Source organism: Bradyrhizobium sp. (assembly GCF_019244115.1).
GTDB lineage: Bacteria > Pseudomonadota > Alphaproteobacteria > Rhizobiales > Xanthobacteraceae > Bradyrhizobium.
The window spans coordinates 1-56415 of sequence record NZ_JAFATE010000203.1; the positions used below are offsets into that span (position 1 = coordinate 1).

Annotated in this window: 44 protein-coding genes and 1 pseudogene; 26 read left to right on the forward strand and 19 right to left on the reverse strand. The window is 64.1% G+C overall.

Annotation, left to right across the window (positions count from 1 at the left end; genetic code table 11):
* From JOZ76_RS08810 to JOZ76_RS08845, 8 genes are all read left to right on the forward strand, one after another.
* Window positions 1-727: CoA transferase (locus tag JOZ76_RS08810; RefSeq protein WP_291698239.1), on the forward strand; the 727-nt coding region annotated here is incomplete at its 5' end.
* Window positions 728-933: 206 nt separating this feature from the next.
* A complete protein-coding gene (locus JOZ76_RS08815; protein WP_291698240.1) occupies window positions 934-1071 on the forward strand; it encodes a hypothetical protein in 138 nt (45 codons plus the stop codon).
* Window positions 1072-1421: 350 nt separating this feature from the next.
* The gene (gene oxlT, locus JOZ76_RS08820; RefSeq protein ID WP_291698241.1) at window positions 1422-2726 is read left to right on the forward strand and encodes an oxalate/formate MFS antiporter; all 1305 of its coding nucleotides are present in this window, start codon (window positions 1422-1424) and stop codon (window positions 2724-2726) included.
* A gap of 325 nt (window positions 2727-3051) precedes the next feature.
* Complete coding sequence (locus JOZ76_RS08825; protein ID WP_291698242.1) at window positions 3052-3480, forward strand: CBS domain-containing protein; 429 nt, start codon at window positions 3052-3054, stop codon at window positions 3478-3480.
* 291 nt (window positions 3481-3771) lie between these two features.
* Entirely contained in the window at window positions 3772-4767 is a 996-nt protein-coding gene (locus tag JOZ76_RS08830) for an NAD(P)H-dependent flavin oxidoreductase (protein WP_291698243.1), read from the forward strand.
* A gap of 30 nt (window positions 4768-4797) precedes the next feature.
* Window positions 4798-5766: a zinc-binding dehydrogenase gene (locus JOZ76_RS08835; RefSeq protein ID WP_291698244.1), complete on the forward strand. Its 969-nt coding sequence runs from the start codon at window positions 4798-4800 to the stop codon at window positions 5764-5766.
* Window positions 5767-5877: 111 nt separating this feature from the next.
* A complete protein-coding gene (locus tag JOZ76_RS08840; protein ID WP_291698245.1) occupies window positions 5878-7257 on the forward strand; it encodes a cation-efflux pump in 1380 nt (459 codons plus the stop codon).
* A 261-nt stretch (window positions 7258-7518) separates the two neighbouring features.
* Entirely contained in the window at window positions 7519-9837 is a 2319-nt protein-coding gene (locus tag JOZ76_RS08845; protein WP_291698246.1) for a PAS domain-containing sensor histidine kinase, read from the forward strand.
* A gap of 21 nt (window positions 9838-9858) precedes the next feature.
* On the opposite strand, the gene JOZ76_RS08850 is transcribed toward JOZ76_RS08845, so the two are convergent.
* Window positions 9859-11553 carry an alpha-amylase family protein gene (locus tag JOZ76_RS08850; protein WP_291698247.1) on the reverse strand — a complete coding sequence of 565 codons (1695 nt, stop codon included), beginning with the start codon at window positions 11551-11553 and terminating at the stop codon, window positions 9859-9861.
* A gap of 91 nt (window positions 11554-11644) precedes the next feature.
* The gene (locus JOZ76_RS08855; RefSeq protein WP_291698281.1) at window positions 11645-12418 is read right to left on the reverse strand and encodes a helix-turn-helix transcriptional regulator; all 774 of its coding nucleotides are present in this window, start codon (window positions 12416-12418) and stop codon (window positions 11645-11647) included.
* A 113-nt stretch (window positions 12419-12531) separates the two neighbouring features.
* Between JOZ76_RS08855 and JOZ76_RS08860 the strand changes: the two genes are divergently transcribed.
* The 5 genes from JOZ76_RS08860 (at window position 12532) to JOZ76_RS08880 (ending at window position 19480) form a co-directional block, all read left to right on the forward strand.
* Window positions 12532-13038, forward strand: coding sequence for a (2Fe-2S)-binding protein (locus JOZ76_RS08860; protein ID WP_291698248.1), 507 nt, complete (start codon window positions 12532-12534; stop codon window positions 13036-13038).
* The gene (locus JOZ76_RS08865) at window positions 13035-14024 is read left to right on the forward strand and encodes an FAD binding domain-containing protein (protein ID WP_291698249.1); all 990 of its coding nucleotides are present in this window, start codon (window positions 13035-13037) and stop codon (window positions 14022-14024) included. The genes JOZ76_RS08860 and JOZ76_RS08865 overlap by 4 nt, the downstream gene beginning before the upstream one ends.
* On the forward strand, window positions 14021-16210 hold the full coding sequence (locus JOZ76_RS08870) for a xanthine dehydrogenase family protein molybdopterin-binding subunit (protein ID WP_291698250.1): 2190 nt from the start codon (window positions 14021-14023) through the stop codon (window positions 16208-16210). The genes JOZ76_RS08865 and JOZ76_RS08870 overlap by 4 nt, the downstream gene beginning before the upstream one ends.
* A gap of 832 nt (window positions 16211-17042) precedes the next feature.
* Window positions 17043-17690: a ubiquinol-cytochrome c reductase iron-sulfur subunit gene (locus JOZ76_RS08875; protein WP_291698251.1), complete on the forward strand. Its 648-nt coding sequence runs from the start codon at window positions 17043-17045 to the stop codon at window positions 17688-17690.
* Between the two features lie 62 nt (window positions 17691-17752).
* Entirely contained in the window at window positions 17753-19480 is a 1728-nt protein-coding gene (locus tag JOZ76_RS08880) for a methanol/ethanol family PQQ-dependent dehydrogenase (protein ID WP_291698252.1), read from the forward strand.
* A gap of 129 nt (window positions 19481-19609) precedes the next feature.
* Here JOZ76_RS08880 and JOZ76_RS08885 read toward each other — a convergent pair whose 3' ends face one another.
* The gene (locus tag JOZ76_RS08885; RefSeq protein ID WP_291698253.1) at window positions 19610-20560 is read right to left on the reverse strand and encodes a phosphotransferase family protein; all 951 of its coding nucleotides are present in this window, start codon (window positions 20558-20560) and stop codon (window positions 19610-19612) included.
* A 277-nt stretch (window positions 20561-20837) separates the two neighbouring features.
* Here JOZ76_RS08885 and JOZ76_RS08890 point away from each other — a divergent pair, with 277 nt between their 5' ends.
* Entirely contained in the window at window positions 20838-21332 is a 495-nt protein-coding gene (locus tag JOZ76_RS08890) for a hypothetical protein (RefSeq protein ID WP_291698254.1), read from the forward strand.
* A 44-nt stretch (window positions 21333-21376) separates the two neighbouring features.
* Window positions 21377-22327, forward strand: a pseudogene (gene ftsZ, locus JOZ76_RS08895) (cell division protein FtsZ); the annotation flags it as partial.
* A gap of 315 nt (window positions 22328-22642) precedes the next feature.
* On the opposite strand, the gene JOZ76_RS08900 reads toward ftsZ, so the two are convergent.
* Window positions 22643-23539 carry a LysR family transcriptional regulator gene (locus tag JOZ76_RS08900; RefSeq protein ID WP_291698255.1) on the reverse strand — a complete coding sequence of 299 codons (897 nt, stop codon included), beginning with the start codon at window positions 23537-23539 and terminating at the stop codon, window positions 22643-22645.
* Window positions 23540-23788: 249 nt separating this feature from the next.
* On the opposite strand from JOZ76_RS08900, the gene JOZ76_RS08905 reads away from it, so the two are divergent.
* From JOZ76_RS08905 to JOZ76_RS08925, 5 genes are read left to right on the forward strand one after another with little or no spacing between them, the layout of a single operon-like run.
* Window positions 23789-24277, forward strand: a complete 489-nt coding sequence (locus JOZ76_RS08905) for a formate dehydrogenase subunit gamma (protein ID WP_291698256.1) — start codon at window positions 23789-23791, stop codon at window positions 24275-24277.
* On the forward strand, window positions 24274-25830 hold the full coding sequence (locus JOZ76_RS08910; protein ID WP_291698257.1) for a formate dehydrogenase beta subunit: 1557 nt from the start codon (window positions 24274-24276) through the stop codon (window positions 25828-25830). Before JOZ76_RS08905 ends, JOZ76_RS08910 begins: the two co-directional genes overlap by 4 nt.
* A 14-nt stretch (window positions 25831-25844) precedes the next feature.
* Window positions 25845-28718, forward strand: a complete 2874-nt coding sequence (gene fdhF, locus JOZ76_RS08915; protein WP_291698258.1) for a formate dehydrogenase subunit alpha — start codon at window positions 25845-25847, stop codon at window positions 28716-28718.
* 4 nt (window positions 28719-28722) lie between these two features.
* Window positions 28723-29553, forward strand: coding sequence for a formate dehydrogenase accessory sulfurtransferase FdhD (fdhD, locus tag JOZ76_RS08920; protein ID WP_291698259.1), 831 nt, complete (start codon window positions 28723-28725; stop codon window positions 29551-29553).
* Window positions 29543-29755, forward strand: a complete 213-nt coding sequence (locus JOZ76_RS08925) for a formate dehydrogenase subunit delta (RefSeq protein ID WP_291698260.1) — start codon at window positions 29543-29545, stop codon at window positions 29753-29755. The genes fdhD and JOZ76_RS08925 overlap by 11 nt, the downstream gene beginning before the upstream one ends.
* A gap of 161 nt (window positions 29756-29916) precedes the next feature.
* Here the strand turns inward: JOZ76_RS08925 and JOZ76_RS08930 are convergent, their stop codons facing one another.
* Together JOZ76_RS08930 and JOZ76_RS08935 are read right to left on the reverse strand one after the other, a co-directional pair.
* Entirely contained in the window at window positions 29917-30219 is a 303-nt protein-coding gene (locus JOZ76_RS08930; RefSeq protein ID WP_291698261.1) for a hypothetical protein, read from the reverse strand.
* Window positions 30220-30467: 248 nt separating this feature from the next.
* A complete protein-coding gene (locus tag JOZ76_RS08935) occupies window positions 30468-30731 on the reverse strand; it encodes a hypothetical protein (protein ID WP_291698262.1) in 264 nt (87 codons plus the stop codon).
* Window positions 30732-31079: 348 nt separating this feature from the next.
* Here JOZ76_RS08935 and JOZ76_RS08940 point away from each other — a divergent pair, with 348 nt between their 5' ends.
* Both JOZ76_RS08940 and JOZ76_RS08945 read left to right on the forward strand, forming a co-directional pair.
* Window positions 31080-31478, forward strand: coding sequence for a BlaI/MecI/CopY family transcriptional regulator (locus tag JOZ76_RS08940; RefSeq protein ID WP_291698263.1), 399 nt, complete (start codon window positions 31080-31082; stop codon window positions 31476-31478).
* Complete coding sequence (locus tag JOZ76_RS08945; protein ID WP_291698264.1) at window positions 31478-33715, forward strand: M56 family metallopeptidase; 2238 nt, start codon at window positions 31478-31480, stop codon at window positions 33713-33715. Before JOZ76_RS08940 ends, JOZ76_RS08945 begins: the two co-directional genes overlap by 1 nt.
* A 51-nt stretch (window positions 33716-33766) precedes the next feature.
* Here the strand turns inward: JOZ76_RS08945 and JOZ76_RS08950 are convergent, their stop codons facing one another.
* Both JOZ76_RS08950 and JOZ76_RS08955 read right to left on the reverse strand, forming a co-directional pair.
* The gene (locus tag JOZ76_RS08950) at window positions 33767-36739 is read right to left on the reverse strand and encodes a bifunctional [glutamine synthetase] adenylyltransferase/[glutamine synthetase]-adenylyl-L-tyrosine phosphorylase (RefSeq protein WP_291698265.1); all 2973 of its coding nucleotides are present in this window, start codon (window positions 36737-36739) and stop codon (window positions 33767-33769) included.
* 63 nt (window positions 36740-36802) lie between these two features.
* Complete coding sequence (locus JOZ76_RS08955) at window positions 36803-38266, reverse strand: sensor histidine kinase (protein ID WP_291698266.1); 1464 nt, start codon at window positions 38264-38266, stop codon at window positions 36803-36805.
* 492 nt (window positions 38267-38758) lie between these two features.
* On the opposite strand from JOZ76_RS08955, the gene JOZ76_RS08960 reads away from it, so the two are divergent.
* Window positions 38759-40564 (forward strand): hypothetical protein, encoded by a 1806-nt coding sequence (locus tag JOZ76_RS08960; protein ID WP_291698267.1) that lies wholly within the window; start codon window positions 38759-38761, stop codon window positions 40562-40564.
* 289 nt (window positions 40565-40853) lie between these two features.
* Window positions 40854-43220: a polysaccharide biosynthesis tyrosine autokinase gene (locus tag JOZ76_RS08965; protein WP_291698268.1), complete on the forward strand. Its 2367-nt coding sequence runs from the start codon at window positions 40854-40856 to the stop codon at window positions 43218-43220.
* Window positions 43221-43325: 105 nt separating this feature from the next.
* On the opposite strand, the gene JOZ76_RS08970 is transcribed toward JOZ76_RS08965, so the two are convergent.
* The 9 genes from JOZ76_RS08970 to JOZ76_RS09010 form a co-directional block, all read right to left on the reverse strand.
* Window positions 43326-43688 carry a transposase gene (locus JOZ76_RS08970; protein ID WP_291698269.1) on the reverse strand — a complete coding sequence of 121 codons (363 nt, stop codon included), beginning with the start codon at window positions 43686-43688 and terminating at the stop codon, window positions 43326-43328.
* Window positions 43689-43952: 264 nt separating this feature from the next.
* A complete protein-coding gene (locus tag JOZ76_RS08975; RefSeq protein ID WP_291698270.1) occupies window positions 43953-45398 on the reverse strand; it encodes an undecaprenyl-phosphate glucose phosphotransferase in 1446 nt (481 codons plus the stop codon).
* Window positions 45399-45592: 194 nt separating this feature from the next.
* Entirely contained in the window at window positions 45593-46639 is a 1047-nt protein-coding gene (locus tag JOZ76_RS08980) for a peptidylprolyl isomerase (RefSeq protein WP_291698271.1), read from the reverse strand.
* Window positions 46636-47229, reverse strand: coding sequence for a hypothetical protein (locus JOZ76_RS08985; protein WP_291698272.1), 594 nt, complete (start codon window positions 47227-47229; stop codon window positions 46636-46638). Before JOZ76_RS08985 ends, JOZ76_RS08980 begins: the two co-directional genes overlap by 4 nt.
* A 1-nt stretch (window position 47230) precedes the next feature.
* The gene (locus JOZ76_RS08990; RefSeq protein ID WP_291698273.1) at window positions 47231-49060 is read right to left on the reverse strand and encodes a putative porin; all 1830 of its coding nucleotides are present in this window, start codon (window positions 49058-49060) and stop codon (window positions 47231-47233) included.
* A gap of 68 nt (window positions 49061-49128) precedes the next feature.
* Entirely contained in the window at window positions 49129-49842 is a 714-nt protein-coding gene (locus tag JOZ76_RS08995) for a TonB C-terminal domain-containing protein (protein WP_291698274.1), read from the reverse strand.
* A 24-nt stretch (window positions 49843-49866) separates the two neighbouring features.
* Window positions 49867-50271 (reverse strand): ExbD/TolR family protein, encoded by a 405-nt coding sequence (locus tag JOZ76_RS09000; RefSeq protein ID WP_291698275.1) that lies wholly within the window; start codon window positions 50269-50271, stop codon window positions 49867-49869.
* Between the two features lie 6 nt (window positions 50272-50277).
* Window positions 50278-52245 carry a DUF2341 domain-containing protein gene (locus JOZ76_RS09005; RefSeq protein WP_291698276.1) on the reverse strand — a complete coding sequence of 656 codons (1968 nt, stop codon included), beginning with the start codon at window positions 52243-52245 and terminating at the stop codon, window positions 50278-50280.
* Window positions 52246-53988 (reverse strand): ShlB/FhaC/HecB family hemolysin secretion/activation protein, encoded by a 1743-nt coding sequence (locus JOZ76_RS09010; protein ID WP_366938550.1) that lies wholly within the window; start codon window positions 53986-53988, stop codon window positions 52246-52248. It lies immediately after the preceding gene.
* A gap of 341 nt (window positions 53989-54329) precedes the next feature.
* Between JOZ76_RS09010 and JOZ76_RS38175 the strand changes: the two genes are divergently transcribed.
* Together JOZ76_RS38175 and JOZ76_RS09020 are read left to right on the forward strand one after the other, a co-directional pair.
* Complete coding sequence (locus tag JOZ76_RS38175; protein ID WP_366938551.1) at window positions 54330-55037, forward strand: RNA polymerase sigma factor; 708 nt, start codon at window positions 54330-54332, stop codon at window positions 55035-55037.
* Window positions 54940-55209, forward strand: a complete 270-nt coding sequence (locus JOZ76_RS09020; protein WP_291698278.1) for a FecR/PupR family sigma factor regulator — start codon at window positions 54940-54942, stop codon at window positions 55207-55209. The genes JOZ76_RS38175 and JOZ76_RS09020 overlap by 98 nt, the downstream gene beginning before the upstream one ends.
* A gap of 64 nt (window positions 55210-55273) precedes the next feature.
* Here JOZ76_RS09020 and JOZ76_RS09025 read toward each other — a convergent pair whose 3' ends face one another.
* Both JOZ76_RS09025 and JOZ76_RS09030 read right to left on the reverse strand, forming a co-directional pair.
* Window positions 55274-56146 carry a lytic transglycosylase domain-containing protein gene (locus tag JOZ76_RS09025; RefSeq protein ID WP_291698279.1) on the reverse strand — a complete coding sequence of 291 codons (873 nt, stop codon included), beginning with the start codon at window positions 56144-56146 and terminating at the stop codon, window positions 55274-55276.
* Window positions 56146-56415: hypothetical protein (locus tag JOZ76_RS09030; RefSeq protein ID WP_291698280.1), on the reverse strand; the 270-nt coding region annotated here is incomplete at its 5' end. The genes JOZ76_RS09025 and JOZ76_RS09030, both read right to left, overlap by 1 nt.

Sequence of the window (56415 nt, forward strand, 5' to 3'; positions counted from 1 at the left end):
CCAGCGCACCAAGACCGGTCAGGGCCAGCGCGTGACCGCCGCGATGCAGGACGGCGTGCTCAATCTCTGCCGCGTCAAGCTGCGTGACCAGCAGCGCCTCGCCCATGGCCCCTTGAAGGAATACAGCCAGTTCGGCGAAGGCATTCCGTTCGGTGCGGCGGTGCCGCGCGCGGGCAATGATTCCGGCGGCGGCCAGCCTGGCCGCATCCTCAAATGCAAAGACTGGGAGACCGACCCCGACTCCTACATCTACTTCATCACCCAGGCGCCGGTCTGGGACAAGATCTGCGACGTGATCGGCGAGCCGAACTGGAAGACCCATCCGGACTATGCGAAGCCGCCTGCCCGCCTGCCGCGGCTGAACGAAATCTTCGCGCGCATCGAGCAGTGGACCATGACCAAGACCAAGTTCGAGGCCATGGAAATCCTCAATCAATACGACATCCCCTGCGGCCCGATCCTGTCCATGAAGGAGCTCGCGGAGGATCCCTCGCTGCGTGCCACCGGGACTGTGGTCGAGGTCGACCATCCGACCCGCGGCAAGTACCTGTCGGTCGGCAACCCGATCAAACTCTCGGACTCTCCCAGCGAGGTGGCGCGGTCGCCGCTGCTCGGCGAGCATACCGACGAGATCCTGCGCCAGGTGCTCGGCTTAAGCGACCATCAGGTAGCCGAAATCCACGATTCCGGCGCGCTGGATCCGCCCCGCAAGCAAGCGGCGGAATAAACGTCAAATACACAATAGGATTGGAAATTTAGGGTCGCCCGCGCGGGCGACCCTTTGTTTTTATTAGTTTTTACCGATCAATGTTGCGATGCACGGTGTAAATTGCTGCTATGCAAACAAATTTGTTGAATCTGGCATCTGGTATACATAAATCCCTCTCCGACGAATGAATCAAGCATCGCTTTGGAATTCAAGAGAGTATGCCCATGTCCAAGTCCGCCTCGATCGCCCTCGCCCCGTCCTGCAGCCTTTTCGGCCGCCTGTTCGCGACCATCGACCGCCTGCTTCTGAGCTATGCGGAACTGACCATCCGCAACGGCGACGTGCCGCGCACCGGAATCTGACACCGACGTCAATTGCGATTTCGCTCGCGCGCCGCTTCTATGAGCGCGCCTGCGAACAAATCGCCCTCCAAAATGGCTCGACCTGGTCGGGCCATTTTTTGTCGTCGCTGTCCTATCCCTTGATCGTCAAATCTGATTGATTGACTTCAGTTGGGATTGTCGCGCCGAGGAAAAGCGCGCACTGCGTGCAATTTCAGCGCGATCGCGCGGCGGTAGCAATGTAGGGCCAATCAACGGTGACCTGCGGCAAAATCGACGCTTGCGTCTTGGAATATATTATACCAGAATTTTAGAACGCGCATGACGCCCGTGGGGTGCACTCTAAAAAGGCGCGCATCGGGAGGAACACAATGGTCGCGAACGCGGCAGTACCGTCGAGCCAGGCACCATCCAACGGATACCGCTGGATGCAGCTCATCATCGGCGTGGTTTGCATGGCGATGATCGCCAATCTTCAGTATGGCTGGACCTACTTTGTGGGGCCGATGGCCAAAGCCCATTCCTGGGATGTCGGCGCCATCCAGGTCGCCTTCAGCATTTTCGTCGCGCTGGAGACCTGGCTGACGCCACTTCAGGGCTGGATCGTCGATTCGCTTGGACCGCTGCGCGGGCCGAGACTCATGGTCGCGGTCGGCGGGATTTTTGTCTTGCTCGGCTGGCTCATTAATTCCAAGGCCGAATCCCTCGAGATGCTCTACTTCGGCGCCATCGTATCGGGCGTCGGTGCCGGGGGCATCTATGCCACCTGCGTCGGCAATGCCGTGAAATGGTTTCCGGACCGGCGGGGCCTCGCGGTCGGGCTGACGGCCGGCGGTTTTGGCGGCGGCGCAGTCGTCACAGTGATTCCCATCCAGATGATGATCGCCTCGATCGGATACGCGGACACCTTCTTCTGGTTCGCCTGGGGTCAGGGCATCATCATTTTCGTCCTGGCCTGGCTGCTGCGTTCGCCATTGCCGGGCGAGGTGCCGTCGACATCGGCTGCGAAAGTGCTGCAGTCGAAGACCTCGAGCACGCCGGGACAGATGCTTGCCTCCCCCATCTTCTGGCTGCTCTACGTCATGTTCGTGCTGGTCTCCGCCAGCGGCCTGATGGTTACGGCGCAGATCGCGGTGATCGCCAAGGACTACGGCGTCGCGCAGACCGTCATTTTGTTCGGCGGAACCACCTTGATCGTCGCTGGTATAGTCGACAGCGTGGCCAACGGTGGCGCACGGCCGTTCTTCGGATGGGTCTCCGACCAGATCGGCCGCGAATACACCATGGCGATCGCCTTCACGACCGGCGGTCTAGCCTATTGGCTGCTCGGCACCGCCGGCACAACGCCCTGGACCTTCGTGATCTGCGCCGCGCTGATCTTCTTCACCTGGGGCGAGATCTTCAGTCTGTTCCCTTCGACTTGCACGGACATGTTCGGTCCGAAATACGCGACGACGAATACCGCCCTGCTCTACACCGCCAAGGGCCTGTCGGCCTTCGGCGTGCCGCTCGCCAATGTGCTGAAGAGCTATACGGGCAGCTGGCATTCCGTGTTTGCGGTTGCCGCGATCATGAATTTCATTGTCGTGGCCATGGCCCTGTTCGTGGTGCGGCCGATGCGGCTATCGATCACGGCGTCGGAAAACAAGAACACGGTCGGCCAGCCAGCCGAGTGATTGCAGCACGGCGCGCAATCAAATCCGCCGACCTCGATAAAAGAAGGGCGCGCCGCAGCGCGCCCTTCTTTTATCCGCACATGGCGGCGAGCCGCCTCCGCTCCGGACGTATGCTCAAGACACATCTAGCTAAAAATAAGAGATACTTGGCCACGCTTTCAGCTAAACTGAAGCGTGCATCTCCATCTGCCCGCCTGCACGGGCGCATAAGTGTCAATGTTTTTGTCCTTTATGGGACTCCCCATCATTATCAACCAGGTTGACACTTGGCATAATGTATACCAGTATCGACTTGCAATTGCTCCTCCAGCCAAAGGAGATTGGGATGAAAGTCGGAGACATCCTGCGCAAGAAGACGTCCCGGGTCGTCACGGTCCGGATGAACGAAACCGTCGGCGTTGCTGCGCAGCTGATGCGTGCCAGCAATATCAGCGCCCTCGTGGTCAAGGATGTCGTGCGCACCGAAGGCAACACGGCGGCCGGCATGTTCACCGAGCGCGACGTGGTGCGAGCAATCGCTGAGCACGGCGCAGCCGGCGTCAATCTGAAAGTCTCGCAGCTCATTTCGGTGCAGAAGCTCGTCGCCTGTTCGGCGGAGGACACGCTCGAGCACGCCCGCCACCTGATGAATGTGCATCACATCCGCCATCTTCCCGTGATCGATGATTTTGCACTCGCCGGCGTCGTCAGCATGCGCGACATTTCGAGCGCCTTCGATGAAGCGGCTGGCATGGCGCCGAAATCCGCCGCTTAGATTGGCGTCCCAGCTGCCTGATCATGACGCTTCGGTGCGCAACCGAAGCGGAGGCGTTTTTTGCCGTCTTGCACAGATCAAGATCGAGGTTTTTGTCTACGGGCCCGACGCGAATCGGTTGGGTATCTCTCTACGACGTGCGCGCCCGTTTCCGCCCAGCGGAAGCGAACGTTCGCCGGTTTTGCATAACGCTTTGCCGCGGTCGGCGTAGACATTTGCGGAGCCCAAAGCCATTCTGCCCTCCGATAGCCGCGCGGAAACAATCAGCGCGGCAGGAAACCGAGGGCCAAGATGATCAAGACGCGCTTTACCGAACTCGCCGGCGTCGACCACCCGATCGTGCAGGGCGGCATGCAATGGGTCGGCCGGGCCGAGCTGGTCGCGGCCGTCGCCAATGCCGGCGCGCTCGGCTTCATCACTGCGCTGACCCAGCCGACACCGGAGGACCTTGCCAGGGAGATCGCGCGCTGCCGGGACATGACCGACAAGCCGTTCGGCGTCAACCTGACCATCCTGCCCGCCATCAAGCCGCAGCCTTACGCGGAATATCGCAGCGCCATCATCGCGAGCGGCATCAGGATCGTCGAGACCGCCGGCAATAAGCCGCAGGAACATGTCGACGAATTCAAGAAGCACGGCATCAAGGTCGTGCACAAATGCACCAGTGTCCGCCACGCGCTCTCGGCCGAGCGCATGGGCGTGGACGCGATCTCGATCGACGGCTTCGAATGTGCCGGCCATCCCGGCGAGGACGACACCCCCGGCCTGATCCTGATTCCCGCAGCCGCCGACAAGGTCAAAATCCCGCTGATCGCCTCGGGCGGGTTCGGCGACGCCCGCGGGCTCGTCGCGGCGCTCGCTCTCGGCGCCGAAGGCATCAACATGGGCACGCGCTTCATGTGCACCAAGGAGAGCCCGATCCATCAGCTCATCAAGGAGAAGATCGTTGCCAATGACGAGCGCGAGACCGAGCTGATTTTTCGCACCATGCGCAACACCTCGCGCGTCGCCCGGAACGCGGTCTCGACCCAAGTGGTCGCGATGGAGAAGCAGGGCGCGACCTTCGACGAGGTGCGCGAGCTCGTCGCCGGCGCGCGCGGCAAGATGGTCTACGCAACTGGCAATGCCGACGAAGGCATCTGGTCGGCCGGCCAGGTGCAGGGCTTGATCCATGACATCCCGAGCTGCGGCGAACTGGTGTCGCGCATCATTCGCGAAGCCGAGGCGATCATTCGCAGCCGCCTGGAGGGCATGATGTCGATGCCCCATCGCGTCGCGGCCGAATAGCCCGCCGCAAACAACCGAAGAGATAATGCCATGAAGGCTTATGTGTATGGCGCCGATGGCGCCGTCATTACGGACATCGCGAAACCCGCGCCTGTAGGCACGCAGCTACTGGTCCGCGTCCGCGCCTGCGGCTTGAACCGCGCCGATCTTGGCATGACCAAGGGCCACGTGCACGGCGCCTTGGGCGGCGTCGGCACCGTGCTCGGGATGGAATGGGCCGGCGAGGTCGCCGAGCTCGGACCGGCGGCCCAAGGCGTCAAGGTCGGCGACCGCATCATGGGATCGGGCGCTGCCGCTTTCGCCGAATACACGCTTGCCGATCACGGGCGCTTGTTCCATGTGCCGAGCGACATGAATTTCGACGAGGCCGCCACCCTGCCTGTCGCCCTCGCCACGATGCACAATGCCGTGGTGACCAACGGCGCGTTGCAGGCGGGCCAATCGGTCCTGGTCCAGGGCGCAAGTTCGGGCGTCGGGCTGATGGCGATGCAGATCGCAAAATACAAGGGCGCGAAGCTGGTGATCGGCTCCTCGACGGATCCAACCCGTCGCGGACGCCTGAAAGCGTTCGGCGCCGATCTCGCGATCGATTCCTCCAATCCCGGCTGGGTCGACCAGGTGCTGGCGGCGACCAATGGCGAAGGCGTCAATCTGATCGTCGATCAGGTCTCGGGCAAAGTCGCAAACCAGAACCTCGCCGCGACCAGGATCAAGGGGCGGATCGTCAACGTCGGCCGGCTCGGCGGCACTCATGCCGATTTCAATTTCGACCTGCATGCCGCGCGGCGGATCCACTATATCGGGGTCACCTTCCGCACCCGCACCATCGACGAGATCCGCGAGATTTTTGACGAGGTGAAGAAGGATATTTGGCCGGCGGTGGAACAACGCAAGCTGCAACTGCCGATCGATCGCGTGTTCGCGTTCGACGATATCGGACTGGCGTTCGCGCATATGGAAGCCAACCGGCATCTCGGCAAGATCGTCGTGACGTTGTGATGTCAGCATCCTAATCGGAACAATTCGCGACACGCTCGCAGGCGCGATTCGACTGTGAGCCCCGCCTGTCGGCGCTTTCATGTTTGAAAGCGCCCTGCTACATCGCGGGCCATGAGCGACATCGATCTCAACGCCAAATCCCGCGTCGCCGCGATCTCGGTCGTCGCCAGCGCCAGCATGGCCGCGGCCAAGTTCGTCGTCGGCATCCTGATCGGCTCGCTCGCGCTGATCTCGGAAGCCCTGCACAGCTCGGTCGACGTGATCGCCACCATCATTACTTGGCTGGTCGTGCGGGTGTCCGATCGCCCCGCCGACGAGGAGCATCATTATGGCCACGGCAAGCTCGAGAGCCTGTCGGCGCTCGGCGTGATCGCGCTGCTCTATGTGCTGGCTGGCGGCGTGCTGGTGGAATCCTGGAGCCGGCTGCGCGAGGGCGCGCAGCCGCCAGTGATCTCTGCGGTTCCGTTCGTCGTTCTGCTGATCGACATCGCGGTGAACGTCTGGCGCGCCCGCGCGCTGCATCGCACGGCGCACGAGACCCACAGCCAGGCGCTTGCCGCGGACGCGCTGCATTTTGCCTCCGACGTGCTCGGTTCGATCGCGGTCATCATCGGCCTCGTGCTGACGGCGCTCGGCTTTCGCTGGGGCGATTCCGTCGCTGCGATCGCGGTGGCGGTCATGATCGCCGCGCTCGGACTGCGGCTCGCGCGCTCCACCGTCGAAACACTGCTCGACCGCGCGCCCGAAGGCGCCTCGGAGAAGGCGCGTGCCGCGATCAATTCGGTTTCCGGCGTGGTCGATGTCGAGCGACTGCGCGTGCGCATGGTCGGCTCTACACATTTCATAGACGCGATCGTCAAGGTTCCGCGCACCTATCCGATCGACCGCGTCGAGGAGATCAAGCGGAAGGCGCAGGCTGCGGTCGTAGCCGCGCTCGGTGACGCCGATCTCACCTTTACCGCGGTACCCGTCGCACTGAACAACGAATCCGTCAGGGAGCGGATCATGGTGATCGCCCGCAACTCGGGGCTCGCCATTCATCACGTCACGGTCCATGACCTCGGCAACAAGCTGATCGTCTCGATCGATCTGGAAGTCGACGCCGAACTGCCGCTTGCCGAAGCGCACGACATCACCCGGGCCCTGGAGCGCAACATCCGCGACGAATTTGGCGCGGAGGTCGAGATCGACACGCATATCGAGCCCCTGGAACCGGAGCTGCCGCTCGGTGTTGACGCTGCGCCCGATCGTGTTGGAGTAATCCGCGATGCGCTGATCCGCATTGCGGCCACCACCGCCATCCATGACGTGCACAATGTTCGCGTACGCAGCACCGAGGCCGGGGAAATCGTTAACTTCCACTGCCGCGCCGCACCGACCATGAGCGTGATCCGGGTGCACGAGAACGTCGACGAGATCGAACGCGCGCTGCGCCGCGCGTTTCCGGATGTGAAGCGCGTGATCAGTCACGCCGAGCCGCCGTTCGCCTGAAGCCGCACACGGGCAACCGCGGTGCGTTGTGAAGAGCGCACCGGTTTTTTGCGGAGCGAGCGCGGCTCGCGTTCCTGTTTCGGACTCGCCTTGTCTGGTTTTCGCCATAGCGGTTACGTATTGAATAAGATTTATTTGCGCCGTGGAATCGTTGACTCTCGACAGTCCGGGAAAACTGGATTCAAATCTCCCCATTGATTCGGGAGTGACTGGGGCTCTCCCAATCCAGGTGGCAAACGGGATTTGGTGGGGGTCTACGGCATGGCGCGCGCTCATGCAGCGGACGCGTGCGTTCAATCCGATTCGATCAAAGGGTTGGCGCAGTCGATCGCTAAACCAGCCTACCAAAGGCTGTTGACTGCTGAGCCGACGCTGCGCCGGGCCGTGCCCACCCTGATCATCGCCTTCCTGATCACGATCTGCCTCGGCGCCTTCGTGCAGGTGGTCGATCAGAGCCGGCAGAAGCGCGCGTCCAGCAAGCGCGACCTCGCCGCGCTTGCCGACCTCCTGGCCGAGCGCATCGACCGTCTCGCGTCCGTGCGTCGCGAGCGCCTGACCAACATCGAGCGTCTGCCGGGCCTCTTGCCCGACTTCATCCCGCCATGGGGCATTGCTCGCGGCCGGCACGTCATCGTCACCGGCGCCGATCATCGCATTCTCGCCCGCGTTCCCGTCGAGTCCAGTCTCGGCGAGGCCGACCGCGTGCTCGACGTCATCTCCACGGCCCAGCTTCTTGCGGCGCCAGGCCTGCAGGGCACCGTCACCGACATGATCCTGCCCAACGGCAATGGCGCGCTGGCGATCTCGGTCGCCATCAAGGCGCTGCCCGGACAGGTCATCGTCATCCAGGAAAAGTCGGACCCGCTGTGGGGATCGGACGCGGCGCTGTCGGTGACGCTTTCGGCCACCACCGGCTTCGTCGTGCTGATCCTCGGCTTCGCCTTCCACTGGCAGTCGACCCGCGCCCGCGAGGGCGACCTCATCAACGATGCCGTCCGCGGCCGCATCGACACCGCGCTGAACCGCGGCCGCTGCGGCCTGTGGGACTGGGACCTGTCGCGCGGCCGGATTTTCTGGTCGCAATCGATGTTCACCATGCTGGGGCTCGACAGCCGCAACGACCTCTTGACCTTCGGCGAGGTCAACGCACTGGTGAAGTCCGACGACATCGATCTGCTCGCCATCGCCGACCGCCTGCTCTCCGGCGAACTCAACCACATCGACCAGACTTTTCGCATGCAGCATGTTGACGGGCACTGGATCTGGCTGCGCGTGCGCTGCGAGCTCAGCCAGAGTGCCGGCAATTCCGGCCTGCACCTGATCGGGATCGCCGTCGACATCACCGAGCAGAAGAGCCTCGCCGAGAAGAACGTCGAGGCGGACCTTAGGCTGCGCGACGCGATCGAGACCATCCCGGAAGCCTTTGTGCTGTGGGACGCCTCCGACCGCCTGGTGCTGTGCAATTCGCATTTCCAGCGCCTGCACAAGCTGCCGGACTCCGCGGTGATCCCGGGCACCTCCTACGAGACCGTCATCGAGGTCGGCCGCATGCCGGAGGTGCGCACCCGCCTCAATGACACCGGCACCCAGGCGCCGGGCGCGCGAACCTTCGAGGCTCAGCTCGACGACGGCAGCTGGTTGCACATCAGCGAGCGGCGCACCAAGGATGGCGGCTACGTTTCGGTCGGCACCGACATCACGCGGATCAAGGAGCACGAGCAGAAGCTGGTCGACAACGATCTGCGCCAGCGCGCCATCGTTGCCGACCTGCAGCGTTCGCAGGCCGAGCTCGAGCGCCAGGCCGTCGAGCTTGCCGATCTCGCCGAGAAATATTCGCAAGAGAAAAACCGCGCCGAGGAAGCCAACCAGACCAAGTCCAAGTTCCTCGCCAATATGAGCCACGAGCTGCGCACGCCGCTCAATGCGATCATCGGCTTCTCCGAGATCATGGGGAGCGGCATGTTCGGCGCGCTCGGGTCGGAGAAATACCAGGAATATTGCCACGACATCCTGACCAGCGGTCACTATCTCCTGGAGGTGATCAATGACATCCTCGACATGTCGAAGATCGAGGCCGGCCGGATGAAGCTCGACCTCGAGCCGCTCGACCTCTCCAAGACGCTCGCGGAGTCGCTGCGCGTCGTCTCCGGGCGGGCGTATGACAAGCGCCTCACACTCGATGCCGACATCGAGAAGAACATCGCGATGGTGGCCGACCGCCGCGCCACCAAGCAGATCCTCGTCAACCTCCTGTCGAACGCGGTCAAGTTCACGCCGGAAGGCGGCAAGGTGGCGGTGCGCAGCCTGCTGCTCGAAGACCGCATCGTGCTGATGATCGCCGACACCGGCATAGGCATCCCGCCGCAGTCGCTGGCGCGCCTTGGCCGGCCGTTCGAGCAAGTGGAGAGCCAGCTCAGCAAGACCTACCACGGCTCGGGCCTCGGGCTAGCGATCGCGCGCTCGCTCGCGCATCTGCACGGCGGCTCGATGCGGCTGCGCTCAACCCTCGGCAAGGGCACGGTGGTCCGCGTCACCCTGCCGCGCACGGCCCAGGCGACGATGCCCGCGGCCGCTGCCTGAGCGCGTTGCCCGCGCAGCGCCTCACACCTTCCGCTTCTTTCGAACGCTGGTGTCGACATCGCTGCGCTTGAGCAGGTAGTCGAGACCGCCGACACGATACCAGTGATAGCCGTAACCTTCGATCAGGAGCCGGTGCCTCCCCTTTTCATCCGCGTGGCTGTGATCCTCCGACAACAGGTTGATCAAAAGCTTTCCGCCTCCATCGCCAAGTCCGACAGAAAATGAAATCTCACGCGGCTTTTCATCGAAATTGTGGACGAACAGTACCGAATTGTTGTGCCAATCGTAGCGGATGACGAGCACCGCGGCATCGCGCACCGCGATGATCTCGAAATCGCCCCAACCTATTTCCGGCACTTCCTTGCGCATGCGGACGATACGCTCGGTCCAGTTCAGCATCGAGTTCGGGTCACGACGCTGCTTGGCGGCGTTGACGTGTTCGTATCCGTAAGGGCCCTCGTCGATGACGGGCAGACATGGCTTGTCGTTGGCCGTGAAGCCTGCGTGCGGCTCGGCCGACCATTGCATCGGCGTCCGAGCGCCGTTGCGCTCGGGCAGATCGAGATCGTCGCCCATGCCGATTTCGTCGCCGTAGCGGATCACCGGTGTCCCGGGCAGGGTAAACATCAGACTATAGGCAAGCTCGAGCCGCCGCCGGTCGCCACCCAGCATCGGGGCCAGACGGCGGCGAATGCCGCGATCATAGAGTTGCATGTTCTTGTCGGCGCCGAATGCCTCGAACACGGTCTCGCGCTGCGCCTTGGTCAGACGGCCGAGATCGAGTTCGTCGTGGTTGCGCAGAAACTGGCCCCATTGCGCCGTGTCAGGCCTCGGCTTGGTCGCCATCAGCGCCTTGGCGAGTGGACGGCAATCGGCGGACGCCAGCGCGTAGAACAGATGCTGGTTGACCTGGAAATTGAACATCATGTGCATGCGGTCGCCGTCGTGCCCGAAATATTCCATGTCGGTTTCGGGCAGCACGTTGGCTTCGGCCAGGATAATGGCATCGCCCTCCCGCCATTGCAGGAATTCGCGGAACGTCCGCAGCATGTCGTATTGTTCGATCGGCTTTTTGACCTTCGCACCCTTGGAGGCGATGATGAAGGGGACCGCATCCATGCGAAAGCCGGACACGCCGAGCTGGATCCAGAACCCCATGATTTTCAGGATCTCGGCCTGCACCGATGGATTTGACGTGTTGAGGTCGGGCTGGAAATCATAGAAGCGGTGGAAGTACCAGGCGCCGGCTTCCTTGTCCCGTGTCCAGGTCGATTTCTGTACACCGGGGAACACCATACCTTCATTGGCGTTCGGCGGCCGCTTCTCGGCCCAGACGTACCAGTCGCGATAGGGCGAATCTTTCGAGGCTCGCGCGCTCTGGAACCAGGGATGCTGGTCCGAGGTGTGATTGACCACCAGATCGATGATGACGCGGATGCCGCGCTGGCGACAGCCGTGGGTGAACTCGACGAAATCGCCGAGGGTACCATAGCTCGGATCGACACCGTAATAGTCGGCGACATCGTAGCCATCGTCTCTCCGGGGCGATGGTTGAAAGGGCATCAGCCAGAGCGCGGTGATGCCGAGGCCGTGCAGATAGTCGAGGCGGCGCTGCAGTCCCTTGAAGTCCCCGACCCCATCGCCATTCGCATCCATATAGGTGCCGACCGACAGGCAGTAGATCACGCCATTCTTGTACCAGAGGTCGTTGATCATCGAGGCCGCCGTCGAACTTCCCGGTCGATAAGCGCGAGGATGGCCCCGGGTTCCATGGCAGCAGATCATGTTCGGCCAAAAGTCCTGTTGGCTAAACCGGCGTGTAGATGACGAGCCTGAGCGAGGGATCGTCGTTCCACTGGAAGCTGGCATGCTCGAACGACAACACGCCCTTCTTCGGATGATGAAGCCGCTTGAGGCCTGCCGCGGTGCCACGGACGTCATGGCTCTTCCACCAGACCGAAAACTCGGGACAGTCCTTGCGGAGTCGCTGCAGCAGTTCGCGAAACGCGGGGTCGTCGGCCCACAAGTCGTGCGTTGCCCGAAACTGCGCGACGATCCGTTTTGCTTCATCGGCCCAGCCGGCGCCGAACAGCCGCCGCGCCGCGGGCCGCGTCAGCATCGAAACGAGGATATTGCGGTCCTCATCCGGCAGCTGATCGAACGCCAGGATGTCATTCGCAGCCTTGTTCCAGGCGAGCAGATCCCACCTCCGGCCGGTGATGTAGGCCGGCTGTTTCATGGCGGCGATCATCCGCTTCAGCGAGTCCGGCACGGACTCCGTCTGGAAAGCGCGCCGTTCTCCCGAGCGCGTCAGCGCCTTGAGGTGAAGGTGCTCCACCCTGCTGAGCCTGAGCGCGCGGGCCAGCGCGTCGATGGTCGTGGCGGACGGATTGACCGATCGGCCCTGCTCCAGGCGAATGTACCAGTCCACCCCGATGCCGGCGAGTTCGGCGACTTCCTCGCGCCGGAGGCCTGCGGTTCGGCGCCGGCGGCCCTCGGCCAGTCCTACCTCGCGCGGCCTCAGCTTCTCCCTGCGCGACCTCAGAAAATCTCCGAGCTCGCTCCTGCTCCTCTCGATCAAGGTCACGGCAGTCTCTCCGCACATGGGGGGCCTGACAATCCTAGGATAATACCATGCCTTCCCTGGTCCGGATAGCATGGCAGATTTGGCGGCGAATATCCGGAGCGCCTGCCATGACCGTCACTCAGCCACCATCTCACGACGCAAGGGAGCGGACACCGCCGCGCATCGCGCTTTCGCTCACCATCAACGCGATGCGCTACGAGATCGAGATCAGCCCGAGCGCGACGCTTCTCGATGTGATCCGGGACCAGCTCGGCCTCACCGGCACCAAGAAAGGGTGCGACATGGGAGGTTGTGGCGCCTGCACGGTCCTGGTCGCGGGCCGCCGCGTCGTCTCCTGCCTTGCGCTCGCCGCCTCGTTCGACGATGCCGTGGTCACCACGATCGAAGGGGTGGGAACGGCCGATCATCTGCATCCCCTGCAGGCGGCCTTCATTCGGCATGATGCCCTCCAGTGCGGCTATTGCACGTCAGGCCAGATCCTCTCGGGTATTGCGCTGCTGTCGGAAAATCCCGGTTCGATCGCGGAAATCCGCGAAGGCATGAGCGGCAATCTGTGCCGCTGCGGCGCCCATCCGAGCATCGTCGCGGCGATTGCGGAGGTCGCCGGGCTATGAGCGGACCGTCGTTCCATTACATCGAGGCAACACGCCTCGACGATGCGCTCGCGCAAGGCGCGCGGCACGGCGCAACCTATGTCGCAGGCGGGACAGATTTTCTGCAGCTCTGGAAAACCGGGCTTGCGGCACCCAAAACCGTCATCGATATCTGCCGCCTGCCACTGGCCGAGATCTCCTATGCCGGCGACACGCTGAGCCTGGGCGCGCTGTCGCGCCTGAGCGATGTGGCCGCTCATCCCGACGTGAAAATCCATCACCCGCTGATCGCGGACGCGATCCTTGCGAGCGCGAGCGGGCAGCTGCGCAACATGGCGACCCTTGGCGGCAACCTCTTGCAGCGGACCCGGTGCCCCTATTTTCGTAGCGCCGGCCTCGCCTGCAACAAGCGCGCGCCGGGCTCGGGATGCGGCGCCAGGGATGGAGAAAACCGCCATGCGGCGCTGTTCGGCACCAGCAGCGGCTGCGTGGCGACGCATGCCTCGGACCTCGCCGTGGCGCTCGCAGCGCTCGATGCCGAGATCGTCGTCGCAAGCGCGGCAGGGGAGCGGCGCCTTCGCTTGCCCGACCTCTACCTGCTCCCAGCCCCCACGACGGCGCCGGACTCTTCGCTCGCCGATGGCGATGTCATCACTGCGATCAGCATCCACGACGCCTGCCGTTTCGCGCCCCGATCGACCTATCTGAAGATCCGGGACCGTGCGTCGTTCGAGTTCGCGGTCGTCTCCGTCGCGGCCGCGCTGCAGATCGAGGATGGCGTCATCACCGCGGCGCGACTGGCCGCCGGCGGCGTCGCGCCCTTGCCCTGGCGGCTTCACGGAAGCGAAGCGGCGCTGGTCGGTCGCGCACCGGGCAAAGCGGCCTTCGCCGCGGCCGGCGACCTCGCCATCGAAGGAGCCACGCCGCTTGCGAAGAACGCCTTCAAAATCCCGCTGCTGCGGAGCGCCGTCATCCGCGCCTTGCAAACGATCGGAGGTGTGTCGTGAACGCCCACTCACACGCACGCTACGAAGCCCTCCTCAAAGTGACCGGCCAGGCCCGGTTCGAAGGCGAGATCGCGCCGGCAGGTCTGCTCCACGCCACCTTGATCGAAGCGCCCATCGCTTGCGGCGAGCTCGTGTCGGTCGATGCGGTGGAAGCCCCAACACGTCCGGGATTCGCAACCCTCGTCACCCATGACGATTCCGCGTCGCTGAAATCGTCCGCGGCCACGACCCTGATCCGCGAGACAGCGATCCATTTTCATGGCCAGCCGGTGGCGCTGGTCGCCGCATCGACATTGGCTGAAGCGCATGACGCGGCGCGCGCAGTGCGCATCGCGACGGCGGCGCGGCCTGCGGTGACGCAGATGGACCAGGCGCTCGGCGCGGCCATCGCACCCGAGATGGTCGGGCGGTTTCCGGCCGCGACCCGTCGTGGCGATGTCGCCACAGCGCTCGGCGAGGCCGAACTGGTGATCCGCAACCGCTACAGCACCCAAGTCAACAACCATCATCCGATGGAACCGCACGTGGTGGTGTGCTGGTGGGAAGGTCCAAAAGCCGTCGTCCACACCTCGACACAGGCGATTTTTGCTACGCGCGCGACGATCGCGCAGGCCTTCGACATGCCACCAAGAAACATTCGCGTGCTGGCCCGCTTTCTCGGCGGCGGCTTCGGCTGCAAGGGACAGCTGTGGTGGCCATGGATGTTCTGGGCGATGCTGGCCTCGCGAAAAACCGGCCGTCCGGTCAGGCTCGAACTGTCCCGCGCGCAGATGTTCACGCTGGTCGGACGGCGGCAGCAGACGGAACAGGATCTGGCGCTGGGCTTCGCCAATGGCCGCCTCACGGCGATCACCCATGACGTCGTGGCCCAGACCTCTGCGCACACGGACTATTCCGACTCCACTGCCGTCTACAGCCGCCTGCTCTACGCCTGTCCCAATGTCTCGACCACGCACCGGCTGGTCCGAACCAATGAGCCGCAGCCGGTGCCGATGCGGGCGCCGGGAACGGCGCCCGGCACGTTTGCATTGGAGTCGGCGATGGACGAGGCCGCCGAGCGGCTCGGCCTCGATCCGCTCGACCTGCGCGTGAAGAATTTTGCCGATCACGACCAGGAGACCGGCCGGCCCTGGAGCAGCAACAGCCTGCTCTCCTGCTACCGCGTCGGTGCGGAACGCTTCGGCTGGGCCGATCGCCAAAAAAGGAAAAAGCGCGATGGCCGCTGGACCATCGGTTTTGGCATGGCCACCACACTCTATCCGGCAATCCGCCAGGCCTGCCGCGCCCGCGTACGCCTGAACGGCGACGCCTCGCTCGTCGTCCAATGCGGCACGCAGGACATGGGCTCGGGGACCTACACCGCGCTCGGCCAGATCGCGGCCGATGCGCTCGGCATCCCCATGGCGAAGGTCACGGTCGAACTCGGCGATACCTGGCTGCCTGACGGACCTTTTTCCGGCGGCTCGCAGGTCACGGCCAGCATTTTTCCGGCGGTGCAGTCGGCCACCGCGCAACTGCGTGCGATGCTCGCCAGCATGGCCGCCTCCGATGCCAACGGGCCGCTCGGCGGCAAGACGAGCGATGATCTCGATTTCGAAGGCGAACTGATCCGCAGCCGCTCGAGCAACGCCGCGGAAAGGCTGAGCGACGTGCTGGCGCGGACGGCGCCGGACGGTCTCGTCGCGGAAGGTGAAAGTGCCGCGACCGATCACCCAAAACTTGCCGCTACCGGCATGGGCCATGGGGCGGTGTTCGTCGAGATCGGCGTCGACAGCGCGCTCGGCGAGATCCGCGTGCGCCGTGTCTGTGCCGCCTTTGCCGCCGGCCGCATCCTCAATCCGCTGCTGGCCAGGAGCCAGTATGTCGGCGGACTGATCGGCGGCATCGGCATGGCGCTGCACGAGCAGACGCTGACTGATCGGGCGACGGGGTGCATCCTCGGCAAGTCGTTCGCGGATTATCTCATTCCAGTGCATGCCGACATGCCCGAATTCGATATCGCCATGATCGAGGAGGACGATCCGCACCTTCCCGGCAGCGTGAAAGGCATCGGCATGCTGGGCAGCGCGGGCATCCAGGCGGCGATCGCCAGCGCCGTGCACGACGCGATCGGCAAGCGCATTCGCCACCTGCCGATCAGGATCGAGGATTGCCTCGGGCCTGCCTGCGACACGGCGCAGCGCTGAACACGGCGATGTGTTCTCCAATTCGAATTTCAAACAACGAATTTCCATTGTCGTCGCCCGGCTCGACCGGGCGACCCAGTATTCCAGAGACGGCGGTTGCTCACTGAGAGGCCGCGGCGTACTGGATTGCCCGCTTTCGCGGCAATGACAGCCGAGAGTAAATTCGCGATTGCGGCATATCTCCGCATTCTCGCGGCGCGATGGCGTCCGAGTCTTGCTTAGGACCGCCCTCGACATTCGACAAGGGCGCAGGGAATGCCGGGAGCTGGCCGCCCCCATGGCCCGCCTGCAAACAAAAAGCAGGCGGCAGTCACCACAGGTTCAGCCAAATCACCCGGCATTCCCTGCGCGATGGCTTTACGACTTATAACGCGCTCTCCCTGGGAACCGGGCTTTCTTGCTCCCATCGCCAGCGAGATCTTCATCCCGCGAGCTTGACACCAGCGTCGGGGTGTCAGGACCACACGCCTTTGCCGTGCGCGACAACACGTTCGTCCGACGTGCTCATCGTGCCCACCGCATTCCGACATCCAACGTTCGTGACGACGCGTAACGCCCCTCTGTCCGGATCGGAACAAATGCACCTTACTTCCGATTTCCAGAATAATGCAAGCGGATTATTTTTCGTCGCGACGCTTGACAGGCATGCGTGGCCGTCAGCTGACGGGCAAATCACCTCGCTCCGCAATCTGCGAAGCGTCGCTCCGCCAGCGGCAAGATGGGCGGGGATGCTGCGTGCACTTCTGCACACATGCTATCGGCCAGCTTTATTTCGGCGTTGCCTTGTTTTAGGCCTTGTTTTAGCCCCGGGTTGACGCGATGATCTCTTGCCATGCCCGGATGTGATGGCAAATTTCGCAGTTGCAGCGAATACGTCAAAGTCGCTCTCGGCGCCGCGCGTCCCGACAAGACCCGCCGCGTCCTGATCCTCGCGGCGGCTGCAGCGGGAGCATGCCTGACGATCAGGCCGCTTGCCGCCGAGGACGACCGGCCGGGCAGCGATGAGCGGCCAAAAGCGGCAGACCTCCTGGTGTTCTACGACGGCGACCGTCAAGGCGAAATCATCAAGCCGGATGACCTGACGCTCGGCGGACCGCCGGTCCATGCCTGGGCGAAGGATCCAAAAACATCCGTGATCCGCGATGGATCGCGCCTGAACGAGATCCTCCTCGTCAGGCTCGCCCCTGCTGATATCGACGAGGACACACAGCCATCGGCAGCCGACGGCATCCTCGCCTACTCCGCCATCTGCACGCATGCCGGCTGCTCCGTCACCGAATGGGTCGATGCGAGCGCGGGCGAGGGCCAGGTTTTCAAATGCCCCTGCCATAACTCCGAATTCGATCCGCGGCACGGCGCAAGCGTCGTGTTCGGACCGGCGCCGCGGCGCCTTGCCATGCTTCCGCTCGCGATTTCCGAGGGATCGCTGATCGTCGCCAGACCCTTTGTCGGAAAGGTAGGTGCACAACAGCCCGGCTGACAGACGGAACAGGTTTTCGCGTTGCCAAAAAATCAAACGAGATCAAACAGGAGGATGCGCCGATGACCATCAAAAAATGGCTGTTATCGAGTTCTGTCGCCTTCACATGCCTCGTCTCGACGGCCGCGATGGCCGGTTCGATCGAGAACTACAGCGCGGTGACCGGGGCCCGTTTGGAGAATCCGGAACCCGGCAACTGGATGCTCTATCGCCGGACCTATGACGGCCAAGGCTACAGCCCACTCGACCAGATCAATACGTCGAACGTGAAAGATTTGACGCCGGTGTGGACCTTTTCGACCGGTGTCGTCGAAGGCCACGAGGCCCCGCCGATCATCAACAACGGCGTGATGTTCATCGCCACCCCGATGGGGCAGGTCATCGCGCTCAATGCCAAGACCGGCGAACAGTACTGGCGCTACAAGCGTGAGCTTCCGGAAGATCTGTTCCAGCTGCACCCGACCAGCCGCGGCGTTGGACTGTGGCAGGACAAATTGTATCTCGCCACGACTGACGATCATCTGGTGGCGCTCGACGCCAAGACCGGAAAAGTGGTCTGGGACAAGAAGGTGCAGGACTACAAGAAGGGGCAATATCTGACGCTGATGCCGCTCGTGGTCGACGGCAAGGTGATCGTCGGCGGCTCCGGCGGCGAGCTCGGCGTGCGCGGCTATGTCGTGGCGTTCGACGCCAATGATGGCAAGGAGTTATGGCGCACCTTTACGATCCCGGGCGAAGGCGAGCCAGGCCACGACACCTGGAGCGGTGACGACTGGAAGACCGGCGGCGGCTCGGCCTGGATGACCGGCACCTACGACAAGGATAGCAAGACGGTCTTTTGGGGCACCGGCAACGCCGCGCCCTGGCCGGGCACCGCACATCCCGGCGACAACCTGTATACCAGCTCCGTGCTGGCGCTCGATCCGGACAGCGGCAAGATCAAGAGCTATTACCAGTATCACCAGAACGATTCCTGGGACTGGGACGAGGTCGATGCGCCGATGCTGGTCGACCTGCAGCGCGACGGGCGCTCGTTCAAGAGCCTGATCCATCCGGGCCGCGATGCGATCTTCTGGGTGCTGGAGCGCAAGGGGGATCGCATCAACTACGTCGCCGGCTGGCCCTTCGTCTCCACCGATGTCTGGAAGGGCATCGAGCCCGAGACCGGCAAGCCGATCGTCGATCCCGCCCACAAGCCGGTGCTCGGCAAGCGCGTCGAGTTCTGTCCGTCGCTGTGGGGCGGCAAGGACTGGCCGTCGGCCGCCTACAGCCAGAAGACCGGGCTGGTCTATGTTCCCGCCAACGAGAATTTCTGCGGCGGCTTTAGCGGCGAAAAGGAGCCGCTGGTTCCGGGCAAGCTCTGGCTCGGCACCAAGCCGGAAGACATCGGCCTCACCCCGCGTCCGGGTGCCGACCATTTTGGCGAGCTGCAGGCCTGGGATCCTGCGACCGGAAAGAAGGTCTGGTCGCAGAACTTCCCGAAATCACAGCTGTTCGGCTCGGTGACGGCGACGGCGGGCGACCTGATCCTGGCCGGCGGCACCAACGACCGGATGTTCCGCATCTTCGACGACAAGACCGGAAAGCTGTTGTGGGAGCAGAAGACCAACTCGGGCATCATGGCGATGCCGATTGCCTATGAGGTGGATGGCACCGAATATATCGCGGTGCAGTCGGGCTGGGGCGTGGACGCAGCGCGCATCCAGGATGGTCTGTCCAAGGCGGGTCTCGGCATCGAGGACAACGTGCCGCAAGGCGGCGTCGTCTGGGTGTTTGCGCTGAAGAAGTAGCGGCGTTGTCATTCCGGGGCGATGCGAAGCATCGAACTATGCTGCGCAATTGCGCACCTGAGAATCTCGAGATTCCGGGTCTGGTCCTTCGGACCAGCCCGGAAGCGTGGATGCCTGGGCGGCTTAATCCTACTCCGCGCTGTAGCGCACCAGCTCCTGAGCCAGCTTGGCGAGCCGTCGCGTCTTACCGATCTGGGCCATCCAGCACCAGAGTTCGAGCACGAAGTAGAGATGGTAGAGCGCGAGCGTCTCGGACCAGTGGTCTCGGCCCATCGCGCCATATCCGTCAAGTACGGCGCGCCGGGACTCTTCGTCCAGGTAATAGAGCGCTTTGGCGACATCCATCAGTGGATCGCCTGACAGGGCGCCCTCAAAATCCAGAACGCCGGTGAGCTGCAATTCTCCGTCGCTAATCGTGGCGAGCAGATTCCCTGCGTGCAGATCATTGTGACAGAGCACCGGCTGCCTGCAGGCGTCAAACAGCCCTGACCGCTCCGCGACATGCGCCTTGATACGCTCTGCCAAGCGGAGATCGCCGCCACGCTCGCCGAATTCGGCGAGCTTGCGCTGGAATTGGTGGGCCAGGTAGCCGCGATTGGTCGCATGCGCGGTCCAGATCCCCTTCGGACCGATATAGCCGAACGCCTCCATCGGGATGCAGTGAAAGTCGGCAAGCAGTCGTCCAATCTGCGCGTAAGCCGAGGCGCGTTGCGCCGGCGCCAAGGTCGATTCCATCTCGCCCAGGACTGAACCGTCGAGCTTCGTCATCACGATGAAGTTCAGCCCGAGCAGCCGCTTGGAGTCGTCCGCGAACAGAATTTTGGGCGGTGGGACGCGGAGGCGTTCCTCGACCAGGCCAATGACGGTCACTTCCTTCTGCATCTTCCAATGCAGGTCGTCGGGATAGACCTTCAGCACGAGCGCGCGATGGCTGAGCACGGCGAAGCCGATGTCGTAAACCGCCGCAATCTCCCCGCTGTGGAGCATCGAGATCGTCGCAACCGCACCCTCGCAGCCGGCTGCGTCAACGATCGACTGTGCCGTCGCCACGGATACCTGCAATTCAGGCTTGAGTTTCATGGCGGCATCCGCTCGAAAAAGTCTTGCCACTGGCGCCATGATCCATGGCGTGGTGGAAACGACACCTTGATGCTTGGTGCGAGATTGTTTCGCAAGGCCTCGCATCGGCCGCCGTTTTTCGAGTCCAAAGCAATGGCCTGCCGTCTGCCGGCGGCCGGCGCGTTCAGGTGGAGAGATGCACGGCGTGTTAACCACCTATTAACCATACGCGCCTAGCCTTGCCTGATCGTCCGGTCATCAGCCGATTGCCACCCGGTTCGTTCCAGGAGAACAGCCGATGCCCATTGAGACGCTGACATATGCCGCACTTGGCGCCCGCCTGAACATCTCGGCGCAGGCCGCCCGTTCCCTGGCCAAGCGCCTTCACTTGCCGCGTTCGCTTTCGGACCACGGCAAGGCCCTGGTGACTGTTGATCTCGCCGAGATTCGACACGCGCCACGACCAGCCGGCCGTCGCCGGCCAGACAACGCGATCCGGCTCGGAGCCAGGATCGCATCATTGGAAGCCAACATCGCGCAGCTCGAGCTCGCCGCCGCCGGCCACCGTGCCGATTTCGAACGCGAGCGCGAGCGCGCCGATCGGCTGCTCGTCGAGCTCTTGCAGGCGACCGCCGAAACCACGGCGGCCAAGGAAGCGGCGGCACGGCTCGAAGGTGCGCTGCGGACCAGCGGCCGGCTTGCCGGCCCGGTCGAAGGCGCCGGACAGGCGCAGCGCCGCCTCGGACATCTGGCCGCGGATCTAGTGGCAGGAGACCGCAAGGCCTGCAGATAGATGCGTTTCATTCCCCACGCTTGCAATGGGATCGTGAGGCAGACATGACGGACATCACCGATATTCGCGAGATGAAGGCGCGCATCGTCGTGTTCGGGGTCGGTGGCGCCGGCGGCAACGCCGTCAACAACATGGTCGCGGCCGGGCTCGAAGGCGTCGAGTTCATCGTCGCCAACACCGATGCCCAGGCGCTCACCATGTCAAGGGCCGAGCGCGTCATCCAGATGGGAACCCAGGTGACCGGCGGTCTTGGCGCCGGCGCGCAGCCCGAGGTCGGACGCGCCGCGGCCGAAGAGACCACCGAGGTGATCCGCAATCATCTGGCCGGCGCGCATATGGTGTTTGTGACCGCCGGCATGGGCGGCGGCACCGGCACCGGCGCGGCGCCCATCATCGCGAGAACCGCGCGCGAGCTCGGCATCCTCACCATCGGCGTCGTGACAAAACCGTTCCAGTTCGAGGGCCAGCGGCGGATGCGCTTTGCCGAAGCCGGCATCGCGGAGCTCCTGAAGGCCGTGGACACCCTTTTGGTCATCCCGAACCAGAACCTGTTCCGCGTGGCGAACGAGAAGACGACATTCACCGACGCCTTCGCCATGGCCGATCAGGTGCTCTATTCGGGGGTGGCCTGCATCAGCGACCTCGTCGTCAAGGAAGGCCTGATCAATCTCGATTTTGCCGACGTGCTCTCCGTCATGCGCGAAAAGGGCCGCGCCATGATGGGCCGCGGCGAGGCGTCCGGCGACAAGCGCGTGCTGAATGCCGCCGTCGCCGCAATCTCGAATCCGCTGATCGAGGATCCCTCGATCAAGCGTGCCAGCGGCCTGATCATTTCCATCACCGGCGGACGGGATCTGACGCTGTTCGAGGTCGACGAAGCCGCGAGCCGGATTCGCGACGAGGCCGACCAAGACGCCAATATCATCGTCGGCGCGACGTTCGACGACAGCCTGAAGGACATCGTCCGCGTCTCGGTGGTGGCGACCGGCATCGACAATCTCGGGGCGCCGCGCCAGGTCGAGGATGGCTCGCTCAGCGCGCTTGCCGCGCGGCTGCGCAGCGACAACCGCCGCACCGCCGATCGCATCATGCGCGGCGCCGCGCCGCCGCCAGTCGCGAGCACGCCGCTGCGCACCGCGGCCCGGCTGCCCGACGCGCGTCCGCCAAAACCCCTTTCGGAATGCGTGCGCCAGGCCGTTCCGCAGGGCCTCGATCCCTATGGCCGCCTCTCGGCGGTGCGCAATTCCGTCGACAGGGTTTTGGATATTCCGGCCTTCCTGACCCGCAAGGCGAGATGATCGGACTGCCGGCTACTCCGTCTGCAGCGAGGGGGCGACCTCGCGCGCGACATGCACCAGCGCCGCGATCAGCGGCGTCATCGGGTCGCGCTGCGGGATCACAAGCCCGACATTGTAGGTCACGGTCGGATCGACGATCGGGATGGTGCGGACCCGGTCCGAAAAGCCCAGGGTCTCCGCGAGCTTTGCCGGCATCACGCTGGCCCAGCGGCCGGTCTTGACGTGCGTGTAGAGCACGATCATCGAATTGGACGTCAGCGTCGGCGTCGCCTCGACGCCCACCGTCCGCAGCGCACGATCGATGATGCGGCGGTTCTGCATGTCCGGCGTGAGCAGGCAGAGCGGCACCTGCCCGACCTCCTTCCAGGTCACCTGCTTGCGGTCGCCGAACATGCCGTCCGGCGAGGTCAACAAATAATAGCTCTCGCTGTAGAGCGGGATCGAACGCGCTTTGCCGATCGGCTCATTCTCGATGTAGGTCAGGGCGGCGTCGACCTCGAGATTCTCCAAGAGCGCGAGCGCCGTGATGGACGTGCAGGACACGATGCGGAAACGCACGTTGGGGTGTCGCGCGCGAAACGGCGTAGTCAGCGAGGCGACCATGCCGAGCGCGGTCGGGATCGCGGCAATCGCGATTTCGCCGGACAGTCCGTCCTTGAGCGTATTGATCTCCTGGCGCATCGCGCGCGCGTCGCCGACGATGCGCCGCGCCCAGTCGAGCACCCGTTCGCCCTCCGGCGTAAAGCCCTGGAAACGCGAGCCCCGCTGCACCAACATCACGCCGAGAATCTCCTCGAGCTGCTTCAGGCTCGTCGACATCGTCGGCTGCGTCACGCCGCAGGCCTCCGCGGCGCGCCCGAAATGCCGCTCTTTTGCCAGCGCCAGGAGAAGTTCGAGTTTGTCGATCAACTCAGAAAAGCCCTTTCGGATCGGGGTTCAGAATGCAGGCCATCATGACTATCACGGCAACACCATGGCAGACACGCCAAAAGGCCGTATTTTCATCGGCTCCATACACTCATTGCGTTTGTCTATCATTCAATTTCCAGCATCAATCAATGCGCTTTCTCTATCGCAGCATGAGACAGCTTTATTGATATTTTGAGGGATTCAATCTTTGATCGAATGCAATGATTTGCCTTCGACAGAGAGCCAGGAATGACGCCTCCATACGAGTCCCGATATGAGCCTTGGGATCCCGCACGCGGGTCCGAAATCATCGCCGAGCATGCCAAGCGCGAAGGTGCGACGCTGGTGATCCTGCACGCGCTGCAGGAGGCTTTCGGGCACATCCCGGAGCCCGCAATCCCGATGGTCGCCTCGGCGCTGAACCTGTCCCGGGCCGAGGTTTACGGTGTGTTTACGTTTTACCACGACTTCCGCGCCAAGCCCGCGGGTCGTCACGTGCTGAAACTGTGTCGTGCGGAAGCCTGCCAGGCCGCCGGCGGCGATGCGCTGGCTGCGCGGGCGGAACAGAAGCTCGGCATCGCGCTTGGCAACACCACTGCCGACGAGCGGCTGACGCTGGAGCCGATCTATTGCCTCGGCCTGTGTGCGACAGCGCCGTCGGCCATGCTCGACGGCCGCTTGATCGGCCGCCTCAACGAGGCCCGCATCGATGCGATCGTTGCGGAGACCCAGCGATGACCTTGCGCCTCTACGTTCCCCGCGACGCCGGCGCAGTTGCGGTCGGCGCCGACGAAGTCGCGCTGGCTCTCGAGCAGGCTGCGGCTAAACGCAGCATCGCGATTGAAATCATCAGGACCGGTTCGCGCGGCCTCTATTGGCTGGAGCCGATGGTCGAGTTCGCAACGCCGGCCGGCCGCGTGGCGTTCGGACCCGTCACGGTGGCCGGCGCCCCCGCCCTACTCGAAGCCATGACGGCCGACGGCGCGCATCCCCTGCGGCTCGGCCTCGCCGACGAGATCCCCTGGCTGAAGCGGCAGACGCGCCTGACCTTCGCCCGCTGCGGCGTGATCGATCCGCGCTCGCTCGACCACTATCGCGCCCATGGCGGCTACAAGGGCCTGAAGCGCGCATTGTCGCTCGGCCCCGACACGATTCTGGCCGAAGTCACCGCCTCCGGCCTGCGCGGCCGCGGCGGCGCAGGCTTTCCGACCGGCATCAAATGGAAGACCGTCGCGCAGGCCATGGCCGACCGCAAATACATCGTCTGCAACGCCGACGAAGGCGACAGCGGCACGTTTGCCGACCGCATGATCATGGAAGGCGATCCGTTCCTCGTCATCGAAGGCATGACCATTGCGGCGATCGCGGTCGGCGCCAGCAAGGGCTACATCTACATCCGTTCGGAATATCCGCATGCGGTCGAGGCGATGAATGCGGCCATTTCCGCCGCGCGCCGCGCGGGCTATCTCGGCCGGCGCACCGGTGACGCGACGCGGTCGTTCGACCTCGAGGTCCGGGTTGGCGCCGGCGCCTATGTCTGCGGCGAGGAGACTTCGCTCTTGGAGAGCCTGGAAGGACGCCGCGGCATCGTGCGCGCAAAACCGCCGCTGCCGGCACATCACGGCCTGTTCGGCAAGCCGACCGTCATCAACAACGTGCTGTCGTTTGCCGCGGTCCCCTTCGTGCTCACTGAGGGTGCGAAAGCCTATGCCGATTTCGGCATGGGCCGCTCGCGCGGCACGATGCCGATCCAGCTCGCCGGCAACATCCGCCGTGGCGGGCTGTTCGAGACCGCCTTCGGCGTCACGCTCGGCGAACTCGTCGACGAGATCGGCGGCGGCACGCTCTCGGGCCGTCCCGTGCGCGCGGTGCAGGTCGGCGGCCCGCTCGGCGCCTATTTCCCCCGCGCGCTGTTCGACACGCCGTTCGACTATGAGGCTTTCGCGGCCCGCGACGGCCTGATCGGCCATGGCGGCATCGTGGTGTTCGACGACAGCGTCGACATGGCCAAGCAGGCGCGGTTTGCGATGGAGTTTTGTGCCATCGAATCCTGCGGCAAGTGCACGCCGTGCCGGATCGGCTCGACGCGCGGGGTGGAGACCATCGACAAAATCGTTCGCGGCGAACGGGTCGCGGAGAATCGCGCCGTGGTCGAAGACCTCTGCAACACCATGAAACTCGGCTCGCTCTGCGCGCTCGGCGGCTTCACGCCCTATCCCGTCATGAGCGCTCTCAAACATTTCTCGGAAGATTTCGGCCCCGCGCCGACGCGCCTGCAGGCCGCGGAATAAGAAGGATCATCGCAATGTCCCTGATCGAAGAAACCGATTTCGGCACCCCGCGCTCCAAATCCGAGACCATGGTGACGCTGACCATCGACGGCCAGAGCGTCACCGTGCCCGAGGGCACTTCGATCATGCGCGCGGCGATGGAAGCCGGCACAAAAATCCCAAAACTCTGCGCGACCGACATGGTCGACGCCTTCGGCTCCTGCCGGCTCTGCCTCATCGAGATCGAAGGCCGCGCAGGCACGCCGGCCTCCTGCACCACGCCGGCCATGGACGGGCTGGTCGTGCACACCCAGACCGAGCGGCTCAAAAAGCTGCGCAAGGGCGTGATGGAGCTCTATATCTCCGACCATCCGCTGGACTGCCTGACCTGCGCCGCCAATGGCGACTGCGAATTGCAGGACATGGCGGGCGCGGTCGGCCTGCGCGATGTGCGCTACGGCTACCAGGGCGAGAACCATGTCTTTGCCGAAGCGAAGGGCGAGGCCAATGCGGCCTGGATGCCGAAGGACGAGAGCAACCCCTATTTCACCTACGATCCCTCGAAATGCATCGTTTGCTCGCGTTGCGTGCGTGCCTGCGAGGAGGTGCAAGGCACCTTTGCCCTGACCATCTCCGGCCGCGGCTTTGACAGCCGCGTCTCGCCCAGCATGAGCGAGAGTTTTCTCGGCTCGGAATGCGTCTCCTGCGGCGCCTGTGTGCAGGCCTGCCCGACCGCAACGCTGACCGAAAAATCCGTCATCGAGATCGGGCAGCCCGAGCATTCCGTGGTGACGACCTGCGCGTATTGCGGCGTCGGCTGTGCCTTCAAGGCGGAGATGCGCGGCGAGGAAGTGGTGCGCATGGTGCCCTACAAGGACGGCAAGGCCAATCGCGGTCATTCCTGCGTCAAGGGCCGCTTCGCCTGGGGCTACACCACCCACAAGGAACGCATCCTGAAACCCATGATCCGCGAGACCATCGCCGAGCCCTGGCGCGAAGTCTCCTGGGGCGAGGCGTTCGGCTTCGCCGCGGGCAAGCTGAAATCGATCCAGGCCAAATATGGGCGCGACGCGATCGGCGGCATCACCTCGTCCCGCTGCACCAATGAAGAAACCTATTTGGTGCAGAAACTGGTCCGCGCCGGCTTTGGCAACAACAATGTCGACACCTGCGCCCGGGTCTGCCATTCGCCGACCGGCTATGGCCTTGCGACCACCTTTGGCACCTCGGCCGGGACGCAGGATTTCGACTCGGTCGAGCACACCGATGTTGCCATGATCATCGGCGCCAACCCGGCCTCCGCGCATCCCGTGTTCGCCTCGCGCTTAAAGAAGCGGCTGCGCCAGGGTGCAAAACTGATCGTGATCGATCCGCGCCGCACCGAAATGGTGGACGCACCGCATGTCAAGGCGCTGCATCTGCCGCTGCTGCCCGGCACCAATGTCGCCGTGCTCACGGCGATCGCCCATGTCATCGTCACCGAGGGTCTCGCCAACGAGGCTTTTGTGCGCGAGCGCTGCGACTGGAGCGAGTTCGAGGACTGGGCGGCTTTCGTGTCGCAGCCGAAGAACAGCCCGGAAGCGACCGCGATCATGACCGGCGTCGACCCGAAGGACCTGCGTGAAGCGGCGCGGCTCTATGCCACCGGCGGCAATGGCGCAATCTATTATGGGCTCGGTGTCACCGAGCACAGCCAGGGTTCGACCACCGTGATCGCGATCGCCAATCTCGCGATGGCGACCGGCAATATCGGCCGCCCCGGCGTCGGCGTGAACCCGCTGCGCGGCCAGAACAACGTGCAGGGCTCCTGCGACATGGGGTCGTTCCCGCACGAGCTTCCCGGCTACCGGCACATCTCCGGCGACGCGGTGCGCGAATCTTTTGAGGCGCTGTGGCAGGTCAAGCTCAATCCCGAACCGGGCCTGCGCATCCCGAACATGTTCGACGCCGCGATCGATGGCTCGTTCAAGGGCCTCTATGTGCAGGGCGAGGATATCCTGCAATCCGATCCCAACACCAGCCATGTGGTCGCGGCGCTCTCGGCGATGGAATGCGTCATCGTTCATGATCTGTTTTTGAACGAGACCGCGAACTACGCCCATGTGTTCCTGCCGGGCTCGACCTTCCTCGAGAAAGACGGCACCTTCACCAACGCCGAGCGGCGCATCCAGCGCGTGCGCAAGGTGATGAGCCCGCGCAACGGCCTCGCCGACTGGGAGGTGACGATCGGCCTCGGCAAGGCGATGGGCTTTGACATGAACTACGCTCATCCCTCAGAGATCATGGACGAGATCGCGGCGCTGACGCCGACCTTTGCCGGCGTCTCCTTCGCCAAGCTGGATGAGCTGGGCTCGGTGCAGTGGCCCTGCAACGACAAGGCGCCGGAAGGCACGCCGGTGATGCATATCGCCGGCTTCGTGCGCGGCAAGGGCAAGTTCGTCGTGACCGAATATGTCGCGACCGACGAGCGTACCGCTCCACGCTTCCCGCTGCTGCTCACCACCGGCCGCATCCTCAGCCAGTACAATGTCGGCGCACAGACCCGCCGCACCGAGAACGTGGTCTGGCACGACGAGGACCGGCTGGAGATCCATCCGCACGATGCCGAGCAGCGCGGCGTGCGCGACGGCGACTGGGTGCGGCTCAAGAGCCGCGCCGGCGAGACCACATTGCGGGCCGAGATCACCGACCGCGTGGCACCGGGCGTGGTTTACACCACATTCCATCATCCGGACACGCAGGCCAACGTGATCACGACCGAGTATTCGGACTGGGCGACCAATTGTCCGGAGTACAAGGTCACGGCCGTGCAGGTGTCGCCGTCGAACGGTCCCTCGGACTGGCAGAAGGCCTACGACGCGCAGGCGCGGCAGTCGCGGCGGATCGCTCATGTCGAAGCGGCCGAGTAATCAGATGCACCAACCCATCCGCGTCGCAGGCCGCCTGGGCTGGCGCAATGGCCACGTCGAGGACGGCGCACGCGCCGTCCCCGAGGAGACGGCTGTGGCGCTAACCTACAATGGCGGCAGCTACGCCGTGATGATGGCGACGCCGCAGGACCTGACCGATTTCGCGATCGGCTTTTCCTTGAGCGAAGGCATCGTGCAGTCGCCGTCCGACGTCCTGTCGCTCGAGATCATCGACCTCGATGATGGTATCGAATTGCGCATGTGGCTGGCGCAGGACAAGGCCGACCTCGTCAACGAGCGGCGGCGCCTGATCGCCGGCCCGACCGGTTGCGGGCTGTGCGGCATCGATTCCATCGCGGAGGCGGTCCGGCCGGCCGCGATCGTGGCCGCGGGACGCTCGTTTGCCCCGCGCGAGGTGATGACGGCGCTGGCCGGCCTCGCACCGCTGCAGGAGATCAACGCGCGTACCCGCGCCGTGCACGCGGCAGCCTTCTGGACGCCCTCGCATGGCACCGTTGCGCTGCGCGAGGACGTCGGGCGCCACAATGCGCTGGACAAGCTCGCCGGCGCGCTGGCGCGGCACGACATCGCGACTGGCGATGGCATGGTCGTGCTGACCAGCCGCGTTTCCGTCGAGATGGTGCAGAAGGCCGCGACCATCGGTGTGCCGGTCGTCGTCGCGGTGTCCGCGCCGACCGCGCTCGCGATCCGCACGGCGGACGCCGCCGGGATCACGCTGGTCGCGGTCGCGCGCTCCGATGGCTTTGAAATCTTCACGCATCCAGAGCGCATCGCCGCGCACGCACACGCGAGGGAACCCGCTGATGTCGGCTGACCGGCTGATCTACATGGCCAACCAGATCGGAAAATTCTTTCAGAGCCAGGGCCACGACAAGGCCGTGGCCGGAATTGCCGAACACATCAGGAAATTCTGGGACCCCCGGATGCGAAAGGGCATCTTTGCCCATCTCGATGCCGGCGGCGCCGGGCTTGACCCCAATGTCCGCGAGGCGATCGAAACGCTGAAGAAGGCGTGAAGAGTGCTGGTGCTCCCGTCCCCCCGTTGCGGTCCTGTTGCGGGAGGAGTCGGGTGGGGGTCAGCGGCGGCGGTCTTCACTGGGGGCTACCCCCCCTCCTCCGCAAGGGGGGACGGAGCGCACCTCCGATGCGGCTCCGGTTCACGCTGATCAAATCTGCCCTATCGTGCGGCTGAGACTCCCAAGACAGGGCGAGGCAAACGTTGTTGCGTTGGCCGCATGTCGCGACGCGATCGATTCAACGCGTCTGCCCCTCGCCCCGCAACGACCGGATCGTTGTCGCCGAGTGTGGTCCGCTCGCGGGACAGGCCGCCCATGACGGTCCGCATCTTCAGGAGCTCCTGCGCTACGAAGCTGCAGTCCTCGTTCCGGTTGATCTGTTCACGCATGATGGCTTCGGTCTCGCGCATGCTGACGCGCAGTGATCTGATGATTCGACGGATTTCGCTGATACGGTTGTCCATGGTTCGCTCCTTGCGGGACCTATAAGAACAAAACATGAACATACAGTCAAGGGGAATAGCCGGCTGGCTGGAAGATTGCCCTCCCCGGGATGGGGAGGGTGATGTGTCCGCGGCCGGACCGGATCAATCGAAAATCGCGCCCGACATTACCGTTTGAGCCTGATCCTTCGCCCGATGCGCGAGAGCATCGCTTTTCGGAGCGCGCTTCGCAATTTGCCGAACGCGCTCCTTCGGGTCCGAATCATGATCTAATAGCGTCCGTCCTGCCGGGCACGGAAGGCGAGCGCAGCGCGCAGCTCATTGACGGCGGCACGGGAGGCGTTCAGAGCAGCCCCCTTGTGGCCTCCAAAATCGTTCGGCGCATTTTCCATGTAATTGATCGCGTCCTCGAGGTCGCGAATGGCTTGCGCGATGCGGGGATGCATCTGGGCTTCGCTCTGAGCATATGCGGTCGGCACGCTCAGCGTCGCCAGCAGCAGGGATGACGCGAGAACTCCAGCAAATCGTCTCATAATAGGCTCCAGTTTCAAGTGCTTCCCTTCAAGTCGCTCCTCGCTCGGGGATGGCCTTGCGCGATGAGCGGTGCATGCTAATGCTATGCATGATAACGTTACTTAATGCGACAATGGGTTGGAAATGGAGAAATCGTGATCGACGATGAACAACCCAGGCGCGTCCGACGTCGCCGCCGCTCGCAACGTCAGCTGGGATCGTTCATGAACATGACCGGCCGATGACTCGGCGTCCCCCGGGGCTTCGACGGCCGCCGGCGTGAGGTTCTGCCCACGACGATCCGATCTGGTGGGTGGCGCGCCGATATGCTATGACACATAGCGTTATTGGCCGTGATGGGAGAGCGGATGGCGACGATCCGCGACAAGGACGACGAGTTCGAGGATCTCGGTGACCTCCAGCGTGAGGTCGTGCAGGTGGTGTGGGCGCATGCGCCGGTCACCGCGGAGGTGGTCCGCGCGCGCCTCTCCCGTCCCCTCAAGGAATCCACCGTCCGCACCGTGCTGCGGCGGCTGGAGGAAAAAGGCTACATCACTCACACCGTCGACGGCCGCACCTTCGTGTACGACACGGCCGCGCGGCGCGGGCAGGTCGCCGCCCGCGCCGTGCGCCGGATCGTCGACTGGGTCTGCAACGGCTCGATCGAAGAGGTTTTGGTCGGAATGGTCGATCAGAACATGATCGACTGGAAGCAGCTACGCATGTTTGCGGACAGGCGGGGACGGCGCAAGCGGGAACGCAAGTGATGCTGGCGTTCCTTGCTGAGGCGGCGCTCCGGTCGATGGCCCTCGGCACCGTGGCCTGGCTGGCCCTGAAACTGATGCGGCTGCGTCATCCGCACCTGCAGATGACGGTCTGGACGGTCGTGCTGGTGATGTCCGTGACGATGCCGATCCTGATGCCGTGGATGAAGCTGACGATCCCGCTGCCCCCCGCGGCTCCGACCACGGTCAGGGTCACCTGGGTCGACCTGCCCGGGATCACCACGCAGCCACCGCTCCGGATGGCGCGCGTCGGCATCACGGCGCCGGCACCGCCGGATAGCGCCGCCACCGCGCCTCCGCACCGGAGCGAATGGCAATGGGCGACGATCGGCCTCTATCTCTATGTCGGCGTGAGCGGGGCGATGTTGCTCCGACTGATCGCCGGCCTCGCACTAATGGGATACGTGGTCAGGGTTGCCCGCAGACTCCCCGACCGATCGAGCGACGGTGACGTGCGCGTCAGCGACTTCGTGACCGTGCCGGTCACGTTCGCCTCGACCATCCTGCTGCCGGCTGCACACACCGCGTGGAGCGCGCGCAAGCTCGAGGCGGCGCTGCTCCATGAAAGGTCCCATGTCTCGCATGGGGACTTCTATGTGCTGCTGCTCGCATCGATCAACCGCGCCGTGTTCTGGTTCAGTCCTTTTGCCTGGTGGCTGTTCCTCTGCCTGGCTGATCTCGCGGAGGCCGTCAGCGACGATGCCGCGATTGCAGGACTTGCCGGGGACCGTAGCGGCTATGCGAACGTTCTGATCGAGATGGCGGCGGCCCCACAGCGGTTGCCGGCCGGTCTTGCCATGGCGCATCCGCGCACCCTCCATCGGCGCGTCCGGCGCATCCTCGCGGAAAGCAACGTCCCGAAGCCGATCGACTGGCGTCGAGGCCTCGCGATCATGGCGGCCTTCGTGCCGCTCTCGGCCCTCAGCACGATGACCATCGCGCAAGGTGGTGCGCCTGCCATGCGCGAGAGCGCGACGATCGCGAAGGCGCTGGACGGCTATGTTGGCCAGTACCAGATCGGCGTCGGCTCGCTGCTCAAGGTCACGCGCGACGGCGAACGGCTGCTTGCGCAATGGAGCGGCCAGCCGACGCTCGAATTGACGCGCGCGGGCGAGGACGAGTTCGTCAATGCATCGGCACAAGCGAGCCTCAGCTTCATCCGCTCCGATGGCGGCGGGGTATCCAGCGCGAGATTGCGTGAACCGGGTTTGGGCCAGATCGGCGGCCCGCGCGTCGACGCCGCGACAGCCGCCGAGCTCGAGGCCACGTTCCAGCGGCGCGACGCCACGAGGCCGGACCGCTTTCGTGACCAGACCCCGATGCCGGGCGGCGCGACGCTGGTCGCCCGCACGATCGAAGCGCTGCGCGGCGATACGATCAACGCGCAGGACATGGCCGCGCGCCTCACCGACAAATTGCGCGGACTGCTGCCCAATTTCCACAGGTGGCTGCCGGCACTCGGCGCCGTGAAGCAAATCTCCTTCGGCGGCGTCGGGCCTGGCGGCTACGACATCTACATCGTCAAATTCGCGCAAGGGTGGGCGGATCTCAGGCTCTATCCGACGCCCGACGGCAGGCTCGAAGATCTCAATTTCACCCCGGTCGGCGACGGTAGGCCGGGTCGAATCGCAGCGTGTGCGGAGGAGATCACCCTCAAGGTCCCTGCCAGCCCCGTTCCGATCAAGCTGTCGCTGATCAACCGCAGCGGCGCCGAGGTGCGGCTGTTCTGGCTCAACGCCGACGGCGAGCGCGTGCCCTATGCGACGATCGAGAATGACGCGTCGATGCGGATCTGGGGCCCCGTCAGCCGCCCCTATGTGATATCGGATCCCGCCGGGCAATGCCGCGACATCCTGCTGCCCGGCGAGACGACGCGCATTCATGTGATCGCACCGATCGGCGTCTCGTCTGCGCCGAGAACGACGCCGCTGCCGGGAAGCCGCGAGGCGCTCGCGCGGCATATCGACGCCGTTCGCCGTGGCGCTCCGGATTATGATCGGATGACGGCCGAGGTCGCGGCGCAGACGCGCCTGTACCTACCGTTGCAGCAGAGCTTGCTCGCGAGACTGGGTGACTTGCGGCAGCTCGCGTTTCGCGGTGTCAGCCTGGCCGGAAACGACCTGTACACCGCCAGCTTCGCCAGCGGCTCGGTCACATGGCAGATCGGCTTGCTCGACGGCGGGCGGATCGGGGCCGTTGCCCCCGGTCCAGAATATTGAGGACGCCGCGGCCTGTGCGGCCGGTCGCATCCAACATCATTGATCTCTGCGCTACCCTCCCTCCACCACGGCCCTGAAGACGCGGCGGACCTCGGCCTGGGTGTCCTTCACCCGCGCCACCAGCGCAGAAAAGTCGGGCGCGTCGCCGGCGCGCGCCATGACGCGCAAAAGGCTCTCGCCGGCAGTGTCCGGAACGAAGCGCTCGCTGACGCAAAGCCGGAGGATCTGCGTCAGGTCGTGATAGAGCCGCGCCGCCGGACGCAGCACGTCGGCAGCGGCATGCGGCAGGACGCCGAGCCGCTCGGCATTGTCGAGCACTTTTGAGGTCGAGACGTCGAGAATGTCGGCATGCTCGGCGCCATGCACGAGCTGCAGATATTGCGCGACGAAGTCGATGTCGAGCAGGCCGCCGGCGGCATATTTCAGATCCCAGAAATCCTTCTCGCCCTTCTCCTGGGCGATGGCACGGCGCATGTCGGCGACATCCTTGGCAATCCCCGAGCGCTCGCGCGATCGCGTCAGGGCATCGCGGATGATCGCTTCAATGCGGACGCGGAACTCGGGCGACGAGGCGGAGATCACCCGCGCCCGCGTCAGCGCCATGTGCTCCCAGGTCCAGGCCTCCCGCTCCTGATACTGCGCAAATGACGCAACATGCGACGCAAGCGGGCCGGCGCGCCCCGAGGGACGCAGCCGCATGTCGATCTCATACAGCACGCCGTAATTGGTACGCGTGGTGAACGCTGAGATCAGCCGCTGCGTCAGGCGCGCGAAATAATGCGCGCCCTGCAGCGACCGTTCGCCATCGGAATCGGGCTGCTCGGGATCGAAATCATAGAGCAGGATCAGATCGAGATCGGAGGACGCCGTCATTTCGCGGCTGCCGAGCCGACCCATGGCGATGATCGCCGTCTCCTGCCCCCTGATACGGCCGTGTTGTTCGGCAAAGCGCTCGGCGACCAGGCGGTGCACCGTGCTCACGATGCCCTCGGCGACGTCCGCAAAGGCGGTGCTTGCCTGCTGGGCCGAGACCGTGCCCGAGAGGATGCGCGTGCCGATCAGGAACAGGCTTTCCTGCCCGAACAGCCGCAGCCGGTCCAAGAACTCCTCGTAGGAGGAGGCATCCTTCAGCGTTGCCGCAAGCCGCTCCGACAATTCGCGCTGGTCCGGCATCGCGCCGAAAAAGCGCGGATCGATCAGCCCGTCCATCAGCTGCGGCTGCCGCGCCAGCATGTCGCCGAGCCGCGGCGCTGCGCCGAGCACGAGCGCAACCAGCGCCACGAGGTCGCTGTTCTGGCCGAGCAGCGAGAACAGCCGCCCGCCCCGCTGCAAGGCCTGCAGGAAACGGTCGAAGGTGACCACAGCGCGGTCCGGCTCCTCGGCATGCGCCAGGCCATCGATCAGCGCGGGTACGAAATCGGCAAAGGCGCTCCGCGCCGCTTCGGTTCGGAAGGCACGATATTCGCCGGCCAGCCAATGGGCTGATGTCTGCGCCACCACCACCGGCTCCTTGAAGCCGAGTGTTGCAAGGTGATCAAGAAGTCGCGCGTCCTCGGGCCCCGCACGGTAATCAACCGGCGGCAGTTTTGCAGTTCCGGTCGGATCGCCTTCGAACAGCTTTGCATAATGGCCCTGCACGATCGTGAGATGACCGAGGAGATCGCGGGCGAAGGCGGCGCGGTCCTGGTAGCCGAGGAAGTTTGCGAAACGCGCGACCAAATCGGCATCCTCGGGCAGGCTGTGGGTCTGCTCGTCGGCGACCATCTGCAGGCGATGCTCGACGCGCCGCAGGAACCGGTAGGCCGCGCTTAGCTCGTCGCGGGCCTCAAAGGTGATCCAATTGCTCGACGCGAGCACGGAAAGCGCCTCCAGCGTCGGCCGCACCCGCAGCTCGGCATGCCGCCCGCCGGCGATCAGCTGCTGGGTCTGGGCGAAGAATTCGATCTCGCGGATGCCGCCGGGGCCGATCTTGACGTTGTGCCCTTCGACGGCGATCCCGTTCTGGCCGCGATAGACCTGCATCTGCCGCTTCATATCGTGCACGTCGGCGAGCGCGGCAAAGTCGAGATGCTTGCGCCAGACGAACGGCGAGAGCTCGGCCAGCGTCGCCTCGGCGGCGCGGAGGTCGCCGGCGACCGGCCGCGCCTTGATCATTGCGGCGCGCTCCCAGGTCCGCCCTTCCCGCTCGTAGTAGTGCAGTGCAGCGGCCGTCGAGATCGCAACCTGGGTCGAGGCCGGATCGGGCCGCAGCCGGAGGTCGACCCGGAACACGTAGCCGCCGCCGGTGCGCTGCTGCAGCAGGCGCGCGAGCGCCTGCGTGACGCGGGCGAAGAACGGCTGCGGTTCGATTCCGCCCGCCAGCGAGTTGACCTCGGCATCGAAGAACACGATCAAGTCGATGTCGCTCGAATAGTTCAGTTCACCGGCGCCCATCTTGCCCATGGCCAGCACGAACAGGCCGCTGTTCTCTTCCGGATGATCCCAATCCGATGGCAACAAACGGCCGCGCTCGACCTCCTGGGCCAAGAGATAGCCGAGGGCCATCTTCACGGCGCCGACGGCGAGCGCCGTCAGCGCCTCGGTCACCCGCATGACCGGCCAGACGCCGCCGATATCGCACAGCGCGATCAACAGCGCGGCCTCGGACTTCATCGCGCGAAGCGCCCCCATCAACTCGGCCTCGCTGTGCGCGGCCGCGACATCACGCGCCGCCGCCTGCATCAGCGTCTCGAGATGGACATCCGGATCGCTGGCGAGCAGCCGGACCAGCCGGGCGGCATCGGCTGCCACGAGATCGAAAAGATAGGGCGAGAACTCGGCAATGCCTAACAGGAGGCGCCCTGCGAGGGGATCATCCAGAAACCCTCTGATCGCCGCCGCCTCCGCGGGGGCGACACCAGCCAGCCAGTCCCGCAGGCGTGCGCCGGCGGCCTCGGGCGCCGGCACATGCGGCGCTTCGACAAGTCGCGTCACCAGAGAGGTGGAGGATGGGGCATCCGCCAACGGATCTTTCCACGCCGTCATCAGGAACTTCGAAGATAAAGCGGCACGCGCCGGCCCGCTTGATGCCAGGTCGAAAGCGCGCGATTACGCTGATGTCTTTGACATATCCTGACTTTGTGCCGCAAGCCTGTCAGGCGCACCCGGGCGGGCGGGAATGGCGAGCGTTGCGACCAGCCCGGGATGTGCGTCACCGAGCCGCAGGTGGCCATCATGGAGGGTCGCCACCGCCGAGGCCAGGCTCAGTCCCAGACCGGAACCCGGCTGGCTCCGGCTCGCATCCAGCCGCACAAACCGCTCCACCGCGTGCTTGCGATCTCCCTCCGGAATCCCAGGGCCGTGATCGGTCACGCTGAGCAGCACCTCGCCAGCCTCGCGCCGGGCCTCGATCAGGATCTCCCGGTTTGCGGCGACGGCACCGGCGCTGAGCGACTGTGCCACCGAGACAGGCTTGCCGTATTTGATGGCGTTCTCGACCAGGTTGGCGAGGGCCTGGCTGATCAGTTCGCGGTTGCCATGCATGGGCGCAAAGGAGGTGCTGACCTTCAACGTCATGCCGCCGTCCTCGGCCAGCGGCTCGTAGAGCTCGTGGATGCCGTTCGCGACTTCGGAGGCATCGAAATCGTCCATGTTGTCGCGCGCTTGGCCGGACTCGGCGCGCGCGATCATCAGAAGCGCATTGAAGGTGCGGATCAGCCCGTCGGACTCCTCGATGGTGCGCTCCAGCGCCGTGCGGTATTCGGCCTCCGAGCAGGAACTCGCCAGTGCCTCCTCGGCGCGATTGCGCAGCCGCGTCAGTGGGGTCTTGAGGTCATGGGCGATGTTGTCGGAAACCTCCTTAAGTCCCATCATCAACGCTTCAATGCGTTCCAGCATCGTGTTGAGATTGCTGGCAAGACGATCGAGCTCGTCGCCCGAGCGGCCGACCGGCAGCCGCCCGGAGAGGTCGCCGGCCATGATGCGCTGGGTGGTGCCGGTCATCGCATCGATGCGCTGCAGCACCCGCCGTGCGACGAAGATGCCGCCCCCGATGCCGAGCACGACGACGACCAGAATCGACCATTGCGCGGCCTTTGCGACGATGCCGAACAGCCGACGCCGCTCCTCGAGATCGCGCCCGATCAGCAGGCGGAAACCGTTGTCCAGCTCCGTCACCCGGACCAGCGCCCGGTGGTCCACATCGTCCTGACCGATCCGCCGGTACAGCGTTTCAGACCAGCCCTCGGTGCCCATCACGCCGGGCGCGAGCGAACCGACATTGCCAGCGATCGCCTGCCCTGTCGGCGTGGTGACGAGGTAAAGATTCGCGCCCGGCCTCAGCGCCCGGTACTCCATGGCGCGGACGAGGCCATGCAAGCCGCGCCGCGCGTAGATCTCGCTGATCTCGCCGGTTTCCGCATTCACCGTGGTCGTGATCTGCTCGGTGATCAGCCGCCGCGTGTTCCAGGCGAAATAGCCGAGCAGCGAAGCCGCAAAAAGCGCAAACAGGAACAGATAGACGAGCGTCAGGCGAAACGCCGTGGTTCGGATCAGTTTACCGAAGGCCGTCACGGATCATGCTTCCATTCTGAACGCCGCGCCCTTTACCACCGGCCATGTCCCTTTTATTACCGTGAAATTCCAATTAGTTATGGCAGATCTCTGGTCCGATCGTCAAAATTGTCGAACGCTACCCAGCCTTGGCGAGAAAGCGGTCGCCGCCGCGGGTCGGCCCTGCTCCCCCGATGCTCCTATGTCCGGACCGGATCAGCGCGGAACGGTCCTCCGGCTGGACGAAAGCTCCTGACGATAGATGGTTAGCCCAAGAGAGACGTTAAAGCGGCGCCCGGTTCCGACCAAATTAAATCCCGGCAAGCTGGCGAGCACGCGAAGGACGCAGGTTTGATCTGGCTGCCCCCAAATCCGAGCATCGCGCCAGCAAAAATTTTTCCCCTTCTCTGTTGATAGCGCCCGGCCTGTTATTCAGGCGACACCATCCCCTACTAGGCCGTTGATGAAGTGCAACAAGCGTGCGCGCCGCGTGCGGTGGTTCAGAAATAACCTATGCGACCAGACAAGGCCCCTCTCCTCGGCATCGTCTCTCTAGGCCTTGTCTGTATCTTCTCGCCCTCCGGTTGCCATGGGCAAGCGGCCTCGACCATCGCGATCGATGCGGCGACGAAGATCATCGAAAGCAACGGCGGCGACGATCTTGCGACGCTGCAGAACATTTTCCAGGACGCCAACGCGCCGCAAGACGGCACCATCGATCCGATGAGCCAGATCATTGCCGATCTCAGGCTGAAGCGGATGCGCATCCTGGCGGCCGACGTCTATTGCGACCTGGACGCCAGCGGAAGTTTTGGCAACGTGCCCATTGATGCCAGCGGCCATCCGGGTGCGGTCGTGCCCGGCGACTGCGATCTGCTTGCCGAGCAGATCAATTGGGCACTGTCCAATCGATTAGCGCCACATGTTGCGCTCGCAAGTTCCATGCCGCTGAGCTTCGTGCAGTACGGGCCGGCCGAGACCTGGTCCGCCGATACGCTCGCCCGCTACAAGTCCTATGTGTCCCAGCTGGTCTCTTATGTCGTCAGGAAATCGTTCGATGCCGGCGCGCCGAACGGCGGCGCCTCCTCGGTGATCTTCGAGATCAGCAACGAAATCGATATCGCCGATCCGACGCCTGTGAATTTCTACGCTGCGACGCCACCGGACCCATCACTATTTGCGTTGCTGCCGCTCGGCGCATGGGGCCGGTTCCTGTGGTGGATCGATCCTGCGACCTATAACCTTCGGGAGTGGCCGATCGTCGACGCCAACTCATATCCCTACAGCATCGATCTCCGCCGGCTGGAGCACGGCATTGCGCCGCTGCAAAAAATCTTCGCGGACCAGATCGCTGCCATCAGGAACGATCCCCAATTCCAGGCGGCCTATCCCGGCAAGACCGTCGAAATCGCCGGCCCGGCCTTTGCCGGCGTCAGTTTCCATTACTATCCATTGCATGCGCTGCCGACCCTGGAGGAGCGCTTCCTCGATCAGATGCTCGATCCGAGCACCGACGTTGATCCGGCGACGGGGGTGGCGCGATTCAACACCTCGCTGGATCGCTTCTCGTTTCATTTCTACGGCGATTTCCAGAACGGCTGGGATGCAAATGCCGCCCGATATACGACCCTGAAATACCTCACCGACACCATCGGATCGAAATTGACTGCTCTCGGACATCCGGCGACGCCGCTCTTCCTTTCCGAATGGGGCCCCTCCGCCGACTCGACGAGCGACATCAACTATTCCCACAAGGGGGCGGCATGGGCTGCCGCCTTCCTGACGGAGGCCGTTCACGACAAGATCGGCGCGGGCTCGTTTCTCATGATGCACGACGGGATCGGCTCCCAGCCGGGCATGCTCGGGATGGCCAGCCTGATGTACAAGGCGATCGCCAGCGACGGTTCGGTCACCTATCACCCGAAACCGCCGGCGAACGTCTTCAAGATGTTCGCGATGATGTCGGGAACGCGCGACGCGATCGCGCTGCCCACAGATCTCGGGCTCGGTGCATTTGCCGCCAACGATGCGACCTCGGCGGGTGTCGTGGTCTACAACTACGACAGTACATTCACCGATACGGCCAAAACCTTCTCCGTCGAATTCGACAACCTGCCGTTCGACGGCACCGTGACGGTTCGTCGCTATCTCGTTGATGCCAGCACCAGCAATCTGGCGGCGTTCCTCTCGCAACCGGGGCAACCCGATCCCAGCCTGCAAATGGTCGAGCAGTTTTCCGCGGAGGTCCAGAACGGGCAGCTCGTTCTGTCGCCCCGGAGCCTGGGGCTGGGCGTCACGTTTTGGCAGGTCCTCAACTAGACGTGTGCGGGGACGACCCGAGCCCGCACCCGCAGCTTCGGCCGCGCCTGTGTTTTATCAAACTGTAGCAAAACCATCTTATTCATTCGATATTGGTAACATAACACATTAACGCTCCTCATTGCGGCGGTAAGAACGCCGCGAAAATGCTCCATCGACCAGGATACACGCTAACTGCGCACGTCACGCTGGCAGTGATGTCCGCCCAGCGTCCCTGATCGAAGCGGCTGTCACGGCCGAGGACGAAATCACCAGAGATCAACAAGGGCCGCTGAGGATCTGATTGACCATGAATGGGCTGTCGCGCACAACGACGATCGACCGCGTGGAGGACAGTGCCGCGGGAGACGCCTCGGCCACGATCGCCTCAGCGATCGAGCGGCTGACGGGATTCGCTCGCAGGCAGCGCCGGGTGCTGATCATCGGCCCGGCTGCCGCACTCCTGATCGGCCTCCTGTATCTGCTCGCCACCCCCTCGCAATACACCGCGACAACGACCCTGCTGATCGACAGCAATTCGCTGCGGGTTTTGCAGAACCAGCAGCAGCCTGTCGGTGACATGCCCCTCGACACGCTTCAGGTGGGATCGCAGGTCGAGATTCTCGAATCCGACAATGTTGCGCTTGCGGTCATCAGGAAGCTCAAACTGACCGATGACCCCGAATTCGTGAAGCCGGACACCGGACTATCGTCCTTCTTCCGCGGCGCCGCCTCGCCGGCGGACAAGGAGCAGAAAGCGCTCGATGAACTGGCCAACCATCGCAGCGTCGGGAGAATGGAACGAAGCTACGTGCTGAACGTCTCGTTCACCTCGCGCAATGCGACCACTGCAGCCAACGTCGCCAACGCCATCGCCGACGCCTATATCGACGATCAGCTCGAAGCCAAGGACCGGACCCGGCGTCGGGCGGGGACCTGGCTGCAGGAACGCATCAAGGAACTGAGGGCCCAGGTGACGTCGGCGGACCGTTCGGTTCTCGACTTCAAGGAGAAGAACAAGATCGTCGACTTCGGCGGATCGAACATGGCCGCCGGCCCCGGCGCTACGGCCCGTTTGATCGGCGAACAGCAGCTGTTCGAATTGAACAGCCAATTGGTGACGGCTCGGGGCGCAACCAGCGAGGCGCGAGCGCGCCAGGAACGGATCGAGCAGGTCCGCAAGATGGACGTCGGCGAGGCAGCCGTCGCCGACACGCTGCACAACGAGGTCATCACGCGGCTGCGCAATCAATATCTGGACCTCTCCGCCCGCGAAGCGAACCTGTCCGCGCGGTACGGGCTCGATCATCAGGCCGCCGCCAATCTCCGCGACCAGATGGCGGAACTGCGCAGGAATATCGGCGCGGAGCTCGGCCGCATCGCCGCGAGCTATCAGAGCGACTACGAGATCGCCAGGGCGCGCGAGGAGAATCTCGAGCGGGAGCTCGCAGGCCTGGTGACCGAGGGACAGGTGACCAATCGCGACCGGCTCGGGCTGGCGGAGCTCGAGAGCTACGCCAAGATCTACCATACCGTCTACGACAGTTTCCTTCAGCGCTACATGGATGCGATCCAGCAGCAATCGTTCCCGATCACCGAAGCGCGCGTCATCAGTGTCGCAACGCCGCCATCGCAAAAGAGCAAGCCGAACAACACCCTTGTGCTGGTGATCGCCGCCACGATGGGACTGATTGCCGGCATCGGGATCGCCGGTTTGCGGGAGGTGATCGACGGCGCATTCCGGACCCGGTCGCAGGTCGAACGGGCGCTGGGGATCAAATGCCTGTCGGTCATTCCGCTGCTGACCGCGCCACCTCTTCCCGCTCCCGCGGTGAACCGCACCGTGGAGGGGCCTGCTGCCGACGCCCGTGCATTGTCCGCGCCGGGAAGCCAGCCGAATGGCGTGGTGCCATCACCCGATGCCATCTCCTTCAGCTTTACCGACCCGATCCTGCGATATGTCGCCGACCATCCGCTGTCTCTGTTCTCCGAAGCGATCCGGGCGATCAAGGTTGCCGCGAGATTTCAGGGGGCGAGCGCGGACAACCAGGTGATCGGCGTCACCTCCGCACTCCCGAATGAGGGCAAGTCGACCATTGCCTGCAACCTCGCCGCTCTGATGGCCGATGCAAGCAAGCGCGTCATCCTGCTGGACGCGGACCTGCGCAATCCGACGCTCGCCCACGCCCTCAGCCCCGCGCCGGCCGTTGGGCTGATGGAGCTGCTCGCCGGCAAGGTCGAGCTTGCGAAAGCCGTCGGTCATGAGCCCGGCACCAATCTGGCCCTGCTTCCGCTCCTGCTCGCCGGACAGGTGGCGCATACCGACGAGATCCTGTCTTCGCGAGCCTTCAGCCATCTCATCGAGCAGCTTCGCCAACGTTACGACTACGTTATCGTCGATCTCCCGCCGCTGGCTCCCGTGGTCGATGTCCGCGCGGCGCTCCCGGTCATCGATTCACTGGTGTTCGTCGTCGAGTGGGGAAACACGAGGATCACCACCGTCGAGCATCACCTGATGGGGGAGGTAGAGATCCGCGATCGCCTGCTAGGCGTCGTGTTGAACAAGGCGAACCTCGCCGACATGGAACGGTTCGAGCAGCGTGGACTGTACCATGACGGGTACTATGCGAACCGCGGCTACAGTCGCGCCGACAGCGCCGCTAAGCGACTGACCTGAGCAAGCTCAGCAGGGGCGGTTGCGGAAAATAATTGCGCTGTTAGCGGCCATGGCGCCCAACCACTCGTGCTGTTGAAATCGTCACACAACCGTCACGGTAATTTGCTACCGGCTTTTGCTAGGCTTCCCATACGGAGCCTCTTGGCGCGCGCGGAGTTCGTCCTCAAGCCTCAGCTTATCCAACAGCATATCGGTGACGAGCCGCCTCAGGCGAGAGTTTTCGAGCTCCAGGCGCTTCAGTACACCATCGGTCTCCATCGCATCGGACGTATCGGCGGGACCCTCGATCTGGCCGCTCGCATGGGAATCGGCGGAGGCGTTCACCATTTTCTTCCAGCGATGATACGTCATGATGCTGACGCCGAGCGCCTTGCAAATTTCACGCTGGGTCTTGCCTTTCGCGGCCATTTCATGGGCCTGCGCCAGCTTGGTCGTGATCTCCCCCGAGGCATGCCGCCTGCCCGCCATGTCAGTCCTCTCCGGCCCGAATCGGGCAACCAAACGTCCCTGAGGAACCAATAAGCGAAAATTATCAAGTCTTTCAATAGGGCCCGTCGACATCCATCGGAGCCAAAGCCCCGTGCGGCTTCCGCAGAGCCCAGGCGGGCCGTCTGCAAAGCGACCGCTCAGCCGCACCGCGCGATCAGTTGCGGCAACCTAGCCCGAGCAATGCGGATATTCAAATGAGCGATCGTTAATTCATGATAAGGGAGGCGTCAGCTCTCGCCGCGCTCAATACGCATTCCTGCGCCGGATGACCTCAAAGAACGTCCTCACCATGATATAGAGATCGAGCCTCAAGCTCCAATTATCAATATACCATAGATCAAGTGCTATCCTCTGCTGCATCAGCTCCAGCCGCGGGGTTCCGCCACGAAATCCCCGCACCTGCGCCCACCCCGTGATCCCGGGCTTCACATGATGGCGAAAGGCATAGTTCGCGATCGTGCTGCCATATTCATGGTCGTGAACCAGTGCATGGGGACGTGGTCCCACGATCGACATGTGCCCCTGCAGCACATTCCACAGCTGCGGTAGCTCGTCGATGCTGGTCTCGCGCAGGAAGCGCCCGACACGGGTCACCCGTGGGTCCCCTTGCCTGGCCTGCACCACCGCGGCACCATCTTCCATTACCCTCATGGTCCGCAGCTTGTAGATGACGAACGATTTTCCGTTGAAACCGTGTCGTCGCTGCCGAAATATCACAGGCCCGTCGGTTTCCAGCATGATGGCGGCAGCCGCGACCAGAAGCACGGGCAGCAGCAGCAAGAGTCCCGTGGCCGCAACCGCCACATCCAGCATCCGCTTGGTCAGCCGCTCGACGGCGTTCAGCGGCGTGCGTTGCAGCTCCACCATGTATAGTCGCTGCGAGATGGCGGTCTGACGACGCAAGACGGTCGACACGGCGCGGTCCGGTAACAGCCGGACCGGAAGCGGCACCACGCGCAGCCGCCCGAGCAGCAGTTCGATGTCCTGCGGATGCGACCATGGCAAGGCGAGGATGATTTCCTCCGCAGCCAGGATCCTGATGCGATCGATCAGCGCATCGATCGGCGACTGCAGCACTTCAGCGCACAGCCTTGTCCCGTCGCCACGCGGCAACACGACCCGGCCGGTCTCCTCGAGGCCGAACCTCACCAGCAGGTCGCCCCGCGCGAGCCGCGCGAGTTCGTGCTGTGTGCCGAGCAAGACGGCACGCCGACCACGTATCGCGCCGCCGACCAGCGCGGATCGCAGCCGATTCTTGCCCAGGCGCCGCGCGAGCACGAGCAATAGTCCGCCAAGGACGAACAGGCAGACAACCGAGCCGCGCGAGGCCCCGGCGCTCGCCTTGAACAGGAACAGGATCACCGTCAGAACGAGAATGGCAAGACCCCAGCCGGTCCAGACCCGGCCGGCCTCCTGCTCGCCTTCGAGCAAGGCATTCAGCCGATAGAGGCCAAGACAATGCGCCGCGAGCACATAAGCAAGGCTCGCCACCAGTCCCAGTCCGGCACCGAGGCGGGGATCCGCGACGCTGCCATCCAGGATGAGCTGATAAAGCAAGCCGGCGAGCCCGCCGGCTCCCACGATCGCCACGACGTCCAGCGATGCGAACAGCGGCTCGATCGATCCAAAGGGAATGCTGACTCGCGCGCGCGGGCTCGCCAGTCTCGTCGTTTCACTTACGTGGGTCACGGGCTTTGTCACGCAAGTCCGGGTTGGGTGATCTGTTCCCGGTTATCACATAAATTATATCGTAAATATGATAGTTAACCAAAAACTAACAGGAACCGGATTTCCCTTCGTCCAAATGCGATCGGCCGGGCCGCTGCCACGCCGGCGGAAGCAGACCCTGCCGCTTCCGCCCAATGCAAGTAACGTCATTGCGTTCAGTTCGAGCGCGCAGGTCCCGAATCGGATTTCGCCTCGAGCAGTTTTGCAAGCGCGATTTCGTTGACGACCGGCGGCGTCTGCTTGAGCAGGTCAGTGACATAGGCGCGCCGATTGGCCTCGGTGCGTTCAGCCCTCATCTTCTGCACGAGAGCGTCCTTGACCTCGGCAAGCGGCCGTGTATGCGAGGCCTCGGTGTCTTCCAGCTTCATGATATGCCAGCCGTCGTCGAGCCTGATGGGATCGGTGATGCCACCCTTGGGAAGCCCCGCGACCTGGCTGCGAATCTCGCTCCGCAGATCCGGCTCGGCCACCCAGCCGATCTCCCCGTCGCGCTCGGCCGTAGGAGCGTCGTCCGATGCGGTGCGGGCGGTCGCGGCGAAATCCGCCCCCGGCTGCTTCAGTTTCTTGACCAGGTCGTCGAGCTTCTTGCGCGCGGCCTCCTCAGCGGCCTTGTCGGCGTCCTTCGCGAGAGCGATCAGGATCTGCGCCAACTGGAATCGGCGCGGAACCAGAAAGGCACTGACATTGGCATCATAGACGCTCTTGATCTCCGCCTCGGCCGGGTAGTTCTCGGGCGGTGCGGCAACCGAGAGCAGATAGCTTTCGACGATCAGGTTTTCGCGCGCCCGCGCAAGCTGGGACACGACCGCGGGCTGCTGATCCCACTTCTTGCCCAGAGCTTCCTTGAGCACGAGGCGATTGGCCAGGATGCCGCGTACGATCTGGCTCAGCGTCGCCGGGTCGTGCGCCAGCGCCGCCTGTTTGCGCCCATCCAGCGAGGCAATGACGGCGCGCACCTCTTCGGCGGTGACATCGCTGTCACCGACCCGGGCGACGACTTCATCGCCCTTTCCTGCGCTCTTGTCGTCCGAGATCCCCGAGGGCGAGGGCGCGGCCGCGCGCGCCGGTGCGCTCTGGGCCGCGGCCGGCCGCGCCGGCGCTGCTGCCGGAGGCGATGCACGGGTCTGCGCTTCGGCCTGCACTGATGCGGCAGCGAGCGTCACCGCGGCGAGCAAACCGGCTGTAACAGTGGTCCTGATCATGGCTTCACCTCCTGATCGAGTATCTTGTCGCGGAAATCCTGGGCGGCGTTCTGGTGCTCGACGCGCTTCAGCCCGAACACCGGGTCGTGGTCCAGGATCTTTTCAAACGGGTTCATCGCTTCGTATTGCTGCACGACGTTTTTCGCCGTCTTGATGAGCTCCGTGTTCTTGGCCTGGCAGGCCTTGTTGCTTGCCTTCAGCGCGGTGGCCTCGGCCGAGAATTTGGCGCTCTCGTCGTTTTTCGCCCGCGCGACTGTGGCCGCCTCGCCATAAGCGCTCTTCCATTTTTCCAGCGCGTCGTCGCGCTCGGCCAGGCGGTCGTTGAAATCCTTCACGGCCTGGCGATAGGCCTGCTCCGCTTCCTTGATCTGCGCCCGGTAGGATTCGTTCTGCTTGCGCAGCCGTTCGCGCTCCTGCTCCGCCGCTGTCAGCTTCGCCTGCAGGGCCGCGCGCTGGTCCTCGAGCGTGCGGGCCTGCGCCGTCGCGTTGCGCAGGGCCTCGCGCAGACGATCGGAATCCGACTGCGCGTCGGCGGCCGTCGTACTCACCAGCGTCAGCACGACAACCGGCAAAAGTGTTCGCCGCCACATGTCAGAACCTCGCATTCAGATCGAGCTGGAAAATATCGACGGCATAGGGGGCACCCGCGACCTGGTTGGCGCTCATCCAACGCCCGGTGAGCCAGACATTCGGTCCCAGCGCGACATTGCCGCCGACGAAATAGCCCTTGAGGTTGGTGCCGCCGAGGCCGAAATCGGAGTCGGTGAAGGCGTCGATCACGGCATCGGATTCGAGCCATTTGTAGCCTGCGAACGCATTCCAGTCCCACAGCGCCTTGAGCTCGCGGTTGCCCACCGTCAGGCGTCCCATCCAGCCCTGGTTGCCGCCGGTGTAGATCTGCGGACAGGGCGTGCTGGTGCAGCCGACCGTCGGGCCGGTCTGCAGAAAGTTGACCAGAACCTTGGCGGCTACGTCGGTACGATTCCAACCGGTGTTGCGAACGTATTCTCCGTCGAGAATGATGTGGTAGGGGTTGAATTGCGCAAAGTCTACCTGACCACTCACAACGAGCGGACGGAACGCGCTGGCGAGACCGTAGAACTGGTAGTTTAGTGTCGGGTTTGGTAAAAAGACGGCCGGAATGTTCCGCAAAGCCATATAGGTGTTGCCCTTCTGAGCAAATGGCGGACGCAACAGATCCGTGTCGCACGTATCCGAAGCGGCAAGAACCTGGCATGGGCTGGAGAGTTGTCCCTGAACGTTGGTGAAGTCGTAATAGGCGACTGCAACCTTCATCTCGCTGTCAGGATCGAGTCGCGCGCCCAAGCCAATCTGACCACCGAACAGCCACTTGTCCCGGCTCGGCAGTTTCACAGGTCCATTCAGGTTACTGGTGTTGAGACCGGCGTTGAGATCGGTGTTGAAGACCGGGAACGCGCCGGCGACTGCGAATGGCGTAAAGCGATCGAACAGTTCGTACTTCGCCTGAGCAGCGAACCCGTCGAAGCCGATGTCCTTGTACCAGACCAGATCGGTCGGGGACCAGAATGGGTTGTCGAACCGGCCAAACGATAGGACGAAGTCGTCTTGAAAAGCCTGGTAGTTCAAGAACGCACGATCTAGCCACAGCGCGTATTTTGAAAAATTCCCACCGCTGGCGCCAAACGTCTGATTGGTCGACACCGGAGAGCTGTTTTCACCGGTCGCGATACGCAGACCCGCCGTGAAGCCATTGAAGAGATCGGCATCAAGCCCGAGTCGGGCGCGGAATCGGAAACGGTTGCGGTCCTGAGTCGTGTTGTAGGTCGGAGGAAAATAGGGATTGACGGCATTGATGTTGTCTTCGAGGAACGGCGACCCGGTATTGATCGCGTTGAAGTTCACCTGCGGCACATTTCCTTTCGGAAAGAAGTCTCCCTCGTAACGGGTGCGGACGTCGCCATAGAACCGGAGTCGGTGCGTCCATTCCGGATATTGGCCCGGAGAAGCCCAGCCTTCCCGTTGTGCCTTCTCCATCACCTCTTTCTTGAGATCCTCGCGGAGCTGCTGCTTGACGATTTCCGGCACATAGGTGACGCGCTTGGTTCCCGGCGGCGATACCGCATTGGCGGCGGTCGACGCGGTCTTGGTGGCATCCTCAGCCTTGGCTGTCGCGTTGCTGACGGCCTGCCGCGCCACATAGGCCTCGTCATCGGCCTGCTTGACCAGCGCGGCCGCCTGCTCCTCGCTGAGCACGCCCTGCTTCACCAGGAGGTTGATGAGGTTGACGGTGGCGTTGGACGACGGCGGGGCATTGCGCGACACCGTCGGGCGTTTCGTGGCCGGACCGATGTCGTCCTGCGCCGCCGCGGGAGCAGCAAGCGCAAGGACAATCGCCGCCGCCAGAGCCAGCTCTTGCCCCATCGATTCAGCCCGCCCCATGATCTCAGTCCTTCCTGCTTCCAGCGTCCGTCTCGCGGGTGTCCTGGACACCCCACACAATTTCCTGCTCAACCGGGTGCGCGCGCGGTGACACGCGTGGTGATCGGCATCGGCATCTCCTTCGGCGGCGGCTCGCGCAGCGTCATTCCGCCGAGCACCTGGTCGCGGATGACGGCATCGAGTTCGCTGCTGCCGGTCGACGACACCAGCTGCACGCGATTGACCCGTCCCGTACTGTCCGACCACAGCCTGACCTGGACCTGCATCACCGCGTGACGGGTCTTTTCATTGGCGCGCAACGCGGCCTCGATCTGCGTCTGCACGATGCTCGCGTACCAGCCCCAGCGACTGCTTCCCCCACCGCCACCACCGCCGCCGATCAGGCCGCGGCCGCCCGGCCGGCCGAGCAGATCGCCCGGTCCCTTGCCGGCGTCATCGAGCCCCAGCGGTCCGGGCGGCGGCTCATCCTTGGCATCCGGCGGCGCATCCTTCGGAATGTCGACCGGCTTCTCCTCGATCTCCTGCTTCACCGGCGTCTGCTCGACGACCTTCTCTTCGACCTTCTGCTCGGGCGGGGGTGGCGGCGGAGGGGGCGGAGGCGGCGGCGGCACGATGGCGATGATGGTGAGCTCGTTCACCCTGCGCGGCGGCTCCTTGTCGCCGCTCAGCAGGAAGAAGACACCGGTGGCCATCAACCCGACAACCAGCAAGCCGCCGCCGCCCAGCAGCGCAATGCGCCACGCCGACGGTCTGCCGCTGTCCTCGTCGTTCTCCACGCTCATCGCCCGCCTGCGCTTCCCTGCGGCTCACTTGACCAGCGGCTTGGTCGCCATGCCGACCTGGGTGAAGTTGAGCCGTCCGAGCAGATCGAGCACGTCGACGACGTTCTGGTACTGGGTCTGGCTGTCGCCGCGCAGCACGATCGGAAACTCCGGCGTCAGCGCGCGCTGCTGGACCAGCCGCTGCTCGAGCTCGGCGAACGTCACCGGAATCGTATCGAGGAAGATCTTGCCATCATTGGTGACCGTGATCGCCTTGGTGGTCTGTTGCGCGAGGCTCGGTGCCGCGCTCGCCTTCGGCAGGTTCACCTTCATGCCCTGCACCGTGGCCGTGGTCATGATGATGAAGATCACCAAGAGCACATAAGCGAGATCCAGCATCGGCGTGATGTTGATGTCGTCATACGGCTTGCTGTCGGACTGCACATGCATGAGACGTCACTCCGCGGCTTGCGCCGCCGGCGGTGCCGGCTGCCTGTCATAAGCTTCGGCTATTCGGGTGATCAGCTCATCGACGAAGACCTGCATTTCGCTGGTCGTGTCCTTGATGCGCGTGATCAGATAGTTATAGCCGAACAGCGAAGGGATCGCGACGCCGAGACCGGCAACCGTCGCGACCAGCGCGGCCGCGATGCCCGGCGCGATCGCGTTGACGTTGACGTCGCCCGAGGCCGCGATCGCCGCAAAGGTGATCATCACGCCGACCACCGTGCCGAGCAGGCCCAGAAAGGGTCCGCCGGAGATCGCGATGGTCAGCATGACCATCAACCGATTGAGGCGTTGCGTTTCCTGCACGAAACCGCTGTCGAGCACCGCCCTGATCGATTCGATCGCCTGCGGTGACAGCGTGTGGTGGCCGCCATTGCCGTGGAAGCGTCGGCGGATCTCCTGCGCACCGAGGTTGAACAGGCGATAGAGCGGCGCGGCCAGGATGCGCTTGCGTTGCTTCGTGCCCACCTTGCCGCCGAAACTGGCGTCGGTCTCCGCGCGATCGAGCTGCAAGAGGGTTGCGAAATCGGTGGCGGTCTCGCGGAAATGTTTCAGGAACGCGCGGTTGCCTCTTTCGACGCGGTTCAGATAGGAGGCGCGGTCGAACATCACGACCCAGCTGATCACCGCCATGATCGCGAGCACGCCGATCACGACCCAGCCGTCGATGGTGACCGAGCGCAGGATCACCGCGAAATAGCCCGAGAACCAGCTCGCGGTTTCCTCGTCGACGCTGAACGAGACCAGCTTGGCCTGCTCCGGCCCCTGCCCGATCGCAGCCAGCTTGATGAAGCCTGCAGGCCGCGCCACCTTGGCGATCTGGAGCTCGTCGATGTCGCCTGCGAAGGAGACCGCGCCCGCCCTGGCGGTGGCCGCGGATCCGGCATCCGAAGCGGCTGGCGCCGCAGCGGCATCCGCCGGCGCACTCGCCGCCGGCTGCGCCGAATCCGCCGCCGGCGCGCCGGCCGCGGCGCTCCCGAGCTGCGCCGTGCCCGTCATGGTCGGAAGCGTCGCGGCAAGCGTCGAGAACGCGGCGCCATCGAGATAGAGCGTGATCTGATTGGCCCTGGCCACGACGGCAAGGTGCCGCCACGCACCCACCGCGATCGGCGCGCCGTCGCCGCTCCGTTGCGTGCTGCCCGCATTCGTCACCTCGACGAACGGCACTCCGTTGTCGAGGCCGATCGTCACTCCGTTGGCCCCTTCCGAGCGCGAAAACAGCACCGCGCGCGGCTGCGGCGCCGTCATCTTGAGCCAAACAGACCAGGTCAGTTCTCCGCCTTCGGCGACAACCAGCGACGGCGAGCCGGGCAACGTGACGGCGGTCTGTCCGTCGAGCCGGGCGCCCTGCCCGATGATTGCGCCTTCAGCCGCCGAAACCGCACTCTGCGCACCGTTCGCCCAGGCGGTGGTGTCCTGCGGTGGGGTGCCACGCTCGGCAAAATGATAGACCAGCACGGTGTCGGGATCGTATGTGCCCTTGGCATCAACCGCGGTGGGCGCTTTCGGATTTCCGTAGTAGAGCCAGATCTCGTTCTTGGCGCCGACCTTCAGATCGGGAACGCTGACCCATACCAGCGCCTCGCCAAGCAGCGAATCATATTTCTCGACAAGATGCTTCAGCGGTGTCTTGTCGTCGGCGGCAATGAACCTGAGATCACCGCCGTCATCCTTGGCCGTCGCGAAACGAAAATTGCCGACATGCAGGCGCACCAGCACCGGCGTGGCGCCGATCGGATCGCTGATGGCTGCCCCCGATGGCCCGGTGTCGATGGTGATTTTCTTGCGCAAGCTCCATTGGTCATTCCACCAGGCCGCCGCCGGCCCGGGCCAGAGTGCCGCGAGTGCCGCGACCACCAGCAGCATCGCGCTGTTCACGATCCACCCGCGAAGCGGTCTGCAAGAAAGCGCCGGCATCTAGAACTCTCCCCAGAATCGAAAGCTGAATCGCGGATGGTTGGCGACGGTGACCTGCTGGCTGATCAGCGGCATGCCGACGAAGAACAGTCCGTTAAAGTGATTGAGCGTCTTCAGCTGGGTGCCGATGCCGTAGCTCGCGAGGTCGAAACGCGACTGCTGGTCCGGCAGCGGCTCGATGATCTTGGCGCGGCCCGCATCGGCGAACGCAAAGAAGCGCCACTCGTCGAACACATTGAACTTGATCGGCGCACCGAGCGGGTTGTCCAGGTTCTGCACGAAATAAGGCGCCAGACTCGGAGAGCGCAGTTCAAGCGTACCCGCCACGCCGTAGTCGCCGAGCACTTCGGACTCCAGATAGCCCCGCACCGTGTCCTGGCCGCCCAGGCTGAACTGCTCGCTGGACACCAGCGGCTGATCGGCGATCTGTCCCTGCATCTTAGCAAACAGTTGCGCGCCGCCGGGCAGGTCCTGGGTGTGCGAGACGTCCATCCGCATGTCGATGAAACTCGCGGTCGCCTTGAAACGCCTGGCGTCGAAGCGGTCGCGATCGCTTCCGATGCCGCGCAAGCCCGACGTCAGCGTCGCGTTGAGCTGGGTCAGACGCTGCTCGCCCTTCCAGCTCGCGCCATAGGTGCCGACCAGCGGCACATAGGTGACGGGCGAGTCGGACGAGTCGCTCCCCTGCGAGAGCGTCTGCTTGAACTCCTTGTAGTCCACCCCGAGCGACAGGGTATGGAAGAGTTCGCCCTTGGCCGGCAGCGTCAGCACCGCGCGGCCACCGATCACCTGGCCAGGACCGATCACGTTGGCGCCGCCGACGGTCGCGACCGCGCTGTCCGATTTCAGGCCGTAGATGAGGACACTGAGCCAGTCGTAATCGGTTCGCGCCAGATACGAACCGGACACGACCATGGCGTCCTTCATGCTTTGCGGTGCAAACTGGTAGGTAACCGTCATCGAATGGCCGAGTTGCCAGAGATTGTCGTAATGCAACGACAGGCTGGATCTCAGCGCCGACGTCGATGGCGACTGCCGATTGTTGGTTTCGGCGCTGCCATGCAGCGGAAGGGTGTCCTCCACGTTGAGATCGACATCGACCGTTCCGGGCCGGACGCCGGCACGCAGCTGCGGCGCCACCCGCCGGTCCGCCCACTGATTGAGCGTCGAGAGGTCCTTGGTGACCTCCTGGATGTTCAGGAGCTTGCCTTCCTCGAGCGAAGGCGCGCCGGTCTTGATCTTGTCGATGTCGAAATAGCGCGAGCCCTTGACGCGCAATCGGCCGACGCGGTTCTCGGCCACCTTGAGCACGATGAAGCGGCGCTCGGCATCCTGCTGCGGGATCGAGACGCTCACGGTCTGAAGGCCTTTGTCGTGGTAGGCCTTCTCCAGCGCGGCGCGCGCCTTCTCGACATCATCGGCCGTGCGCTGCGGGCCAAGAAACGGGTAGACGGCAGCCTCCACGTCGATCTGCTGCATGCTGTCGGCACCCTCGATACGGAACTCGTCGATGTCGAAGCGCGCAGCGGCGGTCGATGGCGCAGCCGGCGTGCCACCGGATTTGGCGCTCGCCGGCATGGCGGATCCGGATGGCGTCTGCGCAGTCGTTGCATCCTTGCCGGATTGATTCCGCACGGGGTTGGCCGAGGCGGACCTCGCGCCGACCATCGCGAGCAGCAGGCAGCAGACCGCCAGCCCCGCCGCGCCGTCCGCTCGCGCCAGACTCGAGCGCTGCGATCGCACAGTCCCCTTCCTGTCTGCAAGCAACGCGCCCTCTCGGCCTGCATCACAAGAGTTCACATGAACCTCGGCGCTCATTCTCATTCGGATACTACGATTATCGCGCACAGCGTGACACGCCGTCGGCGGAAGCCGATCAACGTTCTATTTGATAGACGCCGCATCACACGCTCTCGCGAAAAAAAAGTCGGCACGATCGCACTTTTTGCCGTCGCCGAAACGCTCGCTATCAACGCGATGTCGATAACATCGCAATCAGGTGCAGTAACATTATGCCGTCACAATATCGTTGTCCGTCCCCGTTACGTTCCGCCGCGATAACTTGGGGCATTGGGGCTAATAACATGAATAACACGAACACCAGGACTCTGCGCGAGCTGCTGCTCGCGGACTACAGCGGCATCGATCAGCGATTGACGCGCCGGCTCGGATCGGCCGATCTCGCCTCCGACGTATTGCAGGAAACCTATCTTCGGATCGAAGCGATGAGCGACGTCGGAGCGATCCAGAGCCCGAAGGCCTATCTGTTTCGCATCGCGCTCAACATCGCAAACGATCGTCGGCGCGCCGAGAGCCGTCGCCTCACCGCGGGCGAGATCGATTGCCTGCTCGACATTCCCGATGACCGGCCGAACCCCGAGCGCCAGGCGCAGGACCGCTCCGAGGTCAGCCAGCTCAAGCGGGCGATCGCGGAGCTTCCCGAGCGGCGGCGCGTCGTGCTGACCCTTTCGCGCATCGATGGTCTGCCACATCGCGAAATCGCTGCCCGGCTCGGCGTTACCGTACGAACCGTCGAGACCGATCTCAAGCAGGCGATGGAGCATTGTGCCGAACGTCTCAAGCGTCCTATTCCGGTCAAATTCGGGTTTCACCGCGCCGAATCGTCTAACGTTCAGAGACGTGTCGTTCGGGGCCGATCGCCCATGATCGGCGTCAGTGAGAAAGCTCTGGATCTTGACGAAACGAATCAATCACCGCGACCGCGCCGATCCGCTCACGCGCGAAGCAGCGGCATGGATCGTGCGGCTGAAATCGGGCGAGGCGACGCTTGAGGATGCGGAACAGCTGATCGACTGGCGCGCCAGGAGTCCCGCCCACGAACACGCATTTCGGAGCGCGGTGAAGTGCTGGCGCGCGATCGGACCAGAACTGGTCAACCCCAAGCTGACCAAGCAGCCGCCCGGCCGGCCGCGGCGCAAGAGCAAGGCGACGTCTCCGTCCTGATTTCGGTCACGACGGGGCCGGAGAGCTTGCGGCGACCCGCAACGTCGCGCGCAGACCCAAAGCTTTACGGAGTGTCGCGCAGCGACTTTCGTTCGGTCAGTGCACGCAAGCGCGTGTTCAACGCCGCGAGGTTGACCATGCCGGCATTGAACAGTTGTCGACCGTGTGGCGCCGCGCCGCCCGTCCGGTCGGCACTTGGTCTGCCGAATGTCGGTTGCGGCACCGAACCGCTGACCGGCACGCCATGCGCGGCGAGATGGGCGCGAACGCGCAAGCAATAATCCACCGACAGAAATGAGAACCGCGTTTCGCCGTGCCCGGCGCGATATTTCATCGCGGCCGTGCAGAGATCTCCGCCGGCAAGGCGCCATGCGCCGGCGAGATAGGCGGCGCCGTAATGGATGTTGGTCGCAGGCATGGCAAGCTGCTCTGCTGTCCCCGCAAATCCCAGCATGCGCGCGGTCGGGAGCATCACCTGCATCAATCCGATTTCGCCGTCCGCGCCGATCACGGCAGGATTGTAGCGGCTCTCGACCGCCATGATCGCGTCGACAAGCGCCGCTGGAAGCCCGGAATTTTGGGCTTCGTGTTCGACGATCGCGCGATACTGCTCGCGGCCCGCGCGCCAGTCGTGCCAATCCCGCCCAAAACCACCGTTTCCGCCGCCGAAGCTGATCGCGACGAGCGGATTCGCTGGCGGCAGGTCGCTCGGCGTCAGCTGACGCGCCAGGCGCGGCTCGACTGCCGCGGGTGGTGGAACGTCCGGTTCGGCGTCGGGCGGCAAGGTGAAGACGCTGAGATCGACGGCGTCGGCTCGGCCATTTTGTTGAGCGTGGCCGTCGCCGGCTAGACACAGCAGCACACAGCCCGCGGCCCACATCAGCCGCAGCGCCGGGCGCGGGCCTGACACGGCCCGTATTGCGGCAACTTTAGCCATCAGCGATGCTGGATCGCGTAGGTCGGAACGGGCGGCCGGAACGGAACGACCGACTTGCCGTAGTTGGATCCATATTGCTGGCGAATGGCCGCCTCGTTCGCGTTACCGACCCGTATGTCGGGCGAGCGTGCATCGAGCGGCGGCAGGTTCAACGATGGATTGGTCCGATCGACCTCGCGCTTGAGCTTCTGGTTCAGACATCCGAACGACCTCTCACCGCCGACCTCCACCTCGACGCAACGCTCGAACGTCGCCGGCGGCGGCGACTG

Coding starts and splice junctions, on each gene's coding strand:
- JOZ76_RS08815 (WP_291698240.1), top strand. CDS start 934: ATGTCCAAGTCCGCCTCGATCGCCCTCGCCCCGTCCTGCAGCCTTTTC.
- oxlT (WP_291698241.1), top strand. CDS start 1,422: ATGGTCGCGAACGCGGCAGTACCGTCGAGCCAGGCACCATCCAACGGA.
- JOZ76_RS08825 (WP_291698242.1), top strand. CDS start 3,052: ATGAAAGTCGGAGACATCCTGCGCAAGAAGACGTCCCGGGTCGTCACG.
- JOZ76_RS08830 (WP_291698243.1), top strand. CDS start 3,772: ATGATCAAGACGCGCTTTACCGAACTCGCCGGCGTCGACCACCCGATC.
- JOZ76_RS08835 (WP_291698244.1), top strand. CDS start 4,798: ATGAAGGCTTATGTGTATGGCGCCGATGGCGCCGTCATTACGGACATC.
- JOZ76_RS08840 (WP_291698245.1), top strand. CDS start 5,878: ATGAGCGACATCGATCTCAACGCCAAATCCCGCGTCGCCGCGATCTCG.
- JOZ76_RS08845 (WP_291698246.1), top strand. CDS start 7,519: ATGGCGCGCGCTCATGCAGCGGACGCGTGCGTTCAATCCGATTCGATC.
- JOZ76_RS08850 (WP_291698247.1), bottom strand. CDS start 11,553: ATGATCAACGACCTCTGGTACAAGAATGGCGTGATCTACTGCCTGTCG.
- JOZ76_RS08860 (WP_291698248.1), top strand. CDS start 12,532: ATGACCGTCACTCAGCCACCATCTCACGACGCAAGGGAGCGGACACCG.
- JOZ76_RS08865 (WP_291698249.1), top strand. CDS start 13,035: ATGAGCGGACCGTCGTTCCATTACATCGAGGCAACACGCCTCGACGAT.
- JOZ76_RS08875 (WP_291698251.1), top strand. CDS start 17,043: ATGCCCGGATGTGATGGCAAATTTCGCAGTTGCAGCGAATACGTCAAA.
- JOZ76_RS08880 (WP_291698252.1), top strand. CDS start 17,753: ATGACCATCAAAAAATGGCTGTTATCGAGTTCTGTCGCCTTCACATGC.
- JOZ76_RS08885 (WP_291698253.1), bottom strand. CDS start 20,560: ATGAAACTCAAGCCTGAATTGCAGGTATCCGTGGCGACGGCACAGTCG.
- JOZ76_RS08890 (WP_291698254.1), top strand. CDS start 20,838: ATGCCCATTGAGACGCTGACATATGCCGCACTTGGCGCCCGCCTGAAC.
- JOZ76_RS08905 (WP_291698256.1), top strand. CDS start 23,789: ATGACGCCTCCATACGAGTCCCGATATGAGCCTTGGGATCCCGCACGC.
- JOZ76_RS08910 (WP_291698257.1), top strand. CDS start 24,274: ATGACCTTGCGCCTCTACGTTCCCCGCGACGCCGGCGCAGTTGCGGTC.
- fdhF (WP_291698258.1), top strand. CDS start 25,845: ATGTCCCTGATCGAAGAAACCGATTTCGGCACCCCGCGCTCCAAATCC.
- fdhD (WP_291698259.1), top strand. CDS start 28,723: ATGCACCAACCCATCCGCGTCGCAGGCCGCCTGGGCTGGCGCAATGGC.
- JOZ76_RS08925 (WP_291698260.1), top strand. CDS start 29,543: ATGTCGGCTGACCGGCTGATCTACATGGCCAACCAGATCGGAAAATTC.
- JOZ76_RS08930 (WP_291698261.1), bottom strand. CDS start 30,219: ATGGACAACCGTATCAGCGAAATCCGTCGAATCATCAGATCACTGCGC.
- JOZ76_RS08935 (WP_291698262.1), bottom strand. CDS start 30,731: ATGAGACGATTTGCTGGAGTTCTCGCGTCATCCCTGCTGCTGGCGACG.
- JOZ76_RS08940 (WP_291698263.1), top strand. CDS start 31,080: ATGGCGACGATCCGCGACAAGGACGACGAGTTCGAGGATCTCGGTGAC.
- JOZ76_RS08945 (WP_291698264.1), top strand. CDS start 31,478: ATGCTGGCGTTCCTTGCTGAGGCGGCGCTCCGGTCGATGGCCCTCGGC.
- JOZ76_RS08950 (WP_291698265.1), bottom strand. CDS start 36,739: ATGACGGCGTGGAAAGATCCGTTGGCGGATGCCCCATCCTCCACCTCT.
- JOZ76_RS08960 (WP_291698267.1), top strand. CDS start 38,759: ATGCGACCAGACAAGGCCCCTCTCCTCGGCATCGTCTCTCTAGGCCTT.
- JOZ76_RS08965 (WP_291698268.1), top strand. CDS start 40,854: ATGAATGGGCTGTCGCGCACAACGACGATCGACCGCGTGGAGGACAGT.
- JOZ76_RS08970 (WP_291698269.1), bottom strand. CDS start 43,688: ATGGCGGGCAGGCGGCATGCCTCGGGGGAGATCACGACCAAGCTGGCG.
- JOZ76_RS08980 (WP_291698271.1), bottom strand. CDS start 46,639: ATGATCAGGACCACTGTTACAGCCGGTTTGCTCGCCGCGGTGACGCTC.
- JOZ76_RS08985 (WP_291698272.1), bottom strand. CDS start 47,229: ATGTGGCGGCGAACACTTTTGCCGGTTGTCGTGCTGACGCTGGTGAGT.
- JOZ76_RS08990 (WP_291698273.1), bottom strand. CDS start 49,060: ATGGGGCGGGCTGAATCGATGGGGCAAGAGCTGGCTCTGGCGGCGGCG.
- JOZ76_RS08995 (WP_291698274.1), bottom strand. CDS start 49,842: ATGAGCGTGGAGAACGACGAGGACAGCGGCAGACCGTCGGCGTGGCGC.
- JOZ76_RS09000 (WP_291698275.1), bottom strand. CDS start 50,271: ATGCATGTGCAGTCCGACAGCAAGCCGTATGACGACATCAACATCACG.
- JOZ76_RS09005 (WP_291698276.1), bottom strand. CDS start 52,245: ATGCCGGCGCTTTCTTGCAGACCGCTTCGCGGGTGGATCGTGAACAGC.
- JOZ76_RS38175 (WP_366938551.1), top strand. CDS start 54,330: ATGAATAACACGAACACCAGGACTCTGCGCGAGCTGCTGCTCGCGGAC.
- JOZ76_RS09025 (WP_291698279.1), bottom strand. CDS start 56,146: ATGGCTAAAGTTGCCGCAATACGGGCCGTGTCAGGCCCGCGCCCGGCG.